Source organism: Streptomyces sp. NPDC092045 (genome assembly GCF_044756005.1).
GTDB lineage: Bacteria > Actinomycetota > Actinomycetes > Streptomycetales > Streptomycetaceae > Streptomyces.
The window spans coordinates 53,713-107,267 of record NZ_JBIVSC010000016.1; the positions used below are offsets into that span (position 1 = coordinate 53,713).

Genomic DNA, 53,555 nt, shown 5'->3' on the forward strand with positions numbered 1-53,555 from the left:
CCGAGCGCGAGCTCACGGGCCTCCACTGGAAGACCCGCCCCCTCGTCGCCCTGGCCGCCGGCCGCCCCTTCGCCTGGGTGGACGACGAGATCACCGGGGCCGACCGGGCCTGGGTGGCCGCCCACCACCCGGCCCCGGCCCTCCTCCACCGCGTCGACCCCCGCGACGGCCTCGCGGACGCGGACTTCGCGGCCCTGGCGGAGTGGCTGGACGGCCTCGCGGAGTAGCCGCGCCGCGCGTCAGCGCAGGGTGACCCGGGCGAGGACCGGCAGGTGGTCGCTGCCGGTGGCGGGCAGGGTGCGGATCCGGCCGACGGTCGCCGCGCGGGCCATGACCTGGTCGATGCGGGCCACCGGGAAGGCGGCGGGGAAGCTGGGGGCGAGACCGCGCCGGGCCGCGCCGAGCCGGGAGGTCAGCGGGTCGAGGCCGCGGTCGTCGACGGTGCCGTTGAGGTCGCCGAGCAGGACCACCGCCGCCACCTCCTCGGCGGCGACGGCGTCCCCGAGCCGCCGGGCGCTCTCGTCGCGCCGGGAGGACGCCAGACCGCCCGCCCCGATCCGTACCGAGGGCAGGTGCGCGACGTACACCGCGACGTCGCCGCGCGGCGTGCGGGCCACGGCCCGCAGCCCCCGTTCCCACGGCCCGGTGATCCCCGGCGGCCGGATGTCCACCGGGCGCGCCCCCGTGAGCGGATGCCTCGACCAGAGCCCGACCGTGCCGTGGACGGCGCGGTACGGGTACTCCGGCGCGAGCGCCTCCTCGTAGACGGACAGCGCCGGGGGCACCAGCTCCTCCAGGGCGACCAGGTCGGGTCCGGCGGCGGCCAGCGCGCGGGCGGTGCCGGCCGGGTCGGGGTTCTCGTCGCTCACGTTGTGCTGCACGACGACCAGTCCGTACGGCCCGCTGCCCGGCCCCTCGCCGGGCAGGAGCAGCCCGCCGAACGCGTGTGCCCAGGCCGCCGCCGGCAGGACGAGCACGGCCGGCGCGACGCCGGAACGCCGCAGCAGCGCGAGCCCGATCAGCACCACGACCACCGGGCCGAGCCAGGGCAGGAAGGAGGCGAGGAGACCGCCGGGGGGACCGGGCACGGCCCGGTGGAACAGCAGCAGCCCGGCGATCGCCACCGCGAACCCGCCGATCACCCACCCCGGCCGCCGCCCCGGCCCCGGCTTCCGGGCTTTCCGCTCCGCACCCGTCCTCCCGACGTCCCGTCCCGAACCCCCCCGGCCCCCGCCCACGCCCCGCATCCGTCCTCCCGGCTTCCCGTCCCGCACCCGTCCTCCGGGTCTTCCTCCACCCCACCGCCGCCCCCGCTCCCTGATCCCGCCGATCGACACGACGTCCCTCGGGGGCGGCCCGGAGGGCCCCGAACCCGTCCTCCCCGCCCTCCCGCCCCGGTGCCGTACGGCGGATCAGACGTGGAACTCGGGCGGGAATCCGGTCCAGCGCAGTTCCTCGGGCAGGTGCCGCACGTCGTTGGAGAACAGTACGGAGGGCGGACGGCCGGGCGCGTACCGGAGGACCGTCAGGGCCGCGTTGGCCTGGTTGATCCCCAGCCAGCGCCACTCGGGCGCGTCGAGGGCGGCCCGGACCAGCCAGCCGACGAGGAAGGTGTGCGTGACGACCAGCTCGTGGCGGGGGTGCTCGCCGTCGACCGGTCCCGTGAACTCCGCGAGCGCCTCCCGGGCCAGCTTCCGGCCGAGGTCGCGCTCCTCCTCCGTGACCCCGGAGAGGAAGGCGAGCAGGGCGTCGGCCGCGTCCGGCGGCAGCTCCTCCTTCGCCGGCAGGTGGGGGACGTAGTCGCCGGCCGCCTCCGACCGGCGCAGCGGAACGCCGTCGAGCTGCGCGGCGATCAGCCGGGCGGTCTCCTCGGCGCGGGGCAGCGGGCCGTGGTGGACCACCGACAGCGGGGCGCCCCGGAGCCGTTCGCCGAGCAGGACGGCCTGGCGCCGCCCGTTCTCCGTCAGGGCGGTCTCGTCCGCCGTCGCCTCGCCGTGCCGGGTGAGGTAGAGGTATCGCGCAGCCGTGTCCGTCATGTCCCGGGCCTCCGTCGCCGACCGGTGATCTCGTACGTCTGCGGGGGACGCCGGCCCCTCCCGGCCCGGTTCCGCCGCGCCCCGGCCCGTTCCCCGGTCCCGCGTCCCGCACTTGACACGAGCGCGACTTTTGCAAGCAGCCGCTTGCAATAGTTAGCAACGGCTGGCATGGTCGGTGCATGGCATCGCTCAACGTCGGCAATCTCGGCAACCTCGGCGACTACCTCCGCGAGCAGCGGAGGACCGCGGAGCTGTCGCTGCGGCAGCTCGCCGAGGCCGCCGGGGTGTCGAACCCGTACCTGAGCCAGATCGAGCGGGGGCTGAGGAAGCCCAGCGCCGAGGTGCTGCAGCAGGTCGCGAAGGCGCTGCGGATCTCCGCCGAGACGCTCTACGTGCGGGCCGGGATCCTCGACGAGAAGGAGCGGGAGGAGCTGGAGACGCGCGCCGTCCTCCTGGCCGATCCCTCGATCAACGAGCGGCAGAAGCAGGTGCTGCTCCAGATCTACGACTCGTTCCGCAAGGAGAACGCCGCCGAGGCCGCTTCCGCGGACGTCCCCGGGGACGACGGCGTCCCCGGACCCGCGCAGGCGCCCGCGCCCGTGCCCGATGCCGAAGAACCGCCTTCGCGCTAGCCCGTACGTACGCCACATCCGGGAGGACCACCAGCATGGCCATCATCGACGAACTGCGCACCCCCCTCTACTTCGCCGCCGGCACCGCCGACCTCGCCGTGCGGCAGGCCCGGAAGGTTCCCGGCCTGATCGAGCAGATCGCGGCCGAGGCGCCCGCGCGCATCGAGGCCGTCCGGAAGACCGACCCGAAGGCCGTGCAGGAGAAGGTGACCGTCCAGGCCAAGGAGGCCCAGGCCACCGCCCGGACGAAGTTCGCCGAGGTCGTCGAGGTCCTCGACACCGACCTCAAGAAGCTCGGCGAGACCGCCCAGGACCTCGCCCTGCGCGGGGTCGGCGTCGCCGCCGAGTACGCGGTCAAGGCGCGCGAGAAGTACGAGGAGGTCGCCGCCCACGGCGAGGAGACCGTCCGCGCCTGGCGCGGCGAGGCCGCCGAGGAGATCACCGAGATCGCCATCGCCGTCGAGCCCGACCCGGAGCCGAAGGCCGACGCGGTCGACGGGGCCAGGACGGTCGGGACCATCCGGGCCGAGGCCGGGGAGAAGAAGGCGCCCGCCAAGAAGACCACCGCCCGCAAGGCGCCCGCCAAGAAGGTGTCGGTCACCGCCGAGAAGGAGTAGGGGCGAACCCCGTACGGGTACACGGAGCGCCGTACCGGGTACCTTGACCGTGAGGCGCTCTCTCTCCCTCCCCACTAGGCGGTGCTCAGCATGTTGCGCGCGGGATTCGATTCCCTCCTTAACCTGGTGATGTTCCTGGTCTTCACCGGCTTCGCCGTCGCGGCGCTCGTCTTCGCCGCCATGGCGCGCGAGGACGCCTACCGCGCCGCGGAGAAGCAGACGAAGAAGTTCTGGCTGATCATCCTGGGCGTCAACCTCGTCCTCAACCTGCTCCTGCCGATGCTGTTCCTGCAGATCGCCGGAGTGATCGCCGCCATCGTGTTCATGGTGGACGTGCGCCCCGCGCTCGCGCAGGTCTCGGGCGGCGGCCGCGGCCCCCGGGGCGGCGGTTCCAGCAGCGACGGACCGTACGGCCCCTACAACGGCGGCCGGTAGCGGAGCGGGAGCGACGAGCAGGCGGCGGCAGGGCCCGGGGTCATCCCCGGGCCCTGTCCCTTTCCAGGGCCAGGACGGCCACGTCGTCCGTCAGCTCGCCGCCGTTCAGGGACCGGACCTCCGTCACGGCCGCCTCCAGGAGCTCCTCGCCCCGCAGGCCCTCGTCCAGCTGCCGGTTCATCATCGCGACCATGCCCTCCTGGCCGAGGCGCGGCGAACCGGGCCCGGCCGAGCGGCCCTCGATCAGCCCGTCCGTGTACATGAGCAGGCTCCACGCCCCGCCCAGCTCCACCTGGCGGCGCGGCCAGCGGGCGCGCGGCAGCAGCCCCAGGGCCGGGCCGCCGTCCTCGTACGGGAGGAGCCGCGCGGCCCGTCCCCGCCGGGCGATCAGGGGCGAGGGGTGCCCGGCCAGGCAGAGGCCGGCCCGGCGTCCGTCGGGCGCGATGTCGACCGTGCAGAGGGTCGCGAAGATCTCCTCGCTCTCCCGCTCGTGCTCCAGGACCTGCTGCATCGTCGAGAGCAGCTCGTCCCCGCACAGGCCCGCGAAGGTCAGGGCCCGCCAGGCGATCCGCAGCTCGACCCCGAGCGCCGCCTCGTCGGGGCCGTGCCCGCAGACGTCGCCGATCATGGCGTGGACCGTGCCGTCCGGGGTGCGGACGACGTCGTAGAAGTCGCCGCCGAGCAGCGCGCGGGACCGGCCGGGCCGGTAGTGGGCCGCGAACCGCAGGTCGGAGCCCTCCAGGAGCGGCGTCGGGAGCAGTCCGCGCTCCAGGCGGGCGTTCTCCTGGGCCCGCAGCCGGGACTCGGCCAGCTTCACCTGCACGGCGTCGGCCCGCTTGCGCTCGACCGCGTACCGGATGGCCCGGCTGAGCAGGCGCCCGTCGAGCTCCTCGCGGAAGAGGTGGTCCTGGGCCCCGACCCGCACCGCCTCGGCGGCCAGCTCGGCGTCTGCCGAGGCCGCGAGCGCGAGGACGGCGTGGCGCGGGGCCAGGCGCAGGATGTGCCGGAGCGGGGCGAGCGGGTCGTCGCCCGCGGCGGCCCGGGGGCCGGGCAGCGAGAGGTCGACGAGGACGCAGTGGACGTCGTCGGTGAGCAGCCGCTCGGCCTCGGTGAGGTTGCGGGCGGTACGGATGCGGACCCGGGTGCCGGCGGCGTCCGCCGCGTCGAGGAGTTCGGGTACGGCGAAGGCGCCCGCCGGGTCGTCCTCGACGACCAGGAGAGTCAGATCGGTGCGGTCGGTGCCTGTGACTGTGCCTGTCATAGCGGTGGCGTCCATGGCGCTGGCGTCCGTATCGGTGGCGTCCGTATCGGTGTCTCCGCCGGGGCCCGCGGCGGCAGAGACGTTTCTCTGACGCGGTACGGATACGGGCATCGGTCCGGTTGTTCCTTCCCTCCCCCCGAGGGGGCGCGGAGCGCCGGATGGCACCCCGCCCGTCCCGGACCCTAGCGGTAGGGCGGTGCGCAGCGGAATGGAGATCGGCCGTGAGTGCGCGCGTCGCGGTTGGCATATGCCGCGGAAGGGGAGGTACCCGCCCCCGCGCGGCAGGTGGGACGGGTCCGGGGGCCATGAGAAAGGTCACGCGGGCGGGGCGGCGGGCGGGCGGCGGGGCCTGTGGCCGGGGCTTTCTCCGTCACGTCGGGAGGGGGCGGGGCACGGGCCGGGCGGTACGGGCCCGCCGGAAGGCGCCGCGCACACGGGCCCGGGGGCCCACCGCTCGCGCAGCCCGCGGGCGCGCCGTTCGCACGGACCTGTAGGCGCACCGCTCGCGCGGGCCCACTACTCGTAACGGCTCACTGCTCGCGTGGGCTCACCGTTCGCACGGACCCGCGGGCGCACCGCTCATGCGGGTCCACTGCTCGCGCCGGCCCACCGCTCGCACGCATCCGTAGGCACACCGCTCGCGCCGGCCCACTGCTCGTACCGGCTCACCGTTCACACCGGCCCGCCGCTCACACCGGGCGGACGACTCCCAGGATCTCCATCGAGCCCGCGCCCGCGAGGGTGATGTTCCGTCCCGGGCGCGGTGCGTGCACCATCGTCCCGTTGCCGACGTACATCCCGATGTGGCTCGCGTCCTTGAAGTAGACGATCAGGTCGCCCGGCCGCATGTCCTTGACGTCCACGCGCGGCAGCAGCCGCCACTGCTCCTGCGAGGTGCGCGGGATCCGGAGGCCCGCCGCGCCCCAGGCGCTCTGGGTCAGGCCGGAGCAGTCGAAGGAGCCGGGGCCCTCGTCGCCCCAGCCGTACGGCTTGCCGATCTGGGCCGTCGCGAACTCGACCGCCTTCAGGCCCTCCGCGGTCGCCTCCGCCCTCAGCCCCTTGAGGGCGCCGGCGTCGAGCCAGGTCCGCTGGGCGTCCTTCTGGGCCTGCTCCTCCAGGCGGCGCAGCCGCTCCCGCTCCTCGGCGGCGAGCTCGGACTCCAGCTTCCTGGCCGCGTCGATCTTGGCGTTGATCTCCTTGCGCGCCGCGTCCTGCCGGACGCGGTTGGCCTCCAGCCGGGTCCAGTGTTCGCTGGCCTCCTTGGCGTAGACGTCCAGCGAGGCCTGGGTGCGGGTCATCTCGGCGAGGAGGTCCTTGGTGGCCTTCGCGCCGTCCTTGATGCGTCCCGCGGCGTCGAGGAAGAGCTGCGGGTCGTTGGTGAGGATGAGGTGCGCGCCCTCGGGCAGACCGCCGTTGCGGTACTGGGCGCGGGCGGCGGCGCCCGCCTGGATCTTGAGGCCCTCGATCTTCTCGCGCCCCTCCGTGAGCATCCGGTTGACCCGGACGATCTCGGTGGACTGCTCCTTGGCCTTCTCCTCGGCGAGGTTGTACGCGTCGGTGGCGACGGCGGCCTGCCGGTACAGACCGTCCATCTCCTTGCGCACCTCCTCCAGGCTCTTCTTCGGCGGGGGAGGGGGCAGCGGCGCGGCGGAGGCCTGGAGGGTCAGCGCGGGGGAGGCCAGCACGGCCAAGGCGCAGATCACGGTGATCGCGGCGGCACGGCGGCGTCGGTTCACGAGCTCCCCCTCTGGTGACCCACAACTGATTTACCGTCAGTAACCTGGCGGTGACCTTGGCGATAGTGCCATGCGAAACCGGAAAGTAACAAGGGAAAGCGAGGCCTGTCGGACGTGTTCCCCCCATGGGTGACGTAAGGGGCGGGAGTGGCGTTCCACAGGTGGCGAGAATTCGGCGGGAGTGGGGGCGGGAAGGGGATCGGCCGTTCGGCCGAGGCCCCCGGCGGGCCGTCACGTCCACGGCGCCGGCGCCCCCCGCCGCACCGTCACGCCCGCGGCACCGGCGCCTCCCACCGCACCGTCACGCCCGCGGCACCGGCGCCTCCCGCCGCACCGTCACGTCCGCGGTGCCAGCGCCTCCCAGCGCACCGTCACTTCCCCCTGCCGCCACCGCCGGGGACCGTCCGTCAGCGGCCAGTCCGCCGCCAGGTCGCGCACCGAACGGATCCAGCGCTGGCGCGCGCCGAGCGAGGCGTACGGGGCGGCCGCGGCCCATGCCCGGTCGAAGTCCCGGAGGAAGGCGTGCACCGGCTCGCCCGGCACGTTCCGGTGGATCAGCGCCTTCGGCAGTCGCTCCGCCAGGTCGGAGGGGCGGTCGAGCGAGCCGAGCCGGGTGGCGAAGGTCACGGTGCGGGGTCCGTCCGGACCGAGCGCCACCCACACGTGCCGGCGCCCGATCTCGTCGCAGGTGCCCTCCACGAGCAGCCCGCCCGGGGCGAGCCGTGCGCACAGGCGCTCCCAGACCGCCGCGACCTGCTCCTCGTCGTACTGGCGCAGCACGTTCGCGGCCCGGACCAGGGCGACCCGGCCGGGGACCGGCACCTCGAAGCCGCCGTGCAGGAAGGAGAGCCCCTCGTGCTCGTACGGCCGGGCGGCCTCGACCCGGGCGGGCTCGATCTCGACGCCGTACAGCCGGGTGCGGGGATCGGCGGTGCGCAGCCGGGCGAGCAGTTCGACGGCGGTCCAGGGGGCGGCCCCGTACCCGAGGTCGACGGCGAGGGGCGGCTCGGGGGAGCGGCGCAGGGCGGGCCCGTGGACGGCGGCGATCCAGCGGTCCATGCGGCGCAGCCGGTTCGGGTGGGTGGTCCCGCGGGTCGGGGCGCCGACGGGGCGGGTGGTGCGCGGGGCCATGCCAAGAGCGTAAGGGGTGCGGGGGAGGGGCCGCGCGTCCCGCCCTCCGGCAATGAATTGGCAAAGCGCCCCCGCCACCGGAAATGAAAGGGGCCGTTCCGGTGTTGTCGCGGCTGGAGGACGTACCGCGTCCTCCAGTCGCCATGCCCGACCCGGAACGGCACGCCCCGGGCCGGCCCGGATCGGTACGGCCCGATCCGGTCCGACCCGAAGACCGAAGACCTGAAACCAGCAGACGACGACCGGCCGACGACCGGCCGAACGCACGCCGAAGACCGAAGGCCCCGGTCCGAGCTCCGACCCCGGCCCCGGTCCCGGCCCCCGAGCGGAAGGACCGCCGACGTGAGCCAGTACGTGTCCCGGTTCGCCGGTACCCGGCACCGGCACCCGGCGCCGGCCCGGCTCCGGCTTCCCGGCCGGCCCCGGCCCCCCCGGCGCGTGGCCATGCTCAGCGTCCACACCTCGCCGCTGCACCAGCCGGGCACCGGCGACGCGGGCGGCATGAACGTCTACATCGTCGAGCTGGCCAAGCGGCTCGCCGCCCTCGACATCGAGGTGGAGATCTTCACCCGGGCCACCACCGGCGGCCTCTCCCCGGTGGTCGAGCTGGCGCCGGGCGTGCTCGTGCGGCACGTCGACGCCGGCCCGTACGAGGGCCTGGCCAAGGAGGAGCTGCCGGCCCAGCTCTGCGCCTTCACGCACGGCGTGATGCAGGCGTGGGCGGGCCACCGCCCGGGGTACTACGACCTCGTCCACTCCCACTACTGGCTCTCCGGGCACGTCGGCTGGCTCGCCGCCCAGCGCTGGGGCGTCCCGCTGGTCCACGCCATGCACACCATGGCGAAGGTCAAGAACGCCTCGCTCGCCGAGGGCGACACGCCCGAGCCCGCGGCCCGCGTGATCGGCGAGACCCAGATCGTCTCCGCCGCCGACCGGCTGATCGCCAACACGGCCGAGGAGGCCGACGAGCTGGCCCGCTTCTACGACGCGGAGCCCGGCAAGATCGCCGTCGTCCACCCGGGCGTCAACCTCGACCGCTTCCGCCCCGCCGACGGCCGCGCCGCCGCCCGGGCCCGGCTCGGCCTGCCCCGGGACGCCTTCGTGCCGGTCTTCGCCGGCCGGATACAGCCGCTGAAGGCCCCGGACATCCTGCTCCGGGCGGTAGCCCGGCTCCTGGACCGGGACCCGTCGCTGCGCTCCCGCATGGTCGTCCCCGTGGTCGGCGGCCCGAGCGGCAGCGGCCTGGCCAAGCCGGAGGGCCTCCAGAAGCTCGCCGCCCGGCTCGGCATCGCGGACGTCGTGCGCTTCCACCCGCCGGTGGGCCAGGAGCGGCTCGCGGACTGGTTCCGCGCGGCCAGCGTCCTCGTCATGCCCTCGTACAGCGAGTCGTTCGGCCTGGTCGCCATAGAGGCACAGGCGGCCGGCACCCCGGTCGTCGCGGCGGCGGTGGGCGGTCTGCCCGTGGCCGTGCGGGACGACGTGACCGGCTTCCTCGTGCAGGGCCACGACCCGGCGGACTACGCGCGGGCGCTCGGCCGCTTCGCGGACGACCCGTCCCTGTCGGACCGGATGGGCGAGGCGGCGGCGGCGCACGCGAGCTCCTTCGGCTGGGACACGGCGGCCTCGGCCACGGCGGACGTCTACACGGCCGCCGTGCACGACCACCGGCTGCGCGACAACCGGCGTCGCGTACGCTCCCACCATGGCTGAGGACAAGACCGCCGAGGACGTCAGGCAGACGATCGAGTCCACGCTCGACGACGCGGAACTGGAGTGGGAGTCCCCCGCGCCGGGCTCCTACGTCGTCAAGCTCCCGGGCACGCGCAAGCTCTTCACGACGCTCTCCCTCCGCGCGGGCCGCCACTCCCTCTCCCTCAACGCCTTCGTCGTCCGCCACCCGGACGAGAACGAGGCGGGCGTCCACCGCTGGCTCCTGGAGCGCAACCTCAAGCTGTACGGGGTGGGTTACGCGGTCGACGGCCTCGGCGACGTGTACCTCACCGGCAAGCTCCCGCTCGCCGCCGTCACGCCCGGGGAGCTGGACCGGCTGCTCGGCTCGGTCCTGGAGGCGGCGGACGGCGACTTCAACACGCTCCTGGAGCTGGGCTTCGCCACGTCGATCCGGCGCGAGTACGCGTGGCGGGTCTCGCGGGGCGAGTCGACCCGGAACCTGGACGCGTTCAAGAACCTGCTGGCGAAGACGCCGGAGGACCCGCCCACGGAGCAGACGGAGCCGACGGACCGACAGGGGCCCCTCGCTCCTCCCGGCCCTCCCGGTACCGCCCCGGCGTGACCCCGAACTCGCGCCGGAACGCGTGCGAGAGCGCGTACGGCGTGCTGTAGCCGACGCGGCGGGCGACGGCGCCCAGCGGATCCGCGCCGTTCCGGAGCAGGGCGGCGGCGCGGTTCAGCCGCCACCAGGTGAGGTACGCCATCGGGGCCCGGCCGACGCGGGCGGTGAAGCGGCGGACCAGGGTGGCGCGGGAGACGCCCGCCTCGGCCGCGAGCCGGTCGACGGTCCAGGGCGCGGCCGGGTCGGCGTGCAGGGCGCGCAGCGCGGCGGCGGCCACCGGGTCGCCGAGGGCGGCGGGCCAGACGCCGCCCGCGCTCCCGTCCGTGCCCCCGTCCATCCAGGACCGGATCATGTAGACGAGCAGCAGGTCGAGCAGGCCGGGCAGGGCGATGCCGGACCCGGGCCGCTCGGCCTCCTCCCCGCCCAGCTCGACCGCCAACAGGCTTACGGCGGCGCGGAGTTCGGGGGAGGCGCCGTCGCGGTCCGGCAGGTGGACGAGGGAGGGCAGTTCGGCCAGGAGCGGGTGCGCGTGGCTGCGGTCGAGCCGGTACTTGCCGCAGAGCATCACCACCGCGGGCTCTCCCGGCCGGGGCGCGGGCACGGTCCCGCTCGCCGGACCCCCGCCGCCCCGGTGGACGAAGGGCTCGGCCCGCGCGACGGTCTCCGCGTCGGCGGGCGAGTCGGCGATCACGTGCCCGGTCCCGTGCGGGAGCAGCACGGCGTCCCCCGACCCGAGCGCGACCGGATCGCCGCCGTCGGGCAGCAGCCAGCAGGAGCCTTCGAGGAGGACGTGGAAGCCGGCGCCGTCGTACGGTTCCAGCCGCGCGCACCAGCGCCCGCCCGTTCGCAGCCGGTGGGAGAAGGGCCGCCCGACCCGTACGGCCGAGATCGCGTCGCTCACCACGTCCATGGGCGGCACCGTACCGCCGACGGGGCGTGAGCCGTACGCGTATCCACGGGAGTCGCGGGAGCATTGAACGGCTCACCGGGGCCTCCCTAGGGTCGACGGCATGAGCGACGGCGTGAGTGGCGACATGGGTGGCGACGGTACGAGCGGTGACGGCGTGGGCGGTGACGGCAGGAGTCGGGAGAGCGCGCAGCGCATGGTCCTGGGGGACGTCGAGGTCATCCGGGTCGTGGAGTGGCGGGGCCCGTTCGGACCCGCCCGCGACCTGGTGCCGGGGGCCGGGCCCGGCCTGTGGGAGGACAACGGGGCGTGGCTGGTGCCGGACCACTGGAACCCGGCCGACGGCAGTGCGCGGATGGCGCTCCAGAGCTGGGTGCTGCGCAGCGGGGGCCTGACCGTCCTGGTCGACACGGGGGTGGGCGACGGGCGCGAGCGCCCGGGGGCGCCGCTCTTCCACCGGCGGCGGGACGGCTTCCTCGGGAGCCTGGAGCGGGCGGGCGTGCGGCCCGAGGACGTGGACGTGGTCGTGAACACGCACCTGCACGCGGACCACGTCGGCTGGAACACCCGGCCCGGTGACGCGCCGGGCGAGTGGGTGCCGGCCTTCCCGAACGCCCGGTACCTCCTCCCGGCGGCCGACGACGCCCACTTCGGCCCGGGGAACGCGTACGGCGGCGGGCTGCGCGCGCAGGACCGGCTCGTCTACGAGGACAGCGTGGCGCCCGTGCACCGGGAGGGCCGGACGGTGCTGTGGGACGGGGAGCACCGCGTCGACGGGAACCTGGTGCTGGAGTCGGCGCCCGGCCACACGCCCGGCTCCGCGGTGCTCCGGCTCGAATCCGGGGGAGACCGGGCGGTCTTCGTCGGGGACCTCGTCCACAGCCCCGTACAGCTCCTGGACCCCTCGCACGGAAGCTGCTTCTGCATGGACCCGGCGGGGGCGGAGGCGAGCCGCCGCCGGATCCTCGAACGGGCGGCGGACCGGCGGGAGCTTGTCGTCCCCGCGCACTTCGGCGGGGCGGGAGCGGCCGAGGTGCGCAGGGAGGGCGGGGGCTTCGCCCTGAAGAACTGGGCGGAGTGGACGGGCCGGTGAGGTGCGGGGACTGACGGGTCGGGCGCCGACGGGGCGGCTGTCGACGGATCAGGAGCCGACGGGGGAGTCCTCGGCGTCCCCGCCCTTCACGACGACGGGAGCGGGCGCGGGAGAGGCCAGGGGACCGGGCACGGGAAGGGGCGCGGGCGTGGGCGCGGGAACGACGGCCCCGGTCTTCCCGGCCTCCCCGGTCTTTCCGACCTCCCGCACCTCCCCGACTGCCCCGGTCTCCCCGGTCTCCTCGGCGAGGGCCTTCCGCAGCCGGGTGGCGTAACCGGCGGCGGCGAGGACGCCGATCACGGCGGTGGCCGCCCAGAGGACGTCGGGGCCGGGCCCGTCGACGACCGCGCCGGCGAGGATCGGGGCGACGAAACCGGCGACGGACCAGGAGATGCCCATGACGCCCTGGTAGCGGCCGCGGGCGTGCTCGGGGGCGAGGCGGGCGGTGGCGGCGGCGTTGGTCGGGACGTGGATCATCTCGCCGACGGTCCAGACGACCACGGTCGCGGCGAAGGCGACGGAGGAGCCGGCGAGGGCGGTGGCGCCGGTGCCGAGGCCGAAGAGGAGGGAGGAGAGGGCGAGGAGGAGGACGGGGGAGCGCTTGTCGGTGAGCTTGTTGACGAGGAGCTGGAAGCCGACGATGACGAAGCCGTTGACGGCGATGACGACGCCGTAGGACGAGGGGGGGAGCCCCTGGTCCGCCATGGTCAGGGGAAGCCCGATCCAGGGAGCGGTGAAGACCAGACAGACGAGGAGGTTGAGGAGGACGAGCGTCCGGAAGGGCGCGTCGCGCAGCACGGTGAGCGTGCTGACCTTCTCCTCGGCGGCGGGCTTCCCCTCCTCCCGGGGCGGCCGCTCGGGCCGGGTCTCGGGGAGCCGGAGGAAGACGATGACGGCGCACAGGACGGTGGCGACGGCGTCGACGACGAAGAGGGTGCGGTAGCCGAGGAAGGCCGCGGCGCCGCCGCCGATCGCGGCGACGGCGAAGCCGAGGTTGAGGGCCCAGTAGTTGAGGGCGTAGGCCCGGCGCACGTCGTGGGCGGGGACCATGTCGGCGATGGTGGCGTTGATGGGGGGCCGGACGGCCTGCATGGCGACGCCCATCAGCAGGACGACGACGGCGATGCCCCAGGCACTGGTGACGACGGCGAGGGCGGCGGCGCAGGCGGCGCCCGCGAGGTGCATGGTGACCATGGTGGGGCGGCGGCCCCAGCGGTCGGTGAGCACGCCGCCGAGCGGGGAGCCGGCGATGCCGCCGAGACCGTGGAGGGCGACGACGAGCCCGGCGAACCAGGCGGAGTGCCCGAGTTCCAGGGTCAGGTAGAGGGAGAGGAAGGTGAGGACGAAGGCGCCGGTCCGGTTGACGAGGGTGGAGAGCCAGAGCCACCAGAAGCCGGGCGGAAGACCGGAGACCGTCTCGCGGGCCGATCGTCTGAGCGTACTGATGGACATGTGTGGCGCTCCCTGGCGTAAGTAAGCCCCTATGCGGCTCTGCGTAACTTACGCATCTCTCATGCCGGACACCACCGGATTGACGACGCGCGTCAATCGTCGGAGGTCGATTAGGCTCGTACGCATGGCCGACGCACCGTACAAGCTGATCCTCCTCCGTCACGGCGAGAGCGAGTGGAACGAGAAGAATCTGTTCACCGGATGGGTGGACGTGAACCTCACCGCGAAGGGCGAGAAGGAGGCGACGCGCGGCGGCGAGCTGCTGAAGGACGCCGGCCTGCTGCCCGACGTGCTGCACACCTCCCTCCAGAAGCGCGCCATCCGCACGGCGCAGCTCGCCCTGGAGTCGGCGGACCGTCACTGGATCCCGGTGAACCGCTCCTGGCGCCTGAACGAGCGCCACTACGGCGCCCTCCAGGGCAAGGACAAGGCGCAGACGCTCGCCGAGTTCGGCGAGGAGCAGTTCATGCTGTGGCGCCGCTCGTACGACACCCCGCCGCCGCCGCTGTCGGACGACAGCGAGTACTCGCAGGCCCACGACGCCCGCTACCAGACGATCCCGCCGGAGCTCCGCCCGCGCACGGAGTGCCTGAAGGACGTCGTCGAGCGGATGCTCCCGTACTGGTACGACAACATCGTCCCGGACCTCCTCGCCGGCCGCACGGTCCTGGTCGCCGCCCACGGCAACAGCCTCCGCGCCCTGGTCAAGCACCTGGACGGCATCTCGGACGCCGACATCGCGGGCCTCAACATCCCGACCGGCATCCCCCTCGCCTACGAACTCGACGAGGACTTCAAGCCCCTCAACCCGGGCGGCACGTACCTCGACCCGGAGGCGGCGGCCGCGGCGATCGAGGCCGTGAAGAACCAGGGCAAGAAGAAGTAGCCCCGCCCCGACGCACGGACGAGCCCCCCGCCCGCGGATCCTCCGCCGGTGGGGGGCCGGTTCGTTCCGCGGGCCGCCGGCGCGGTGCGCGCCGGAGTTGACGCCCCGGGGCGCGGGCCCGGTGTCCCGGAGGGGCCCGCACGCCGTTCCGCCGACGGCGGAACACCGGCCGGACCGGGCCCGGCGCTCCTACGGTCCCGTGCCATGACGACGATCACGACGCGCACGGTCGCGTACCCGGCGGACGGTCTGACGATGATCGGACACCTCGCGCTCCCGGCCGGTGCCGGCCGCCGGCCCGCGGTGCTGCTCGGGCCGGAGGGCACGGGACTCGGTGACGTCGAGCGCCGCCGGGCCGACGCCCTCGCCGAGCTGGGGTACGTGGCGCTGGCCTTCGACCTCCACGGCGGGCGCTATCTGGACGATCCCGAGGAGATGCTGGCCCGTTGCCTGCCGCTGCTCGCCGACCCCGACCGGATGCGGGACGTCGGTCGTGCGGCACTCGACGTGCTGCGCGCCGAACCGCGGACCGATCCCGAACGGATCGCCGCCGTCGGCTACGGCACCGGGGGCGCCATCGGGCTGGAACTCGGGCGCGCCGGCGTCGACCTGCGCGCGATCGGGACGGTCAACGCGACCACCACGGGCCGGCCGGGCGAGGCGGCGCGCATCCGCTGCCCGGTGTGGGCCGGGGTCGGGTCGGAAGACCCGATCATGTCCCCCGCGCAACGGGAGGCGTTCACCGCCGAGATGCAGGCCGCGGGCGTCGACTGGCGCCTCACGGTCTACGGCGGCGCCCTGCACGCCTTCCACCACCCGCCGGTCGACCACCCCACGGTTCCCGGCGTCGGCCACCATCCCGAGCACGCGCGGCGAGCCTGGCGCGACGTCGTCGACCTGCTCGCCGAGTGCCTGCCCGTGCCGGAGGACCCGGGGGCGTGAGACCCGGGCCCCCGGCCGCGCTCCGCTCCGCCGGACCCCCGCACGGGCGGGGCCGATCCGGGCGTCCTCCTCCGCACGGGCGGCCCGACGGAGACCGGGCGGCACCGCGACGAGGCGCCCGTGGCGGGCGGCTGAGCGGCGAGTACGTCACCGGGTGACGGCGCCGACGGGCGGCGGCGGACGCCGCGCGGTGCGGTACGGCCGTCGGCGCTCAGGCACCGGCGGGATCGTCGGCGACCCCGAAGTGCTGGGAGACCTCGTCGAGCGTGAAGCGGGCGCGGAGCTTGCAGGCGGAGTTCTGGTTGGCGAAGAAGCCCGGGCGCCACAGGGCCTGTTCGCGGGGCACGGCGCGTTCCCACGCGACCGGAACGATCCACTCGCGCCGGTCCTCCCCGTCCTGCGGGACCGCCTCCCCGCTCCGCGAGGCCGCCTCCCCGTCCCGCCGGGCGGCCTCCCCGTCCCGCGAGGCCGCCTCCCCGTCCCGTGCCGCGTCCGACCCGGCCGGGCGGTACGCGCCCGTCAAGGGCAGCTCGGCCATGCGCCTGCTCTCGCCGTCCACGTCGAGGAGGGCGTCCTCGAAGGGCTGCGCCTCGCCCGACACCGTGCCGACCCCCACGTACCCTGCCTTCGGGATGTGGGTGAACACGCGCGCGCCGACCGGCAGGGAGCGGATCGTGCGGGAGAACCACTCCCCGCCGCCGGCCGACACGAAGCCGTAGCGGCGCGCGTCGTCCCAGTTCCGGCCCTCGCGCTCGTCGCCGAAGGAGACGTACCAGTCCGTCCCGTTCCAGGGTTCCTGCTTTCCGCGCGCCTTCGCCCCCGCCGACGGCGCCGCCGCCTCCGCGTCGTCGATCAGCCAGGTGCGGGCCAGGTAGGAGCGCCCCTCGTCCTCGAAGTACCGGAAGAAGAGGACGTTGACCGGCACCTGGAACCCGGAGGCCAGGTAGCCGACGATCCGCTCCGTCGCCGCGTCGACCTCGCTCGCGACGATCGTCAGGGAGTGGGTGGAGTTCAGGGCCTCCGGCGGGCTGCCGCCGAACCGCAGCGCGAAGGCCTCGTCGAGCTCCTCCGGCAGGCTCCGCTCGCGGGCGTACGCGCCGTAGATGTCGCGCACCTGCTCGTTGGACAGCTCCTGGACCCAGGAGCCGTAGTCGAGGACCTGCGCGACCACGTCACGGGGCGTGCGGTCCCGCTTGAGTTCGAGCACGTGCAGGCTCCCCTCGGCGTCCATGCCGAGCAGGTCCACGAACTTCCCGTGCTGCGTCGGCACCTGACGCCCGATCAGCATGAGGGGCGTCCCCAGGATGCCCGGATCCGCCTCGATCAGCCCTTCGAGCCGGGACTCCAGCGGCATCGGCCGCGTGACGACCCGTACGGGCTTGTCGTCCACTCGCCACAGTCCGAATTCCAGCGGCATGCGTGTGCTTCCCTTCCCTCGGAACCCCTCGCTCAGAACCCCTCGCAGGCCTTCTCCCGGAAGTCCTCCAGCGGTGCCGTCCCGATCATGTCGTCCGCTCCGTACCGCACCTGACCAGGAGTCAGGGCCGCCAGGTCCTCCGTCGTGAACGAGACGCCGGACGTCGACCAGGAGTCGTCCTCGGTCCAGGCGTACATCCTGTACGCCTGCCCGGGGGCCAGCCGCCCGAAGGGCTTCTCCGCGGTCCAGCCGTCGCCGGGGGAGGCCAGGGGCCAGGTGGTGAGGCCGGTGATCGGGCCGTCGTGCTTCCAGACGCCCGCGTCCTCCTGGGCCCCGGGGTCCTCGGCGTCGGTGTGCAGCGTCGCCCCGTCGACGTGCTCCTCGCACATCGCGATCACCCCGACCGGCGAGCCGTCCTTCCCCACCGTCACCCCCGCGACTCCCGCGACCGGCACGGTGCAGCCGGAGAGGAGCGGTGCCGCGCCCACGGCGGCGGCCGCGGCGGCGATGGCGACGAGCGGAGCACGGCGTATCGGCATGGGCGCATTCTGGCGTACGAGGGGAGGCGTGGGGAGCGTCGACCGGGAGGGGCGTCGGCCGGAGGGCATCGGCCGGGAGGGGTGTCGATCGGAGGGGCGTCGACCGGAGGGCATCGACCGGGAGGGGCGTCGGCCGGAGGGCATCGGCCGGGAGGGGTGTCGATCGGAGGAGCGTCGGCCGGGGGGAGCCTCAATCGGAGGAGACTCGACCGGAAGGAGCCTCGACCGGAGGAGCGCAAATTCGGACGACGGATCCGCACGCCCCCGCTAGCGTCCGGACCATGAGCAACGCCCCCGGCGCCCCGAGCGCCTCCCTCCGCCTCCAGGAGGTCACCCCCGCCACCGTCGACGCCGCCCTCGACCTCCGCGTCCACCCCCACCAGGAGCGGAACGTCGCGCCCGTCGTGCGGTCCCTCGCCGAGGCCTACGCCTTCGGCGAGGCCGCCTGGCCCCGGCTGATCCTCGACGGCGAGCGGCTCGTCGGGTTCCTCATGGCCTTCCTCGACCTCCCGTGGAACGAGGAGGACCCCGATGACCGGCGCAGCGGCCTCTGGCGGCTCAACATCTCCGCCGACGCGCAGGGCGAGGGGTACGGGCGCTTCGCCGTCCTCTCCGTCGCCGACGAGCTGCGGCGGCGCGGCACGCGGCGGATGTACGTGACCTGGCAGCCCGGCGACGACGGGCCCGGCGCGTTCTACCGCCGGCTCGGGTTCCGCACCACCGGGGAGACGAGCGGAGAACAGGTCGTCGGCGTGCTCGACCTGTAGGGAAAGACGAAGGAGGGGTGCGGCAAGCCGCACCCCTCCTGTACGCGGGATCCCTCCCGTACGCGGGAACCCGCCCGCGCGCGTTCTCGTACGCGCGCGTTCCCGCCCGCGTCAGCCCGAGCAGCCCCCGCACTGGCACGGCCCGCCCGACTGGCAGCCGCAGCCGCAGCCCGAGCCGCAGCCGCAGGCGCCGAGGACGGGCAGCAGGACCGCCTCGCGCGGCGGCTCCGTCCCGGAGTCGGTCGTCATCGGGGAATCGGCCATGGGGTCCCTCCCTTTCGAGGCGCGGATCGCCTCCCCCCATTGCATGCCCACCCGCACCGGCGCATCAACGGCGCACCGGAGCCCGTGCGACCACGCGCCCCCCGGAGGGGCTACGCGCCCTCCACCGGCGCGTCCGCCGCCTGGAGCTCGTCCGCGTGCTCGCCCGTCACCAGGTACACCACCCGCTTCGCCACCGACACCGCGTGGTCCGCGAACCGCTCGTAGTACCGGCCGAGCAGCGTCACGTCCACGGCCGTCTCGATGCCGTGCTTCCACCGGTCGTCCATCAGGTGCCGGAACAGCGTCCGGTGCAGCAGGTCCATCTCGTCGTCGTCCTGCTCCAGCTGGAGCGCCAGGTCGACGTCCTTCGTGATGATGACCTCCGCCGCCTTCGCCATCAGGCGCTGCGCGAGCTGTCCCATCTCCAGGATGGTCGCGTGCAGGTCCCTCGGCACGGCCGACTCCGGGAACCGCAGCCGCGCCAGCTTCGCGACGTGCTGCGCCAGGTCGCCCGAGCGCTCCAGGTCGGCGCTCATCCGCAGCGAGGTCACCACGATCCGCAGGTCCGTCGCCACCGGCTGCTGGCGGGCGAGCAGCGCTATCGCCCGCGCCTCCAGGTCGTGCTGGAGGTCGTCGACCTTCTGGTCCGCCGCGATCACGCTCTCCGCGAGCTTCAGGTCCGCGTCGAGCATCGCCGTCGTGGCGCGCCCGATCGCCGACCCGACGAGCCGGGCCATCTCGACCAGGCTCTCTCCGATCGAGTCCAGTTCCTCGTGGTACGCGTCCCGCATGGATGTCCCTCTCTACGCAAAGCTGCAAAGCTCCGGAGGCCCCGGGGGCTCCGGAGGTCCCGGGGTACGGGTGGGGTCCGAACCCCACGCTCCCACGTTCGGCCCCCTGTGCGTCCGGCTCCACCCCCTCGTGTGAACCGCCCCCGTCCCCCAGGTGAACTCTGGGCGACGCACGCCACCGCGCCCGCCGGGGCAAGTGAACCGGCCGGGTCTCCACGGTGAACTCTGGGCGACGACTGTTCGAGCAGCCACTCGGACGGCTGGGAGAGTGTCCGGAAGCCCGCATAACCTTGGGGCATGGACGTGAACGCGGCGGTCGCCGCATTGGCAGCGATCGCCGGCGTGTGCACCGGCGTGATCGCCATGCTGGCGTTCCGCTGGAGCGAACGCGACCAGACGCGCCCCACCCGTACCTCGCTGCACACCGACGCCGTGCTCCCGCCCGGCGTCGACACCGTGCTGTCCGTACTGCGCTCCTCCGCGGTCGTCCTCGACGAGAGCGACTCCGTGGTGAAGGCCAGCTCGGCGGCGTACGCGCTCGGTCTGGTCCGCGGCGGCAAGCTGGCCGTCGAACCCATGCTCAACATGGCCCGCGACACCCGTCGCGACGGAGAGATACGGCAGGTCGAACTGGACCTGCCCCGGCGCGGCACCGGACGCGGCGAGGCCCTCGCCGTCTCCGCCCGCGTCGCCCCGCTGGGCTCCCGGCTCGTACTGCTCCTGGTCGAGGACCTCACCGAGGCCCGGCGCATCGAGGCGGTGCGGCGGGACTTCGTCGCCAACGTCAGCCATGAGCTGAAGACGCCCACGGGCGCCCTCTCCCTGCTGTCCGAGGCGGTCATGGACGCCTCGGACGACCCCGAGGCGGTCACCCGCTTCGCGGGCCGGATGCAGATCGAGGCGACTCGCCTCACCAACCTCGTACAGGAGCTGATCGACCTCTCCCGCGTGCAGAACGACGACCCGCTGGAGGACTCCGAGCCGGTGTCCGTGGACGAGCTGGTCGCCGAGGCGATCGACCGCTCCCGGCACACCGCCACCACCAAGCAGATCACCATGGCCTCCGGCGGGTCGGCCGGACTGCACGTCTGGGGCAGCCGCGGCCAGCTCGCCGCCGCCCTCGGCAACCTCGTCGAGAACGCCGTCAACTACTCACCGGCCCACACCCGCGTCGGCATCGCGGCCCGCAAGATCGCCGCGCCCGGCGGCGACCTCATCGAGATAGCCGTCACCGACCAGGGCATCGGCATCCCCGACAAGGACAAGGAGCGCGTCTTCGAGCGCTTCTACCGCGTCGACCCCGCCCGCTCCCGTGCCACCGGCGGCACGGGCCTGGGCCTCGCCATCGTGAAGCACGTGGCCGCCTCGCACGGCGGGGAGGTCACCGTCTGGAGCACCGAGGGTCAGGGCTCCACCTTCACCCTGCGGCTGCCCGAGGCGGGCTCCGCACGGGACCGCCGGCCCGCCTCGTCCCCCACCCCAGATCTCATGACCGAACCGCTTCCCGCCCCGGAGGTCCTTCCGTGACCCGAGTGCTCGTCGTCGAGGATGAGGAATCCTTCAGCGACGCCCTGTCGTACATGCTCCGCAAGGAGGGCTTCGAGGTCGCCGTCGCGGCGACCGGGCCCGACGGCCTCGACGAGTTCGAGCGCAACGGAGCCGACCTCGTCCTCCTCGACCTGATGCTTCCGGGCCTTCCCGGTACCGAGGTGTGCCGCCAGCTGCGCGGCCGCTCGAACGTCCCGGTGATCATGGTGACCGCCAAGGACAGCGAGATCGACAAGGTCGTCGGCCTGGAGATAGGGGCCGACGACTACGTGACCAAGCCCTTCTCCTCGCGGGAGCTGGTCGCCCGCATCCGCGCGGTCCTGCGCCGCCGCGGCGAGCCGGAGGAGGTCACCCCGGCGGCCCTGGAGGCCGGCCCGGTCCGCATGGACGTCGACCGGCACGTGGTGACGGTCTCCGGCGGCAAGGTCGACCTGCCGCTGAAGGAGTTCGACCTCCTGGAGATGCTGCTGCGCAACGCGGGCCGCGTGCTGACCCGGATGCAGCTCATCGACCGGGTGTGGGGCGCGGACTACGTCGGCGACACCAAGACCCTCGACGTCCACGTCAAGCGCCTGCGCGCCAAGATCGAGCCGGACCCGGGCGCCCCGCGCTACCTGGTGACGGTCCGGGGCCTGGGCTACAAGTTCGAGCCGTAGGGGGTCCGCGTACGGACGCGGTCCCGCTCCGCACGCGGGACCCGCGCCGTACGCGAGATCCGCGTACGACACCCGCACGCGAGATGCGTACGTGAGATCCGTACACGAGGTCCGCACGCGAGGTCCGCACGTGAGGTCCGTACGTGAGATCCGTACGCGAAAGGGGCGCCCCCCGGCGGGGGCGCCCCTTCACGCATGCCGGCGTACGGGCCTCAGTGGCCGGCCTCGTGGCTCGCCTCGCCCGAAGGCGTCGCGGAGCCCTCGGCGCCGTGCCCGGCACCCTCCTCGCCGCTCTCCGAGCCGTGCCCGGCCTCGCCCGACGGGGACGCCGAGGCGGACGGCTTGGCGGACGGGGGAGCGGGGACGACCTCCGGGCCGAACTCCTTGAAGTAGCTGTCCGCAGGGACGACGAAGGCCTCCAGGGCCACCTCGCCGGTCCGGCTCAGCTTGAAGACGACCTTCTGCGCGTCGCCGAGGCGGGCGGACTCGGTGCCGTTCTCGATCACGGCGGTGGCGTTGCCCGCGCCGCCGATGACGACGGAGCCGTTGGCCGGGACGGTGACCGCGCCGGAACCGCCGGCGGGCGTCAGCTTCACGGTGGCGCTCGAACCCGGCAGGGTGATGGCGTCGAGCGTCTGCGGCTGGGAGCCGTTGTTGAAGACCGTGGCCGAGACGGCCGCCGGACCCTTGACGCCGATCTCGGGCTGGGTGATGACCAGGGCGTTCTGGACCTTGACGTCGTCCACCGTGACGGCGGCGTTGTCGGGCCGGACGCCGAGCGTCTGCGCGTCGTTGCCCGCACCACAGGCGGACAGCGCGGCGACGGAGAACACGAGGGCGGTGGCGGCGAGGGCGCCGCGTCGAAGGCTGCGGCTCACGGCGGCGGCATCTCCTAGGACGTACGGACGGGTTTGGGTGTCAAAGCCAACTAAAGGCGTGTCAGCGCGCTTAGGTTACCGAGCCGCACTCTCCGTCCCGCACCCGACCCGCCCCTAACCGGTCGCGCCCGTCCCGGGCGGCCCCGGGAGGCGACCGCCGGACGGCGCCGGGGAGAACCGCCCGTCACCGCCCCGTGCTCGCTCCGCGTGGCCGGATCACAACCCATTGACCTGTTGTTCACATAACCGCCTTGATCAATTCGGGGGTCCCCCGCATTCTCCGGAGCCGCCCCTCCGGGAAATCCCGGACCGATCTCGGCCGATCTCGGCTGATCAATTTCGGGAATCACCCCGGGATGCATCCGTACGAGTGACCGATCCTCGAACGGAGCACGTGAAGAAGGCCACTCCGAACCCGACAAATCGGGACATGACTCCCTCTTCGTGAAGGCCCGGGTAGGTGTAACGTGCGCGTTTCTCTCCGTCCGCACAGCCGCTCCGACCTGCGAATACCCCCTTCCGGAAGCTCTCCGCAGCACGTCCGCGTCGCTGTTGTCAAGCCCCGAGATATGCCCTGACCTGCGAAAACGCCATTCAGAAGAAGCCGTATCCGTGTTACTCTTGATAGCCACGGAAGGGGTACCTGTCACATGACGTTCAAGGTTGGCGACACCGTGGTCTATCCCCATCACGGGGCCGCGCTGATCGAGGCCATCGAAACTCGCCAGATCAAAGGCGTGGACAAGACCTACTTGGTGCTCAAGGTCGCGCAGGGTGACCTGACGGTCCGCGTGCCGGCGGACAACGCGGAGTTCGTCGGGGTCCGCGACGTGGTCGGGCAGGACGGGCTGGACCGGGTCTTCGAGGTGCTGCGCGCGCCGTACGCCGAAGAGCCGACGAACTGGTCCCGTCGCTACAAGGCGAACCTGGAGAAGCTCGCCTCCGGCGACGTCATCAAGGTCGCCGAAGTGGTGCGCGACCTGTGGCGGCGCGAGCGCGAGCGGGGTCTCTCCGCAGGTGAGAAGCGCATGCTCGCCAAGGCGCGGCAGATCCTGGTCAGCGAGCTGGCCCTCGCGGAGAACACGAACGAGGACAAGGCCGAGGCTCTCCTCGACGAGGTCCTCGCGTCCTGAGCGTGATCCGGCCACGCCGGAGCGCGCTCCTCAAGTGAAGCGATGCCGCGGTGCCCGCTGGCGTGCTGTGATCCACACAGCGCCGTCGTCGGGCGCTGCGGCATGTTCGCATACCCACGTACTTCTTCGGACGTGGCTTCCCCGCACGGACCGTCCGCAAGGACCCGTCCGCACGGAACGGCCCGATGCGCAGGGAACCCCCGCTCCGTCCGAACCCCCTGTGCTGGGCGGCAACGCCTCGACCGTCGTCACGGAAAGGGCCCGGTCAAGGCGGAGCGTCCGGCACGGTGAGTGCCCTACCCATGTCGGCCGCGGAAACAAACCTGCCGGAGTGCAACCGATGTCAGACGAAGCGCGTCCCCGCCGTACCGCCGTCGTGATCCCGGCGGCCGGACGGGGCGTACGCCTCGGCCCGGGCGCCCCCAAGGCGCTGCGCGCGCTGAACGGCACCCCCATGCTCGTCCACGCCGTCCGCGCGATGGCCGCCTCCCGCGCGGTCTCGCTCGTCGTCGTGGTCGCGCCCCCCGACGGCGCCGCCGAGGTCAAGAACCTCCTCGACGCCCACGCCCTCCCCGAGCGCACCGACTACCTGGTCGTGCCCGGCGGCGAGACCCGCCAGGAGTCCGTGCGCCTCGGCCTCGAAGCGCTCCCCGAGGGCATCGACACCGTCCTCGTCCACGACGCTGCCCGCCCGCTCGTCCCCGTCGACACCGTGGACGCCGTCGTCGAGGCCGTACGGGACGGGGCCGTCGCCGTCGTCCCCGCGCTGCCCGTGGCCGACACCGTCAAGGAGGTCGAGCCGGCGGAGCGGTCCGGCGACCCCGAGCAGGTCGTCGCCACCCCGGTCCGCGCCCGCCTCCGCGCGGTCCAGACCCCGCAGGGCTTCGACCGCGACACCCTGGTGAACGCCCACGCCACCGTCGCCCTCGCCGGAGAGGGCGCCACCGACGACGCCGGGATGGTCGAGGCGCTCGGCGCGCCCGTCGTCGTCGTGCCCGGCCACGAAGAGGCCTTCAAGGTGACCCGCCCCCTCGACCTCGTCCTCGCCGAGGCCGTACTCGCCCGCAGGAGGGCCAACGATGGCTTCTGAGCCGATGAACCTTCCCCGCACCGGCATCGGCACCGACGTCCACGCCTTCGAGAAGGGCCGCGAACTCTGGTGCGCGGGCCTCCTCTGGGAGGCCTCCGAGAGCGACGGGTACGGACTCGCCGGCCACTCCGACGGCGACGTCGCCGCCCACGCCGCCTGCGACGCGCTCTTCTCCGCCGCCGGCATCGGCGACCTCGGCGCCCACTTCGGCACCTCGCGCCCCGAGTGGTCCGGCGCCTCCGGCACCACCCTGCTCGCCGAGGCCGCCCGGATCGTCCGCGCCGAGGGGTACGAGATCGGGAACATCGCCGTCCAGGTCGTCGGCGTCCGCCCCAAGGTCGGCAAGCGGCGCGACGAGGCGCAGAAGGCGCTGAGCGAGGCGGCCGGAGCCCCGGTCTCCGTCTCCGGCACCACCACGGACGGCCTCGGCCTCACCGGCCGCGCCGAGGGCCTCGCCGCCCTGGCGACCGCCCTCGTCTACCCCGTACGGCAGTAGGGGCGACGAAAAACGTGCCCCGTGGCCGGGAATAGGTCGCGGGGCACCACCACGCGCCCACTACCCTGGAGGAGTGACTATTCGCCTGTACGACACCAGCGCCCGGCAGATCCGTGACTTCACCCCGCTCACACCGGGCTGTGTCTCGATCTACCTCTGTGGCGCCACCGTCCAGGCGGCCCCGCACATCGGCCACATCCGGTCGGGGCTGAACTTCGACATCATGCGCCGCTGGTTCGAGTACCGCGGCTACGACGTCACGTTCGTGCGCAACGTCACCGACATCGACGACAAGATCATCGCGAAGGCGGCGGACCAGGGCCGCCCCTGGTGGTCCATCGGATACGAGAACGAGCGCGCCTTCAACGCCGGTTACGACGCGCTCGGCTGCCTGCCGCCCACCTACGAGCCGCGCGCCACCGGGCACGTCCCCGAGATGATCGAGATGATGCGCGGGCTCGTCGAGCGCGGCCACGCCTACGAGTCGGACGGCAGCGTCTACTTCGACGTGCGCTCCTTCCCGGGCTATCTGGAGCTGTCCAACCAGGACATCGACGACCTGCGCCAGCCCGACGAGGGCGTCTCCGGCAAGCGCGACCCGCGCGACTTCGCCATGTGGAAGGCGACCAAGCCGGGCGAGCCCGACTGGGAGACCCCCTGGGGCCGCGGCCGTCCCGGCTGGCACCTGGAGTGCTCGGCGATGGCCCACAAGTACCTGGGTTCCGCCTTCGACATCCACGGCGGCGGCCTCGACCTGATCTTCCCGCACCACGAGAACGAGATCGCCCAGGCCAAGGCCTTCGGCGACGCGTTCGCGCGGTACTGGGTGCACAACGCCTGGGTCACCATGAGCGGCGAGAAGATGTCGAAGTCGCTCGGCAACAGCGTGCTGGTGTCCGAGATGGTGAAGAACTGGCGGCCCATCGTCCTCCGCTACTACCTGGGCACCCCGCACTACCGCTCGATGATCGAGTACGGCGAGGAGTCCCTGCGCGAGGCCGAGTCGGCGTTCGCCCGCATCGAGGGCTTCGTCCAGCGCGCCACCGAGAAGGCCGGGGCGCCCGTCGCCCCCGCCGCCGAGGTGCCGCCGGCCTTCGCCGAGGCCATGGACGACGACCTGGGCGTGCCGCACGCGCTCGCGATCATCCACACCACCGTCCGCCAGGGCAACAGCGCCCTCGCCGCGGACGACAAGGACGAGGCCATCGCCCGCCTCGCCGAGGTCCGCGCCATGCTCGGCGTCCTCGGCCTGGACCCCCTCGACCCGCACTGGGCCGAGGAGTCCGGCGGCGGCGAGGAGCTCCACGGCGTCGTCGACACCCTCGTGCGGCTCGTGCTCCAGCAGCGCGAGTCGGCGCGCGAGCGGAAGGACTGGGCGACCGCGGACGCGATCCGCGACCAGCTCAACCAGTCCGGCCTCGCCATCGAGGACAGCCCCGACGGCCCCCGCTGGACGCTGGGCAACCGTTAGAAGACGTGCCGCTCGGACCTCCGGGCGGCACACTTCAGTTACAGACTTCGCACGTCAGCAGAGGAAACAGGTAGTCATGGCCGGGAACAGCCAGCGCAGGAACCGCCGCACGTCGAACAAGAAGGGCGCGACGGTCGGCAGCGGTGGCCAGCGGCGCAAGGGCCTCGAAGGCAAGGGCCCCACGCCCAGGGCCGAGGACCGCAAGGGCCACAAGGCCTACCGCGTCTCCAACGCGATGGCCCGCCAGGCGGCCAAGCGCAAGCCCGTCGCCCGCCGCGGCGGCAAGGGCCAGTCCGAGATGGTCGTCGGCCGCAACCCGGTCTTCGAGGCCCTGCGCGACGGCGTGCCCGCCACGACCCTGTACGTCCAGCAGTTCATCGACAACGACGAGCGCGTGCGCGAGGCCCTGAACCTCGCCACCGGCCGCGGCAACATCCACATCATGGAGGCGCCGCGCCCCGAGCTGGACCGGATGACGAACGGCCTGAACCACCAGGGCCTCGTCCTCCAGGTCCCGCCGTACGAGTACGCGCACCCCGAGGACCTGGCCGCCGCCGCGTTCGACGACCACGACGACCCGCTGATCGTCGCCCTCGACGGCGTCACCGACCCGCGCAACCTCGGCGCCGTCGTCCGCTCCGTCTCCGCCTTCGGCGGCCACGGCGTCGTCGTCCCCGAGCGGCGCGCGGCCGGCATGACCGCCGGCGCCTGGAAGACCTCGGCCGGCACCGCCGCCCGCACCCCGGTCGCCCGCGCCACCAACCTGACCCGCTGTCTGGAGCAGTACCAGAAGGCCGGTCTCACGGTCGTCGGCCTGTCCGCCGACGGCGACACCGAGGTGCACGAGCTGGAGGCCCTCTCCGGCCCGGTCGTCATCGTGGTCGGCTCCGAGGGCAAGGGCCTGTCCCGGCTCGTCGGCGAGACCTGCGACTTCCTCGTCCGCATCCCGATGCCGGGCGGCGCCGAGTCGCTCAACGCCGGTGTCGCCGCCGGCGTCGTGCTGTACGAGGCGGCCCGCCGCCGCAGGGGCTGACGGCCTCCGGGCCCACCGGCGGCCCCCGGCCCCGGCCGCGGCGTTGATCTTGACGGGTCTCGGACATTTGAGAGCCGTCAAGGCAGTGTCCTAAACCCGGATCACTCGGTTAGATGAGTGTGGACACCAGAACGCCCCGGCCGGGGTTCGACGATCAGCCCCCGCTGAGCATGGTCAAGGTGGATTCCGATCCCGCCCAGGTGATCGTGAACCACGCCAGCTTCCGTGTGCGGCTCGCGCCGGCCCCGCAGCCGAGGTTCGCGGCCGGCGCCCGCACCGCGGCCCTGTCCGGAGCCGGGATCGCGGCCGGAGCAGGAGCCGCGGCCCGGGCGGGCGGCCCGCGCCGGCGCCCCGTCGTGTGGACCGGGAAGTCGTCCCCGGGCGCGACCGGCCTCCTCCAGGCCGTGCGCGAGTCCTCCGTCGCCACGCTCGAACCGGTCGGCGGCCACGGGGGCCGGGACGCCGGCGCCACGCAGGCGATCCCGCGCGTCGGCGACACCATGCCCACCCCCGTGGTGCCCGCCGGTCCGCTGCTGCCCCCGATGCGGCGCGCCGAGGGCGCCTACGACGACCTGTACGAGCCGCGGCCCGGGCCGGAGGAGCCGTACGGCGCCGAGGAGGAGCGGCCCGGCCGGGCCGACCGGCGCGGCGGGCAGGACTCCGTCCGGCACGCCTACTACCCCGGCCGCCGGATGAACCTCGGCGTCGTCCTCCTCCCGCTCCGCGTCTTCCTCGGCCTCATCTCGGTCTACGCGGGCATGGGCAAGCTCTGCGACCCCGTCTACTTCGACGGCGGCGAGCGCGGCTCCATGGTGAAGTGGCTCAACTCCCTCCACCCCTGGGCCCTCGCCGAACCGCTCCGCGACTTCGCCCTCCAGCACCCCGTCGGCGCCGGACTCACCGTCGCCTTCCTCCAGGTCGTCGTCGGCGTCCTCACCATCCTCGGCCTCTGGCAGCGGGTCGCCGCCGTCGTCGGCGCCCTGCTCTCCGCCGCGCTGCTGCTCACCGTGAGCTGGAAGAGCGTCCCGGTCTACGACTCCGCCGACATCATCTACCTGGCCGCCTGGTCGCCGCTGATCATCGCGGGCGCCCCCGTCTACTCGCTCGACGGCCGTCTCGCCGGGGAGGCCTGGCGCACCCTCGGCCCCCGCGCCGACCTCCTGGACCTGCGCCGCCGGGTGCTGCGCCGCGGCACCCTCCTCGCCGCCGTCGTCGTCGGCCTCACCCTCCTCGTCGGCTCCGTCCTCGGCGGCGCGGTCCGCTCCACCGAGATGGTCACCGTCCCGGGCCCCAACGACGACCCGATCAACCACCTCCCCGGCCGTCCGCTCCAGGAGCCGCGCGGCGACGCCCCCTCCCGGCCGGCGTCCGACACGCCCAAGCCGGCCGCGACCGCCGAGAAGACCACCGAGGCCCCGGCCAAGAGCGAGCGGACCCGGGAGGCGGAGCGCACGAGCGAGCCGACCCGCGAGTCCACCCGCACCCAGGAGCAGCGCCCGACCGCCACGCAGGGCGCCGGCACCGGCTCCGGCGGCCGCACGCCCACCCGGTCGGACCCGGAGCCCCCGCCGTCCACCAGCGACACCCCGAGCAGCACGGGCGGCACGTCGGGCGGCGGCTCCACGGGCTCGACCGGCTCGACGGGCACGCCGTCCGAGAGCGGCCCGACGTCGGGCGGCGGGGACGGCGGCGCCCGGAACCCGATCGGCGGTTTGCTGGGCTGAGGTCGCGTCCGTACGGATGGCGTCCGTGGGCACGGCGTCCGTGGGCACGGCGTCCGTGGGCACGGCGTCCGTACGGACAGGAAAGGGCGGTCCCGCTGCGCAGCGGGACCGCCCTTCCGCGTGCCGTGCAGCCGGAGCCCGTCCGCCCGCCCGTCCGCGCGTCTGCTCGTCCGCCCGTGTGTCAGACCTTCTGCGCGGCGAGCTCCTTGGCGGCCTCGGTGAGGTCCTTGGCGGTGTCGATGGCCCGCCAGTACGCCCCCTGGGGCAGCGGGAAGCCGGCCAGGCGCCGCTCGCGGGCGAGGTGGGGGAAGGTGGTCCGCTCGTGGTCGCCGAGGTCGGGCAGGAACTCGGTGAAGTCGGCGGAGAAGACGTACACGCCGGCGTTGATGAGGAACGGCGACGGCGGCGCCTCGATGAAGTCGGTGATGTGCCCGAAGGTGTCGGTCTCGACGGCGCCCCACGGGATGCGGGGGCGGGCCAGGGCGAGGGTGGCGAGGGCGTCGCGCTCGGCGTGGAAGGCGGCCATCTCGCGCAGCGAGAAGCGGGTCCAGATGTCGCCGTTGGTGGCGTACCAGGGCTCGTCGGGCGAGGGGAGGCGCTGGGCGGCGTACTTGAGGCCGCCGCCGCGGCCCAGGGGCTCGGTCTCGACGACCGTCGTCACGTCGAGGGGGAGGTCGGCGGTGGCGAGCCACTCCTGGAGGACCTCGGCGAGGTGGCCGCAGGAGACGACGGCGTGGGTCACGCCCTCGGCGGCCAGCCAGGAGAGCTGATGGCCGATGATCGGGGTCCCGGTGCCCGGGATCTCGACCATCGGCTTGGGGCGGTCGTCGGTGTAGGGGCGCAGCCGCGAGCCCTGGCCGCCCGCCAGGACCACGGCCTGCGTCGGAGTGGAGTGCATACGGGGAACGATAGGCGCCCGGTGCGCGATCCCCGCGCCACGGGCCCGGCGCGCGGGGGCCCGGGGACGGGCCCGGTACGTGGCGCGGTGACGGGCGCTGTACGTGGCGCGGGGACGGGCCCGGCGGGCGGGGCGGCGGGCCCGGTGCGCGGTGGCCCCGTGACGTGTCCGGCGCGTGGGGCGGCGTGCTCGGTTCGCCGCCCGGCGACGGGTCCGGCCCGTGGCGCGGGTGCCGGGCTCAGCTCGCGCGCATGACGCCGGTCGCGTACGAGGTGTCGCAGACCGGGCGGGAGAAGGACTGGGCGCGGGCGGCGCCGTAGCGCTGGACGGCGGCGCGGCCGAGGTCGCGGGCGATCGACATGCAGTGCTGGGCGAGAGAGGGCCGGTTCTCGACCTCGCGCTGGAGGTGCGTGAGGGCGGTGCCGGGGTCCTTCGCCCGCAGCTCGGCGAGGAGCTGGTCGCGCAGGACGTCCTGCGGGGCACGGGACTTGGCCGGGGCGGAGACGTCCTTGGCGGACGCGGTGAGCTGGGTCGCGGAGTCCTGGCCGGCCCACGGAACGGCGGACACCGCGAGCGTTCCCGAGAGCACCAGGACGACGGGCAGGACGAGGGCGAGGGAGCGGCCGATTCGGCGGGCAGAGTGGGTCACGCAGGCGAGCGTAGCGGGCGGTAGTGATATGGCGACATTTAGTCACTCTCGCGGGGGATGGTTCGAGGCGGCTTTTCGAATTCCGTGTTGACGCGGGAGGGGGGCCCGGGGTGGGCGCGGGCCCGGAATGCCGGGGTTTTCCACCGTAAACCCCTTGGGGAAGGCCGAATGGCCGAACGGCCCCGCGTCCACCCGGACGCGGGGCCGTTCTCGTCGCCTGCGGGTCAGTCGCTGAGGCGGGCGCCCGTGGAGGTGGAGAAGACGTGCAGCTCGCCGGCGCGGGGCACGACGTGGAGGGTGGAGCCCTTGGCGGGGACGTCGCGGCCGCCGACGCGGACGACCAGGTCCTTGTCCTCGCCGCCGACGCGGGTGGAGCCGTAGACGAAGCCGTCGGAGCCGAGCTCCTCGACGACGTTCACGGTGACGGCGAGGCCGTCCTTGCTCGTCGGGCCCGAGACGTCGAAGTGCTCGGGGCGGACGCCGACGGTGACGGTGGTGTCGCCGTTGGCGGAGGCGGCGGCGATGGCGTCGCGGGAGACCGGGACGACGCTGTTGCCGAACTTCACGCCGCCGTCGGTGATCGGGACCTCGACCAGGTTCATGGCGGGGGAGCCGATGAAGCCGGCGACGAAGAGGTTCGCGGGCTTGTCGTACATGTTGCGCGGGGAGTCGACCTGCTGGAGCAGACCGTCCTTGAGGACGGCGACGCGGTCGCCCATGGTGAGGGCCTCGGTCTGGTCGTGGGTGACGTAGACCGTGGTGATGCCCAGACGGCGCTGGAGGCTCGCGATCTGCGTACGGGTCGAGACGCGGAGCTTGGCGTCGAGGTTCGACAGCGGCTCGTCCATGAGGAAGACCTGCGGCTCGCGGACGATGGCGCGGCCCATGGCGACGCGCTGGCGCTGACCGCCGGAGAGCGCCTTCGGCTTGCGGTCGAGGTACTCGGTGAGGTCGAGCATCTTCGCGGCCTCTTCGACCTTGGCGCGGATCTCGGCCTTGTTGACGCCGGCGATCTTGAGCGCGAAGCCCATGTTGTCGCCGACGGTCATGTGCGGGTAGAGCGCGTAGTTCTGGAACACCATGGCGATGTCCCGGTCCTTGGGCGGCAGGTGCGTGACGTCGCGGTCACCGATGCGGATGGAGCCGCCGTTGACGTCCTCCAGGCCGGCGAGCATGCGCAGGGAGGTCGACTTGCCGCAGCCGGAGGGCCCGACGAGGACGAGGAACTCGCCGTCGGCGATCTCGATGTCGAGCTGGTCGACGGAGGGCTTGGTGGCACCGGGGTACACCCGGGTCGCCTTGTCGAAAGTGACGGAAGCCATGGTGATGTGTCCCTTCACCGGCAGGAACGTGCCGGACGATCCGAGTAAAGGAAGGATTGAGGTCTAGTCCACCTGGGTGAACCACGGGTGACGCTACCTGGCGGCGCGGGATCTGTCAGCACTCCCCGCCCCGTGAGATTCCCGACCACCACGGGAGCGTCGTTGGATACACTGCACGGGCTGCCTCCTTAGCTCAGCTGGCCAGAGCACCGCTCTTGTAAAGCGGGGGTCGTCGGTTCGAACCCGACAGGGGGCTCCAGGTAGGAACGTCGAAGACCCCCAACCAATCTTGGTTGGGGGTCTTTGACATCCACAGGTGACATCAACGGGAGCGGTCGGGCCGTTTCCGCGTGAGGAGCCGGTCCATGTGGCTGATGGCCTCGCGCTGCGTGTCCTGGACGACGTGGGTGTACACGTCCATGGTCAGGCTGATCTGGCTGTGGCCCAGGATCTCCATCACGACGCGGGGCGCGACCCCGGCCGCGGTGAGGAGCGTGGCGCAGCCGTGCCGGGCGTCGTGGAGGCGGATGAGGCGGAGGCCGGCCGCCTCGCTGACGCGGACGAAGGAGCGGTGCACGTTGCGGGGCTCGACGGGACGACCGGAGCGGGTGGCGAAGACATAGCCCGTGGCCGTCCACTCGGTGCCGACCGCTTCGTACGTCGCCTTCTGACGCATCCGGTGCCAGCGCAGCGGAGCCAGGCACATGGCGGGGAGCGGGATCGCCCGGGAGCGGCGTCCCTTGGTCTCGTCGTTGTAGAGGACCCCGCGACGACGCTGGACCTGCTGGCGGACCAGGAGGACGCGGTTCTCCAGGTCGATGTCGTTCCAGCGCAGTCCGACGATCTCGCCCCGGCGCAGCCCCATCGCGATGGCGAGCACGAAGGCGGCGTACAGCGGGTCCCGGCGGGCGGCGGCGAGGAAGTCGAGCGTCTCGTCGAGGGACCACGGGCTCAGGTCGCGTACGGCGGCCCTGGGCGGTTCCACGAGCTTGGCGACGTTCCGGACGATCAACTCCTCCCGGCAGGCGGCGGAGAGGGCGGTCCGCAGCACGCGGTGGGACTCCTTGGCGGTGGCCGCGGTGGTCTTCTTCTCCAACTGGAGCAGGAAGCGCCGGACGTCGGGGACGCTCAGCGACTCCAGCCGCTTCGTGCCGAGCATGGGGGAGAGGTAGAGCCGCACGTGCGCCTCGTACTTGTCGTACGTGCTGAGCTTGCGGCGCGGCCGGACGACGCTCTCCAGCCAGTACGTCAGCCACTCGGAGAGCTTCGCCGAGCGGGTGGGCACGGGGGTGCCGCTCGCGACCTTGTCGAGGAGCGCGCGCCGCTTGGTGTCGCACTCGGCCCAGGTCTTGCCGTAGGCGAACTTACGGGCACGGGTGCCGTCGGGCTGGAGGACGTAGACGGCGGCCTGGAAGCGTCCGTCCTTCCGCTGGGTGATGGTGCCGGCGCCGTTCGGGTTGCGCTTGCGCTGGGTGGCCATCAGGCTGCCTCCTCGATCTCGTACGAGATGAAATCCCGGACGGCGTCGACCGGGATGCGGCGCGCACGGCCGACGGTGATCGAGGTGAGGCGGCGCGAGCGGATGAGGTCGTAGACGGTGGAGCGTCCGAGCTTGAGCCGGGCCATGACCTCGGGCACGGTCAGCAGTTCGTCGGTGGTGGCGGTGGTCATGCCGCGGCTCCTTCCGGTGTCTCCGGGGCGAGTTGGTCGCGCAGGGCTTCCCGGGCGGTCTGGCGGTTGAGCCGGATTCCGCGCGAGATGGTCGCGGCGAGGGCGGCCTCGCCGGGAGTGTGGCCGTGCCCGGCGTACTGCCAGGAGGCGAGGACGAGCACGGTGTCCGGATCGGCGTCCACGCGTTCCTGAGCGGCGCGGTAGTCGGCGCGGATCTGGCGGAGGGTGCCGAGAGTGGTCGAGTAGCGACGGGACTTGGTGGAGAAGTGACCGCGGAAGCCGAGCATGTGGGCCCAGGCGGTGAGCTTGCGGTCCGGGTAGAGCGGGGCCAGGTCGAGGCAGGCCTCGATGAGGCGGCGGGGATGGTCGGCCACGTCCAGGAGGTCGAGCACCTCCCGGTTGCCGATCCGCCGGTCGAGGCTGCCGGTGGTCTCGGCGGCCTTGGTGGCGTACTTGGCGACGTACGCGGCCACGGCCTGTTCGGTGATGTCGGAGCCGTCCCCGAACGCCTTGACCGGGCGGATGTCGAGCTGTCGTCCCCACTGGAACCGCCGGCGCGGCTGGTCCCCGGCAGCCGGGACGGTGATGGTCGTGTACGCGTGGACGGCGGCGGCGCGAATCGCGTCGTTAAGGAGCTGCACAGTGGCCCACGAGGGCGGGACGGTGCCGGGGCCGTTCGGTCCGTCGAGCCGGATCACGGCGTGGAAGTGGATGGCGCCGCGCTTCTGGAACTCGGCGACCTTCCCGTACGAAACCCGTAAGACGTCCTTCAGCTCGCGCTGAGTGAGCCCGGCACGGGCGGCGAGTTCGCGCCGCAGCCGGTTGGTGAAGCGCTGCCAGAGCTGACCGGCGTGGTTGTTGAAGAGGACGGCTCCGGCGTAGTCGTACGACTCGGGGTCGAGCGCCGTGCCCAGGACGGAGTCGTTCTCCGAGTGACGGGCGCCGCAGCGGCAGGCGCCGCGGTCGGGCCGGTTGTGCACGGGACCGAAGGACGGGGCCGTGAGGGTGGCGAAGACCCGGGGGTGGTCGCGGACCGTCGCAGGGACGTCCTTGGACTCGTCACCGGCCAGGCCCGCGCGGATCAGGTGGTACGTGTCCCCCGCGTACGTGTGGGCGCAGGAGGGGCAGCGGGAGGCCCTGCGGTTGCCGCAGGCGACGCGGAGACGGCCACCAGGCTCGGCCTCCGTGGAGTAGCGGCGGAGGGTCTCGCCGGACGTGCGGTCCTTGGCGAGGGACCAGCCGGTCAGGTGCACGGGGTCGGAGCAACCGCCGGTGCGGTGCACCTGGTCCCGCCAGCGGTCGAAGTCGGGAGCGGCGGCGACGCGGAGGACGTCGTGGAGGGTGGCCGGGTCCAGGCCCGCCGCGGTGGCGGCGGCGCGCTGATCCATGATGGGTGTTCCTTCCGGTTGAGAGATCGGTGAGGGGTACGGCTCCCGGGCGGCGGATGCTTGGCGGTATCGAGGCCGCCCGGGGGCCGGTCAGCGGCGCTTGGCCGAGGACGCGATCAGCGAACGGACGACGACGGCGCAGACGGCGACCGATGCGGCCGTGACGGCGGTCGCGAGGAGCATCGAGACCAGGATCGTTCCGACGACCAGGACGACGGCGGTGCCGGCGCCGATGACGGCGAGCGCGGTGCCGGGGGTGATCTGGACGGTGGGGCGCTGGGCGACCGGAGCCGGGGGCGTCTGCACGGGCTCGACGGCGGTCGACCGGACGACGGCGGGCGGGGAGACGAGGCCGGTCGGCGTCGGCATGGTCGGGATCTTGGGTCGGAGCATGAGGTGGTTCTCCCTTCCGGGTCGGGTCACTTGGAGATCGCGGTGTCGATGACGGGGGCCAGCAGGCTGTCGGCGAGGAGGAAGCCGCCGAGGAGGAGCACGGCGACGAGCCACCAGGGCGGGCGGATGAGCTTGATGCCGAGGGCGCCGACGACGACCAGGGCGAGCCAGAGCGGGACGTCCACGAGCGGTGTCCGTTCAGTCGGAGATGCAGCAGCGGTGGGTACGGGCCGCGAGCTGTGCGGCGGAGGAGCTGGAGTAGTCGGAGGACCAGCCGCAGCGGTCGGAGGTGCAGACGGCGGCGTACTTGGTGCGGCCGTGGCGGTCGCGGTGTGTGCCGATCTGTACGGGACCGATGCGCATGACGGAGTGGAAGTGGTCGCGAGGGGCCATGGCGTTCTCCGTTCTGATCAGGAGAGTTGGGCGGCGATGACGTCCGCCATGGGCGCGGGGACGCCGAGACGGGCGCGCAGGGTGTCGGTGTCGATGGGGTGGCCCGTACGGGCGCGGTGGTCGTCGGCGAGCTTGCGGGCGTGCTCGACGAGGGCGGCGGGGACGGGCACGGGGGGTGCGGTCGCCGGCGCGGGCCGGGTGGGCTCCACCTCGGTGGCGGATTCGGGGTCGGGCTCGGGAACGTGCTCCGCCTCGGTCGACACGCTTTCGGTCGGCTCCGGTTCGACCACCGGGCGGGACTCTGCGGTCGTCGGAGCCGGCGAGTGCGCGAGCAGCGTGCCGCCGAGGAAGGCGACCGCGGGCCATCCGGCGACGCCGAAGCGCAGCCAGCCGGGCGGATGGGCGAGGTCGAGGAACCCGGCGGTGGCGACGTTCGCGCCGAGCGAGGCGAACAGGGAGACCAGGAACCAGCACCAAGCGAGCCGGGACGAGCCGTCCGAGCGGAGCCGACGCCAGGCGGCGACCAGGAGCAGGTCGACGGAGACGGGGTAGGCCCACGCCTTCCATCCGGTCTGACCGGCCGCGGCGGCCAGGTCGTGCAGGTGGGCGAAGGACAGCGCACCGGCGATCAGGGCTTGGACCAGCACGGCGTCGACGCGGAGCTTGCTGGTCATGTCGGCACCTCCTTTGCGGGCGTTCCGGGCATGGCGGGGTAGGGACGTGGCGCGATGCGGTCGCGCCGACCGGGTGGGGTGGGGAAGGTCAGGCGGTGGCCGGGGACTCGGCGGACGCCGGGGCCGGAACCTTGGCCGGGTGCGTGAGCGGCTCGACGGCGGGCCGGAAGGCGGCGATGTTGGGCAGGTCCGGGGTGAGGTGCGCGTACTTGTTGCAGGCGTTGACGGCCGTACGGAGCGAGGTGTGGGGCGTACGGATACGGGCCCAGCCGCCGGAGGCGTCGCCGGTGATCGCGAGGCCGGGGGACTCGACGGGGATCTGGGCGGTGGCGAGCACGGCGTCCGGTGCGATGTCGCCGAAGGCCATGTTGGCGCTGGTCTCGTCGTTGACGCGGTGGGCGGTACGGACGCTGAGCTGGGCGCGGAGCATGGTGATGCCCTTGCCGAGTTCGGAGCCGAAGCGCTGCCCGCAGATCTCCAGGTAGATGCCGGCGGCGCGGCCGAGCTGGGCGAGCCGGGCGAGTGCGGTGATGATCCGGTCCCGCCGCTTCTCCTCCTCCTTCGTGGAGAAGAGGGCGAGTTCGGCGACCTCGTCGACGAGGACGACCACGGGAACGGGACGGAGGTGGTCGGGCAGGTCCCAGATGTCGGCGGCGATGTCGGCGTCCGGGGTGTCGGCGGTGATGCGCTGTTCGGCGCGGATGAGTTGGTAGACGCCTTCCATGTACGCGATGAGGGCGTCGAGGAGGTCGGCGGCGGTGTCGGGGTTGTCGGCGAGGGCTGAGAAGCGACGGGCCAGGGGGAACAGCTCGACTCCTTGCTTGCAGTCGATCCCGATCAAGGCCACTTCCTGGGCTGCGAGTTCGGCGACCAGGTTCCGCTGATAGACGGACTTCCCGGACTTGGTGGCTCCGATCGTGAGGGCGTGCGGGGTGGTGCGGTAGTCGCGGTAGTGGACGGCGCCGTCCTCCCGCAGGGCGACCGGCAAGCGCATGGTCGAGCGCTCGAAGCCCGCGGGCATCTGGACCCGCTTGAGCACGTCGTAACCGGTCATCCGCAGTTCGACGACGCCGGAGCGGACCTCCCGCGAGGCGACGCCGTGCATGCCGAACGAGTGCCGCAGCCGGTCGCACGAGGCGGCCACGTCGAAGGCGTCCTGTCCGGGGCGGAGCCCCAGCCGTAAGACGAGGCCGGTACGGGTGGGCCGAAGCCGCAGGATGCGCGGAGCGCGGGGCTCCGGCACGGGCCGGTTGGCCATCCGGGCGATGGCGAGGCGCCAGCGGGGCGGAGGAACGGTCAGCCCACAGGCGTCCATGACCGAGGAGTACCGGACCAGGACCCGGAGGGCGGCGAGCGCGGCCCCAAAGGCCAACCAGTACCAGGCGGGCCGCCGCCACCGCAGGAGACCGGCGAGGGCGACGACGACCACCACGGCGAAGAGGATCGACCACTCCATGATCAGGCGGCCTTCGAGGTCGCCGCGCTGCCGACGAGCGACGTGACCGCGACGGCACGGAAGGCGATGCCGTGCCGACGCTGGCCGTTGAACTCGTTCTCCCAGGGCCGGGCGACCAGGCCGGTGACGGCGACCGGGGTGCCCATGACGAGGTCGGCGGAGACGCCGGTCTCCGGGACGGTCACGGTCAGGATCTCGACCTCGCCGTTCGCCGCGAACATCACGTCCACGGTCGACAGCGCGGCGCCGGTCTCGGCGTCCATGGCGCGCTCGCCGGTACGGCGGTCCTTCACCTTGGGCTGCGGGGGCTGGGCGACCATCATGGAGGCCGCGGAGGTGTCGACGGGGATCTGACGCACAGAGATCACTCCTCTAAAAGTGCTGGACTCCGTCACTCATGTATATGAGTGACATGAAGAAGAGTGCCCGACTCCTATATATGAGTCAACCCGCCCGGACGAAGAAGTCCAAGCGGGTTGAAGAGAGTTGACCGCGCGTCAGTCGGCGGCAGGAATCCGATACTCGAAGACGAACTGGTCAGCGGCCATGAGGGTGTCGCAGACCTCGACCACGCGACCGGTCTTGGTGACGGCGTTCCGCAGCAGGTGAACGACGGGCGCCCCGGGGCTCAGCGCGAGTTCGGAGGCTTCGGCCTTGGCGGCCGGCCGCGCCTGCAACGTCTCGACGAACTCAGTGAAGACGTGCCCGTCGTCCTCCAGGCGGGCGTAGATCCCGCCGGGTCCGGGGTTCTCGGAGAAGAGCTGGGGGATGTCCTTGACCACGTCCCACGGGAGGTAGGAGGAGGCGGTCTCGACGGGCACGCCGTTACGGAAGTACAGGCGCCGCCGCGCGAGCACCTGCGTACCGGTGTCGACGCCCAGCCGCTCGGCGATGTCCTCCGGCGCCTCCATCGGCCCGATGTAGAGGACGCTCACCTTGGCGGTGGCGCCGGACTGGGCGGACTCGGCGAGGTAGGCAGCCTTACCGCCCCGGCGGTGCGAGGCCCGGAACCGGTCCGAGGAGCGCAGCCGCACAGGCGGCCGGTCCTTCACGATCGACCCCTTGCCGTGCCGCGTCTCCACGAGTCCGCTCGCGCGAACCTCGACCATCGCCTTACGAATGGTCCCGCCGGCGACGCCGTACCGCTCGACGAGCTCGGACTCACTCGGCACCAGGTCGCCGGGCTTGAGAACACCGGCCTTGATCTGCTGCACGATCTCCTCGGCGATCTGGACGTACCGGGGTACGGCCCTCCCACCTCCTGCTGTCGTTCCCATAGTCCTTCTCACTCTCCTATGCTCCTGTACATGAGTAACAGCGCCCGAGAGACGACGTCAACGCCACTGCACTCCGTGTCGGTCGCGGGCGCGGTCGTACGCGAAGACGGCCGGCTCCTGGCGATCCGCCGCGCGGACAACGGCACGTGGGAGCTCCCGGGCGGGGTCCTGGAACTCACAGAAGCCCCTGAAGAGGGCGTGACCCGCGAGGTCTGGGAGGAGACCGGCATCCGGGTAGAGGTCGAGGAACTGACCGGGGTCTACAAGAACACGACCCGCGGCATCGTGGCCCTGGTCTTCCGCTGCAAGCCGTCCGGCGGCGAGGAACGAACCTCCACGGAGTCGACCGCGGTCGAGTGGCTCACCCCGGAGGAGATCACCGCCCGCATGACCGAGGTGTACGCGGTCCGCCTCCTCGACGCCCTGGACGACAAGGGCCCGCACGTCCGCAGCCATGACGGCCGGCACCTCCTGAAGAAGTCGGCATGACCAAGCCGAAGCCGGTCCGAGCCAAACGTCAGCAGACAGCGCGGTAAGAGTTTCCCTACTTCATCAAGGCGGCTCGCTCTGCTCCCCGCGCGCGGCCCGGCCCCCGGCCGGGCCTGCGCTCCTGTCTCCGCCCCGCTCCAGCCCGGCCGGCGCCCGTGCCGCGCGCACAGCAATCAGCCGCCTGATGCCAAAGAGGGGGCACGTCGTGGCTGGGGCGGTCGGCTCCACGGCTTTAGGCAGCCACTTTGGCGCGAGCCTCGAAGATCATGGCCCCAACGTCGTGCTTTACCGGGCAGGTCCACAGACTGCCCGACGCGCCGGAAGCTTAAGGGGCCATGATCACTCGCGCCAAAGCAGCTCCAGCCCAAAGCCGCTCCGCCGACCTTTCGTTGGAAGCGTTAGCTCGGCCTATCAGTCTCGTTGCTGAGTATGCAGTCGACAGACCTGAAGTCGTCATTCAGTGGCACGGTAGCGGGCGGAAGAGTGGTGATGAGGATTTCCTCGGCTGCCCCCCGACCTCGGCGCGCCGAGGCCGTGTACCGCAACGTAACTACACGTTTTGCAATATTCCAGTTCCTGACCCCGAGAATTTCCCTATCGCCCGGATTGGGTCTCATCCGATTTGCTGCATACAATCCAGAATCCGTGAGCAATTCCGGCTTGGCGTCGTACGACAAAATCCACCTAAACTGCATTCGATGATTCAGGTAATCCGCCAAGCGATAGTGCAGAAGATTGTCATCCCACTGCAAATCCGCCACAGGCGCATTCGGGTACCCTTGCGGCTCAAACGAAGTCTGATACAGCTTCTGGGATTTTTCCAAGTAGGGGGGGTCCAGATAGGCCAAGACTCGATCAGGAATTAGATCGGCATACCATTCTGGTACGTCAGCTAGCGTGTCTTTCCAATCTTTGCACCACACGTCGACCAGGCGATTTGCATCATACAGAGAGCCGACATAACGGATGCGCTCAGCCAATGCATCGACGTTATAGCGGCAACCTATTGAGTACTTAGACTCCTGTCGACGTCCCCCGATAGGTCCAGCGCTTCCGTGCAAGATTCCCGAAAAGGTGGTGCGATTCAGGAATAGGCACTTCATGGCGGTCTCGAAGCGCGCAGTCGATTCCGTCATGCCAGGCGAGGGAATCCACGAGCGCCAGAAGTCCCAACGATCCAGGGCAGTCACTCCGCCCTTGCTGACGTAGCGCGAGTATTCTTCCGCCATCCTGTCTACGAGATTCTCCGCATCGGAAGCCGCAACTTGCCAAAATGCTGCTACCAATGGATCCGCGTCAGCCAGAAGAATGCGGTTGACAACTCCAGCACCAACAAGCCGCAGGGATGTAGATGCTCCTCCGGCAAATGGCTCGACGAGCAGGTCCACTTTCCTGGTCTGGGAAGACTTCTTCGCAGCCTCAATCAACTCGCTAATGAGGCTTGACAAGCCAGTCTTGGCACCTGGATACCGAAGTGGCGTCTGGTACCTACCCATCGCAAGGGGATGCGTGAGCTGGCCTACTTCCAGATTAGCTGTTGGCCGGCCGGGGATGCTCCGCGGTGCGCTCGGAATCGCTGCAAGGCGGGCATTATGCGGCTGCGAGCTACGTCCACTGGACCGGACCTCGGAGTCACCTGAAGCACTAACCGAGCTCATGCAGCCCCTCCCACTTCGTTGCTACGGGTTCGGTGTCGACGCGCTTCCCAAGCCTAGCTTGTGCTCCGCCACCAGCCTCAACACGTCGGTGCCGACACCAATCGGGAACGCAGCCTTACCGTGTGCCACAGCGACAGGAATAATCCCATCCTGATACATGGAGGACCCTGTCCGATCGATGACGTCCAAAATGGCAGGCAGGGTCGGGTAGCCATCAGGACCGGACTGCCCCCCAGCCGCGTCGTACGCAGCACCCCGCTCAGGCATGACGGTCGGTACGACGATACGACCATCCTTTGCCCGGTAGACGAACTTCCGCCCCCAATACGTCTCTTTTCCATAGGCAGCCGGATTTTCCGTGTTCGTTATGACCTTGACTACTTCCTGATCACAAACAAGCAAGTCACCAGGCTCTAGTACATCATGACGAGCGAGCTGGCGAGCGTAATCGACCATCGCTCCGGTCTTCTCCAAACCGCAGATATACGGTCCGTTTCCCGGAGTTGTTGAAGTCATCGCCTGGAAATACTCCTGGGCGCGTCCGCGAAGTTTCGCTGGCGGTCCATACATGGCCAAGGGGCCATCCACGATGAATAGCGTGGAACGCAGCAGCTCATTCCGGGATTGCTCCCAGAGGAGGCTAGTCAGCCCGACGAGAACGAGCAGCTCCAGCACAGACATCAGTCGACCGAGGGCTGATTCGTTCGCCCCCTCTTCCGTGACTTCTTCATGAATACGAAGTACGTCAGTCGGATACAGGGGCTCCTTGCACGAAGGACAGCTTCCCCCTCGGAAGGAGACTGCAACGTCCTTGGCACTGCATTCACTGGATGGGCAGTTAACCGGGACTGTAGCCGCCGGTTTACCGGGCTGTCCATGAAGCAGAAACAGGAGGTCTAGGAGCGATTGGTTAAGCCGGTTGACCTCGACCTTCTTACTCCTAAAAATGTGGTCGAGGTTTTCCCTCCAAGACGTGCTGATGCCGACCCCTGCTCGGCTGTAAGCGCCGGCAACGGGCAGGTCCAGTGAGACCAGAGCCGTGTTGACAGCCTTCTCAATCGCAACGGGGTCAACGAAGCGCGCAGACCTTTGAAACTCCATGACCCCCAAGTCAACGTAGGCCGCAGCAGCTTGCGTGTAGCCGTACACAACGGACGGAAGCCCATCGCGAACTCGCTCAGTGATCCGAGACCCATCGATGGCAATCGCCGATGTGAGGTGTTCCGGTATGACAGGTGACGGGAACTCCCCAGCACGCTTGATTTTCGGCGCAAGCCATTTGACGTCTCCCACTTTATCCGCGGGGACATAGAAGCTTGCCCTATCAGCAAGGGCACGGAGTGCTGCAGTTGTGTGACCTACACGTGACGCCCGCTCCGGGGCACCATTCACAGTTTCGTAGCCCATGGCACTTCCGCTTCTAATTCTTCGGAGCCAGAGGAGAGTCGCCAGCCGCCGCCCTAGCTTCATTCACCAGGTCAATGTCATACTTATCGATTTGAACCGGCACGATGTACGGAGAAGACAATGTCTTCAATCGCACGTACCCTCGGTCTTCCGAAGAGAGGATGGCCGGAGCGAAGGCGCCGAAATCATAGAACTTCGACAACTCCTGCAACTCCTTGGTGTTGTTCAGATGCGCCACGACCCAGTTCGCGGTGTTGGCCTTTACCTGGTGCGCCACTCCTGAAACTTCTTGAGTTGCATAGGTCATGCCGATATTCAGCTTGGCTGCTTCCTTCGCGAGCTTTACCCACACATCCGCGTCGTCCTTATACTTGTCCGACGAAAACAGGTTATGCGCTTCCTCCAGCATCACCTGAATGGAGGGCGGAACGTCTCCGGAAGTGAACACAGTCGTCTGCTTCGCCAGAAGCCTACGAGTGATGTTCTCGGACAACGTCTTAACGATCGGCGGAGACCCAACATGAAGGTCAACGATGACGACCCTTCCCTTGGTCAGCTCATCGTAGATTTCCTCAGCGGGATCAGCCTGAGTCGCCTCATTATGAAAGTCCTTCAGATCCAGCAGGTTTCGCCATCCTCGGACGTTGCCGGACTGACCGGTTTGGCCAGTATAAATCGGCTCTGTAGACGTCCACCGCACATCATCACAGAAGTTTTCGGCTTCAGTATCGCCATCCTTACGCAACTCGATGATCGCATCGACTACGTCTCGGATGTCGCCTCCCTTTACGGAAACCGTCGTTTTACCTGCCGGAGTGAAGAATTTCTTGTTCTTCTTTTGTTCTACCGCCTTCCGCAGCGGTTCCCTCATGCCGATGAGGACGGAGAAGGGATATGTAGTTCCGGCGTTATACTTGGGCAGCGTGAATCCGGCGCGAATTAGTGAAGCGTAAAGAATCAAACGCCCTCGTTGTGCACGCGTGGTCTCACTGAAGTTCCCCTGGACATCCGTGAACCTAGTCACCGCAAAGTCATTGATGTAGCCAGCCGATCCGTCGGAACGCAGCTTGTCGGCGATCAACCCCTGTACAGCGCCGGCTTGCTCCGGGTCGAAGAAGTTGATACCCAGCGGTCGAACGTGCGGCTGCGTGCCATCCGCCCCAAACTTGAAGATACGGACGTGCTTCTCACCAATCGCCGCAATCTCTGTCCCGTCCTGAGTGTTGGGGTTCGCGTACTCACCCTGCGGGTCGAAGATCAGCTGACCAATCGGCCCTTCACCATTAGACCGACGCTGCTCAGACACAACAAAGGTCCGTGCAATGATGATTTTCGCGGTGTTGGACTTGCCCATGCGGGTCATTCCAAGCAAGCCAGTTTTCGTGCCGATGAAGTCGTGGATATTGACCGTTACGGCTGAGTCGTCTTGTTTTGCAACCTTAGCCCGCCGACGCGTGGCCGAGTAGCGCACAGCGCCAATTCGCACACGTTCCACATCCTTCTCGGAAGGCTTCAGATACGAGGCGATTTCAGAAAGTCCATCACCGATCGGCTTCAGGACTCGATACGTCGACGTGGCATAGAAATTGTCGACGTCGGCACCGAAGTCAAGTCGTTTACGACCGTCGATGTCAGTCTCATAAAAGGTGCCCAAGATTCGACACCTGAGGCCAGTGAACGAGACTCGGTTCCTGGTGAAGGGATCGAGGTTAATATCCAGGACCACGGAGGGAGACGCGTCGCCATTGCTCGACAATGCAGCCCGCAACGCTTCCTCTCGGACTGCATGCAAATCCGATTCCATCGCAAGCGGCGCAGTTCCATCTACGCGCAGCAGCAGCACTTCGTCATCATCATGCGAATCCCCATCGATGTCTCGCGCTGTGGCCAGGAGGAAGGTGTACTGCGGGATACCGCCAGCTTCGAACTTCCACTTGTCGTGCGTCAGAACAATGGCCTCGGAATAGTCGAGACGATGAATCGCCCCGATGCGGATCGACCGATTCTCCGCGAGGAGCGTCGACTCAAGAAGTGTTCCAGCCCCTACTCCGGGAAACAGCGAAACAGACACTATTCCTCCCCCATGGTATGCATGTGCAGCTGACATGTTCCCACAACGTGCACTGTGTGAAAAGTGGATCAACCTCTCGCACTGTACGTGGCTGAAATTGGATGTAGTGGCTTGTTGTAGTTGTCACGCTCGTCTCACGGACAGCTCGTTGAAGTGCTGCGTTCTACCCATTGAGTGCTTTGCGTGCATATCAGCCGCCAGCCGTCAGGTGCCCCTCCCAGCAGTCGGCCTAAGGGGTGCCCTGGGGACTTCCGTGTCGAAATCCGTGCACGTGTTCGACCGAACCCGACACATGCTGCCAGCGCCCACGGTCCTGACTCCGCCGTCGCCCGCTTCGACCGGAGCGACGGTCGGTTGCTATGGCGCTGATTGGCTCGCTCTCGCTTTAGGCAGCGCGGGCATGCGACTCTTCCCTTCTTCGCTAATGCTCGGACGGAGCTTAGGTATGTTCGGAAGGCTTATCGCGTCCTTCGAATGCCGACTTCAGGCAACGAACGAGAAAGGGGATCGACGTTCTATCTGGATACTGCTGCACACGTTCGACACCAGATGCACGCAGTTCGAGCGTCGCAGTAGCGTAGTCAATGTTCGGTCTCTTCATCTGCCCAGCATCTAACGGTGCGCTGACAGCACTAAGGCGCCCCTACGAATTCAGCCCACGAGCTACCACTCTGTGGGTGGTGCACGACCGTTGGTTCACTGCTCGGTCGCAGCACATGGTGCAGACTGACTGGTAGGCCTACCCGAAGGCCGCTCGCTAGCCCAACGAGCCGTGGACTGCCTGTGGACGGGCAGTCCCTTCAGGCGACTTATCGGTCCGCTGACCTGGGGCAACCCTCGGCATTGCATCGGCCTCCGGAGCCGTTTGCCAGAGGAGCCCCCAGCAGATGCTGGGGGCTCCTTGATGGGGAGGGAGGAACGGCCTCGGCTTGATGCCTCAGGAGGGCGGCGTCCCCTAGCTGCTGATGGACTCTTCCTGCGAAAGGCGTTGGCCGCGACTCTCTGCCACGCGTAGTACATGGGCCAGGGCTTCTGCGAGTTCGCTGGATACGGCGCGTAGGTCTTCTGGGCCGGCCTTCGGCAGATTCAGCACCTCGGTCGCGTGGTTGAGGGTCTCGGCTGCCAGGTCGAGGTAGGTCGCTTCGAGAGTGTCGGCCAGGTTGGAGAGGTGGCTCTCGTTGTCGTCGGTGCTCAAGAAGCACGGTTTGCCGTCTGGACCGGCCCAGGGGAGGAGCCGTAGTTCGTCGTGGGAGGTCACCTGTCGGTCTTCCCTTCCTTCGGTGCCGGGTGGCTGATGAAGACTGCGTCTGCGCTGTCGCCGGGGAGGGCCAGGAGCGCGGCTTCGATCACGCGGCCTGTGGCGTTGGTGGCAACGCTCGTGATGGTGAGGACCGCCCGCGTTGGGCTGATGCGGAGAGCTGCTGATTCCTCCGGAGTGGGGAGGCGGGCAGTGACCGTTTCTCGGGTCTCCACCCAGCCTGCTGTTCGTCCGTTGGGCCATGAAATGGAGTCGGGCTGCGAGGTCGGCGCAAGGTCGCGCGGGATGTAGATGCGGGCCATGCTTCTGGGGTTCTCGCCCTCGTAGGTGGTGCAGTGGAACTCGGTCAGGGGGGTATTCGCTGGTACCCGGAGCAAGGTGCGGAGGCGTCCGCGGGCGCGGAGGTTGGTCGTGCGGATGGTGGTCTGGAGCTCTGGGGCGAGCGGTATGCGGGCGCTGCTGGTGTAGGTGATGCGGCGGAGCAGGGGGCGGACGAAGTTGCCCTTTCCGTGGCTCTTCTCGATGAGTCCCTCGACCTGGAGGAGGGCCAGGGCTTGCCGGACGGTCGGGGTGCTCACCTTGTAGTGAGCCGCGAGCTTCGGTTCCGAGGGGAGACGGTCGCCGGGCTTGAGGCGGCCGGCGGTGATCTGGGCGCGCAGGTCCTCGGCGATGGTGTCGCGGAGCGTGGGCATGGGGCGGTCACCACCTTCTGTGGACGCGGAAGGCGACCAGGCGGGTGCGGGGGTGCATCGTCAGTTGCTCGCCCGTTTCGAAGAGAAGGCGCTTTGCTCCGAGGGGGAGTTGTCGGAGGTCGGCCACGCGGCAGGGCATGCCGCCGATCTGGATGACATCGCCTCGCTGGACGTTGAGCGAGGTGATTTCGATGGGGGCGGCCACGGCAGCGTTCGGGGCCCAGGGCTTCATGCCGTCGCCTCCGTGCGGGGCGTGTGAGTGGTCGGCGTGTGGCAGGGGCAGGCGCACGCCTCGTAGGTCACGGGGATGTCGACCGGGGCCGTCGCCGGAGAGGAGTGAGCGCACTCGTGGTGTGTGCCAATTCGGCATGCGGACGAGCGGTACGGGGGCGTCTTCGGATGGGGCATCAGATGGCCTCCGCGAACGTGAGGAGGCGTTCGACGGGCGGGACGTACGGTCGGACCAGGATGGTCTCCTCGCCGCGGATCGTGTCCGGGCCGAACGGGATGCCGAGGGGTAAGGCCGTGTAGTGGCGGGAGTTTCGGGCGTGCCGCGCTCTGGTGGGCCGGAGCGCGCGACGGATACGGTTGAACATGCTGATCAGCTCCTATCGCTGATGGCCAGGTCCCCGGACGTCGCCTGTCGCGGGGACCGCTTTGTTCACGGCGGCCCAGAGGGTTCGGCCGCCCAGGCTGGTGGCGAGCAGGCCGAAGCGGTCTGCGTGTGCCAGGACTTCCAGGACCTCCCGCCATGTCTCGGCGGTGAGGGTTTCCGGTACCTCCGCTTCGATCGACGTGTGTCTGGTGTGGTCCAGCACGCGTGTGGTGAGTCCTAGGGCGGACAGCCGGGCGGCGAGGGCCTCCGCGCTTACTTCTGGAGCAGGCACAGGGCAGCCTCCGTTACCGGCGATCACTTTCAGTAAAGCTAGTTAACTAGATTAGAGCTAGTGGACTAGATTTTCCATATGCCTGAGCAGCCGCCATACCTCCGCATCGCCGACGAACTGCGGCGGCGGATCACGGAGCACGAGTGGACTCCTGGAGACCGGCTACCCTCGCGGGCCCAGATCGGCCAGGAGTGCGGGGTGGGCGAGAACGTCGTTCGCCGGGCCCAGGAGTTGCTGATCTCCCAGGGCGTGCTGGAGGGGCGGGCCGGGTCCGGGACCTATGTGGCCGAGCCCCGGCAGCGGGTGCGGATGGTGCGGTCCGCGGCGCGTGAGCAGCCGGACGGGTCGCCGTTCCGGGCGGACATGAAGGCCGTGGGACGGAACGGCGGCTGGGAGAGCCGGACCGATGCGAAGGTGCCCGCGCCGGCGGAGATTGCTGCGCGGCTCGGGATCGGTGAGGGCGAGTTGTGCGTCCGGACCGTGTACGAGTTCCTTGCCGACGGGCGGCCCGTGCAGTTGTCGACGAGCTGGGAGCCGTACGACCTCACCGGCGGGACCCTTGTCGTTCTGCCTGAGGGTGGGCCGCACGCCGGCGCCGGCGTTGTGAACCGGATGGCCGAGATCGGCGTCACCGTCAGCCATGCCGTCGAGCAGCCCGAGCCCCGGCAGGCCACCACCGAAGAAGCCTCGCTTCTCGGGATTCAGAAGGCCGCGCTCGTCACCCATATCCGGCGGACGTACTACAGCGACCAGGGCCAGCCCGTGGAGACCGCTGACATCGTCGTCCCCGTTGCACTCTGCGAGATCGTCTACGAGATCCCCATCAACCGTTAGGCAGGGTTGTCAGTGCTTCGGCGTACCTTCTCGCCATGGCGAACAGACCTCCTGAGAACTGGCGTGCCTGGATGGCGCAGGTAGCCCGCGACGTCGAGGCCGGGATCCTGGGGCCCGAGTGCGCCGACGCTGCGGAGATGTACCCCGACTCGTTTCTGAGGGCGACCGACTCGGCGCTGGAGGCATTCGAGGCGGAAATGCGTGGGCTCATGAGTCCCTCCGACGACGAGGTCTTCGGAGCGGTCGAGAGGGTCGTTCTCGCGCTCAACGCTGTTGATGAAGATCCTGGCCACGATGGCGCCGGTTACTGCACCGACGAGCGAGAGCAACTGTGCGAGTACATCGACCTCACCCTGGGCGAGCACGGTGTGGATGTGGCTGCTCTGGCAGCAAGGAGAGGCATCAACCGAGCTGAGATCACGGACGCCTGGCGTGACTGGTGACAACAACTCGTACGGTGCAGCCTGACATCCACCGCTGACATCAACGGCACCGGACGACGGCAATGCTAGGCGGTCGTCCAGAACAGGACCGTGCCCGGCCCGGACCCCTATGGGTGCCGCTCGGCCGAACTTGTAAAGCGGGGGTCGTCGGTTCGAACCCGACAGGGGGCTCTGCGGGCGCGAGGGCCCCCGGCCGATCTTGGCCGGGGGTCTTCGGCATCCACGGGTGACATCACCGGGGCCGGCAAGGAGCCGTCGGGCCTTGGACGCGGTCACGTGGGGAGCCGCTCCGTCGAGCGAGCTCAGCGGTCATCGAGCAGCCTGAGCCTCGATAGGCGACCGCCGAGGAAGCCTCGCTTCTCGGAATCCAGAAGGACGCGCTCGGCACCCACATCCGGCGGACGTACTACAGCGATCAAGGACAGCCCGTGGACACTGCGGACACCGTCGTGCCAGCCGTCCTGTGCGAGATCGTCTACGAGATCCCCATCCACCGATGAAGCCGTGAGGAGACACCGCATGGGCCCGCCTACATCTACGTGACCCGGCTCCTTCCTTCATGGTGGGACCCCTCGGGGGTACGGGAGTTCTGAGCAACCTTCGTGCCCCTGACGCTCCACCCGTGCTTCTGCCACCGTCTTGTGCGCCCTCACCGTGAACCCGCTCTGCGGGCAGCGTGGAGAAAGCCCACAGTGGGCCTGAGGAGGGAACGGGATGGTTCAGCCGAAGTGCGGTGCTCCTACCCAGAGCGGAGGCCGCTGCCGGAACAAGGCGATCACGGGTACCTCGCGGTGCTCCAAGCACCAGGGCCCGTGGTCCCCCTACGGGGTCGAGCAGCGGAAGAAGAAGGAAGCCGAAGCCAAGATGAAGAAGCTCCGGAAGAAGCGGTAGCGCGCCGCCAGGTCGGTTTGGCTGACATCCACAGGCGACATCAACGACGGTGGACGGGAACAGTCGCCCCCGACCGCCGCAGCAGCTGCCAGTAGTACCCCTCCTTTGCTCAGGACCGCTCGGCCGAACTCGCAAAGCGGGATCCGTCGGTTCGAACCCGATAGGGGATCCGTGGGTGTAAGAGGGCCGGTGCGGGAGGTTTTCTCTGTGCAGGTGCTTCCGTATGTCGGGAGGTGCTGGAAGGCCATCGGGTCCCAAGTCCGTGGCGCGCGTTCGGTTTTCGTCGTTCGTTCTTCCGTGAAGCCCCGGGTTTCCGCCCCGGGGCTTCGTCGTGTTCCAGTCCTCCGGGAGTTACGCCGCAGCCTCCGCTCCGAGGCTTCCGGTGCTGATGGCGCCCCGCAGGACGTGGGTGATTTCCTCGGGCTTGAGGTCGATGCCGGCGAGGCCCTCCGTGGTCAGGGGGATTTCCTCCAGGGCGTACTCGCCGCGGCCCTCGGCGCTGAACTCGGGGCCGGTGCGGTCCTCGAAGGACCAGGTCGCGATGCGGGCGAGGTAGAAGAGCTGGCGTTCGTCGGCGGACTCCGTCGTGTGGAGGAGGCGGACGATGTCGGCCTTCCCCGCGATCTCCTCGTGGATCTCCCGGTGGAGGGCGTCCTCCCGGGACGCGTCACCCGGTTCGACGCCGCCGCCGGGCAGGACCCAGTACTCCGGGATGCCGGGCCTGGTGCGGCGGATGACCAGCATCGTGTCGTTCGCGGTGACGAGGACGGCGCGGACTCGTTCGATCATGTCGGTCTGTCTCCTTGCTTGTCGACGCTTCAGAGCAGCGGCCGGTGGACGGGCTGCCTTGTGATGAACGAGGCGGAGGGGCTCGCGAGGAACGCCACCGGGGCCGGGGCTTCCCCGGCCAGCCACGGCTCGGGATGCGCTGGTGTTCGATCCGGTCCTCCGGCCGTGCGTGGTGCCGGGTGGGGAGGGTCCTTTCCGGTCCGGCCCGAACAGTCTTGGGCAGGAACGTCATGAATATCGGGGACGTGGTGACGCGGATCCTCCACCGTCCCGGTGCGCGGTTCCGTACGCGACGAGGTGGCGGCGAACCGCGTGCGCGCGTCAGCGGGGAGCGAAGACCCGCAGGAATCCGTCGCGGCGGGTCGGCCAAGTCAGGGCTCGGACCAGCGTGTTGTTCACCACGAAGTACTCCGGACGCACCCAGCCCTCCTCCTTGGAGTACGGGCCCGGGCCCTCGCTCCGGTAGAGGCGGCGCACGAGGCGGTCGTACGCGAAGCCGCCCGCGAGGAGCAGGAGCGGGGCGGTGAGTACGGCGCCGAGCGTGATGCCGACGCCGAGGGCCAGGTGGGAGTGTCCGTCCGTGCGCACAGGGCGCAGTATGGGTCCTGCGGTGAGAAGTCGGTACGGCTGAGGTCCGGGCGGCGTCCTGGTGGTTCGAGGGGCGCGCGTGTCGACGAGGTGGTGCGGTGAGCCGCTCGTCGCGGACGTACCCGTACGCGGGCCCGTTGTGTCCGGCGCCGGCCTCTCAGCGCGTGGGCGGCCGTCAGCCCCGGTCGGAGCAGTACATGCCGAGGGCGGGCCAGGTGTCCGAGGTGACCCGCCCGCCCGTGTAGACCCGGGCGGCGGGCGCGTCCTTGACCCACTCGCCGTGGCAGACGTAGTCCTCCAGGCCGTCGTCGGCCTTGTCGCGGATCACGTCGATGCCGTAGTTCGACGGGCCGTCGATGGTTCTGGCGTAGTCCTCGATGGCCGCCTCGGCGCTCTCCGCGGTGGCGTTCGGAAGGATGAGGTCCACGCTGCCCGTCTCGCCCCTCTCGATTTTGTTCGCCACCGTGTAGGCCGGTGTCGCGGGCGGGGTCATCGCCGTGGGCGCCGCGGTCACCGCCGTGGGCGCCGTCGCCACCGCCGCGGGCGTCGTCGCCCCGCCCTCGTGGCCTTCGTCGCCGCACGCGGTGAGCGTGACGAGGAGCAGGCCGGCCGCCACGGTGGCCCTGGTGTCGATGCGCGTGGTTTCCCCCGAGAGGTCGTACGGGAAGGACATCGTCCCGGACGGGCCGGGGCGCCTGCGGGGCGGGTGCCCGTCGGCCGCCGTCCGGTTCCCGCGAGGGCGGCCGGGCTTCCGGAACGCCCGGTGGAGTGTGGAGTTCCTGTGTGCAAGCGCTCCGCCGTCCGGGACAATCTGCCGTTGCGGGGTGTTCACGTGGCACGGGGTGTTTTCGGGGAGGGGTGCGCGCATGGGGCGGCGTTCCGGGGGGCTGATCGGGATCTGGGCCGAGCAGCAGAGGGTGGCGCAGCGGCAGCGGGAGGGGCAACAGCAGGCCCTGCTGCGGCAGCAACGGGAGGCCGAGCGGCAGCAGCGGGCGTACGAGCGGGACGTGTCCCGGATGCAGCGGGAGCAGCGGGTCGCCTACCGGCGGCACCGGGACGCCGACGCGCTGAGGAAGACCCGCGAGATCGACGAGCGGGTCGCCGTGCTGGAGGGGCTGCTCGCCGCCGGGTGCCGGGCGCCCGCCTTCCGCGTGGAGTCGCTGCGGCGGGCCGAGGAGGTCGAGCCGTTCGCGCCCGGGGCCCTCGCGCAGCCCGTGCCCATGCCCGACCAGCGGCACTACTCCGGGCGCGACGGGCGGGCGCGGTTCGAGCACGACTGGTACGCCGCGCAGGCCGCCGAGGCGCGGCGCCTGGAGTCGCTCGCCGCGTACCGGAGGGAGTACGACGCCTGGGCCGCCGCCCGGATCACCGAGGTCCGGGAGTACAACAGGGGAGTCGCCGGGACCGCCGAAGCCCTCGCCGGCGGTGACGCCGAGACCGTCGTCGACTACTTCTCCGCCGTGCTCTTCGCCTCCACCGGCTGGCCCGACGGCTTCCCGCGCGAGGTCTCCGCCGCGTACGACCGGGGCGGGCGCGGGTTCGTCCTCGACTGGGACCTGCCCGGGTACGAGGTCGTCCCCGGGACCAAAGGCGTCAAGTACCTGCCCGGCACCGACCAGGAGAAGGAGGTCGCCCGGCCCGTCACGCAGCGGCGTGCCCTGTACCGGAGCGTCCTCGCCCAGAGCGTGCTGCTCGCCGTGCGCGAGCTGTTCGCCGCCGACCGCTTCGGGGCCCTGGAGTCCGTCGCCCTCAACGGGTACGTGGGCGGCGTCGACCCGGCCACCGGGCTCGCCTCCCGGGTGTGCGTCGCCTCCGTCGTCGTGGGCCGGCGGGACTTCGACCGGCTCAACCTCGAACTCGTCGCCGCCGTGGACTGCCTGACCGGCGCGCTCGCCGGGCGGCTCTCCGGGAAGCCCGATGAGCGGGCCGCCGTCGCCCCGTTCCGCACGCCCGACCAGGTCGGCGGCGACGTCGTCGTGCAGGGGGACGGGGAGGAGCCCGATCTCCTCTCCATGGACCCCGTCGCCTTCGAGGGGCTCGTCGCCGAGCTCTTCCGGGCCCGCGGGCTCCAGGCCGTCACCACCCGCCGCTCCCACGACGGCGGGGTCGACGTCGACGCCCTCGATCCCGACCCCATCAGCGGCGGCTCGATCGTCGTCCAGGTCAAGCGGTACCGCAATACCGTCCCGCCCTCCGCCG

General features: G+C 70.9%; 59 protein-coding genes, 1 tRNA gene and 1 pseudogene (2 of these 61 only partly in view). 25 read left to right on the forward strand and 36 right to left on the reverse strand.

The window, feature by feature from the left end:
- Positions 1–227, forward strand: partial view of an HAD domain-containing protein gene (locus ACIQKA_RS27095; RefSeq protein ID WP_383151759.1) — the final stretch only. The gene continues 337 nt to the left of window position 1, outside the view; 227 of the gene's 564 nt are visible here — the last part of the coding sequence; its start codon lies off the left edge, out of view; it ends in the stop codon at positions 225–227.
- A gap of 12 nt (positions 228–239) precedes the next feature.
- Here the strand turns inward: ACIQKA_RS27095 and ACIQKA_RS27100 are convergent, their stop codons facing one another.
- Complete coding sequence (locus ACIQKA_RS27100; RefSeq protein ID WP_402542664.1) at positions 240–1,247, reverse strand: endonuclease/exonuclease/phosphatase family protein; 1,008 nt, start codon at positions 1,245–1,247, stop codon at positions 240–242.
- A 165-nt stretch (positions 1,248–1,412) separates the two neighbouring features.
- On the reverse strand, positions 1,413–2,036 hold the full coding sequence (locus ACIQKA_RS27105) for a histidine phosphatase family protein (RefSeq protein ID WP_383151757.1): 624 nt from the start codon (positions 2,034–2,036) through the stop codon (positions 1,413–1,415).
- A 179-nt stretch (positions 2,037–2,215) separates the two neighbouring features.
- Between ACIQKA_RS27105 and ACIQKA_RS27110 the strand changes: the two genes are divergently transcribed.
- The 3 genes from ACIQKA_RS27110 (at position 2,216) to ACIQKA_RS27120 (ending at position 3,720) form a co-directional block, all read left to right on the forward strand.
- Positions 2,216–2,668: a helix-turn-helix domain-containing protein gene (locus tag ACIQKA_RS27110; RefSeq protein WP_402542665.1), complete on the forward strand. Its 453-nt coding sequence runs from the start codon at positions 2,216–2,218 to the stop codon at positions 2,666–2,668.
- A gap of 35 nt (positions 2,669–2,703) precedes the next feature.
- A complete protein-coding gene (locus ACIQKA_RS27115; protein ID WP_383151755.1) occupies positions 2,704–3,285 on the forward strand; it encodes a hypothetical protein in 582 nt (193 codons plus the stop codon).
- Between the two features lie 90 nt (positions 3,286–3,375).
- Complete coding sequence (locus ACIQKA_RS27120; protein WP_383151754.1) at positions 3,376–3,720, forward strand: DUF2516 family protein; 345 nt, start codon at positions 3,376–3,378, stop codon at positions 3,718–3,720.
- Between the two features lie 40 nt (positions 3,721–3,760).
- Here the strand turns inward: ACIQKA_RS27120 and ACIQKA_RS27125 are convergent, their stop codons facing one another.
- The 3 genes from ACIQKA_RS27125 to ACIQKA_RS27135 form a co-directional block, all read right to left on the reverse strand.
- A complete protein-coding gene (locus ACIQKA_RS27125) occupies positions 3,761–5,230 on the reverse strand; it encodes a PP2C family protein-serine/threonine phosphatase (protein ID WP_383431459.1) in 1,470 nt (489 codons plus the stop codon).
- Between the two features lie 440 nt (positions 5,231–5,670).
- Positions 5,671–6,717, reverse strand: coding sequence for a C40 family peptidase (locus tag ACIQKA_RS27130; RefSeq protein WP_383151752.1), 1,047 nt, complete (start codon positions 6,715–6,717; stop codon positions 5,671–5,673).
- A gap of 336 nt (positions 6,718–7,053) precedes the next feature.
- A complete protein-coding gene (locus tag ACIQKA_RS27135) occupies positions 7,054–7,848 on the reverse strand; it encodes a class I SAM-dependent methyltransferase (protein WP_383443994.1) in 795 nt (264 codons plus the stop codon).
- A gap of 342 nt (positions 7,849–8,190) precedes the next feature.
- Between ACIQKA_RS27135 and mshA the strand changes: the two genes are divergently transcribed.
- Together mshA and ACIQKA_RS27145 are read left to right on the forward strand one after the other, a co-directional pair.
- The gene (gene mshA / locus ACIQKA_RS27140) at positions 8,191–9,558 is read left to right on the forward strand and encodes a D-inositol-3-phosphate glycosyltransferase (protein WP_383431397.1); all 1,368 of its coding nucleotides are present in this window, start codon (positions 8,191–8,193) and stop codon (positions 9,556–9,558) included.
- Entirely contained in the window at positions 9,551–10,141 is a 591-nt protein-coding gene (locus ACIQKA_RS27145) for a YbjN domain-containing protein (RefSeq protein ID WP_402542667.1), read from the forward strand. The genes mshA and ACIQKA_RS27145 overlap by 8 nt, the downstream gene beginning before the upstream one ends.
- On the opposite strand, the gene ACIQKA_RS27150 is transcribed toward ACIQKA_RS27145, so the two are convergent.
- Positions 10,029–11,051, reverse strand: a complete 1,023-nt coding sequence (locus ACIQKA_RS27150) for an AraC family transcriptional regulator (protein ID WP_402542668.1) — start codon at positions 11,049–11,051, stop codon at positions 10,029–10,031. The two genes, ACIQKA_RS27145 and ACIQKA_RS27150, sit on opposite strands and share 113 nt — an antisense overlap.
- 193 nt (positions 11,052–11,244) lie before the next feature.
- On the opposite strand from ACIQKA_RS27150, the gene ACIQKA_RS27155 reads away from it, so the two are divergent.
- Positions 11,245–12,141 carry an MBL fold metallo-hydrolase gene (locus ACIQKA_RS27155; RefSeq protein WP_383151814.1) on the forward strand — a complete coding sequence of 299 codons (897 nt, stop codon included), beginning with the start codon at positions 11,245–11,247 and terminating at the stop codon, positions 12,139–12,141.
- A gap of 48 nt (positions 12,142–12,189) precedes the next feature.
- Here ACIQKA_RS27155 and ACIQKA_RS27160 read toward each other — a convergent pair whose 3' ends face one another.
- Complete coding sequence (locus ACIQKA_RS27160) at positions 12,190–13,593, reverse strand: MDR family MFS transporter (RefSeq protein ID WP_402542669.1); 1,404 nt, start codon at positions 13,591–13,593, stop codon at positions 12,190–12,192.
- Positions 13,594–13,717: 124 nt separating this feature from the next.
- On the opposite strand from ACIQKA_RS27160, the gene ACIQKA_RS27165 reads away from it, so the two are divergent.
- Together ACIQKA_RS27165 and ACIQKA_RS27170 are read left to right on the forward strand one after the other, a co-directional pair.
- Positions 13,718–14,479, forward strand: coding sequence for a phosphoglyceromutase (locus ACIQKA_RS27165; protein ID WP_383151747.1), 762 nt, complete (start codon positions 13,718–13,720; stop codon positions 14,477–14,479).
- Positions 14,480–14,683: 204 nt separating this feature from the next.
- Positions 14,684–15,421 (forward strand): dienelactone hydrolase family protein, encoded by a 738-nt coding sequence (locus tag ACIQKA_RS27170; RefSeq protein WP_402542670.1) that lies wholly within the window; start codon positions 14,684–14,686, stop codon positions 15,419–15,421.
- Between the two features lie 211 nt (positions 15,422–15,632).
- On the opposite strand, the gene ACIQKA_RS27175 is transcribed toward ACIQKA_RS27170, so the two are convergent.
- Complete coding sequence (locus ACIQKA_RS27175) at positions 15,633–16,838, reverse strand: endonuclease NucS domain-containing protein (RefSeq protein WP_402542672.1); 1,206 nt, start codon at positions 16,836–16,838, stop codon at positions 15,633–15,635.
- 32 nt (positions 16,839–16,870) lie between these two features.
- On the reverse strand, positions 16,871–17,377 hold the full coding sequence (locus ACIQKA_RS27180) for a hypothetical protein (protein WP_390110522.1): 507 nt from the start codon (positions 17,375–17,377) through the stop codon (positions 16,871–16,873).
- Positions 17,378–17,658: 281 nt separating this feature from the next.
- On the opposite strand from ACIQKA_RS27180, the gene ACIQKA_RS27185 reads away from it, so the two are divergent.
- Positions 17,659–18,144 (forward strand): GNAT family N-acetyltransferase, encoded by a 486-nt coding sequence (locus tag ACIQKA_RS27185; protein ID WP_383151741.1) that lies wholly within the window; start codon positions 17,659–17,661, stop codon positions 18,142–18,144.
- Between the two features lie 111 nt (positions 18,145–18,255).
- Here the strand turns inward: ACIQKA_RS27185 and ACIQKA_RS27190 are convergent, their stop codons facing one another.
- Both ACIQKA_RS27190 and phoU read right to left on the reverse strand, forming a co-directional pair.
- Complete coding sequence (locus tag ACIQKA_RS27190) at positions 18,256–18,408, reverse strand: hypothetical protein (RefSeq protein ID WP_366376031.1); 153 nt, start codon at positions 18,406–18,408, stop codon at positions 18,256–18,258.
- A 110-nt stretch (positions 18,409–18,518) separates the two neighbouring features.
- Positions 18,519–19,199: a phosphate signaling complex protein PhoU gene (gene phoU / locus ACIQKA_RS27195; RefSeq protein ID WP_030221245.1), complete on the reverse strand. Its 681-nt coding sequence runs from the start codon at positions 19,197–19,199 to the stop codon at positions 18,519–18,521.
- A 297-nt stretch (positions 19,200–19,496) separates the two neighbouring features.
- On the opposite strand from phoU, the gene ACIQKA_RS27200 reads away from it, so the two are divergent.
- Entirely contained in the window at positions 19,497–20,726 is a 1,230-nt protein-coding gene (locus ACIQKA_RS27200; protein WP_383151740.1) for a sensor histidine kinase, read from the forward strand.
- A complete protein-coding gene (locus ACIQKA_RS27205) occupies positions 20,723–21,403 on the forward strand; it encodes a response regulator transcription factor (protein WP_017242433.1) in 681 nt (226 codons plus the stop codon). The genes ACIQKA_RS27200 and ACIQKA_RS27205 overlap by 4 nt, the downstream gene beginning before the upstream one ends.
- 212 nt (positions 21,404–21,615) lie before the next feature.
- Here the strand turns inward: ACIQKA_RS27205 and ACIQKA_RS27210 are convergent, their stop codons facing one another.
- Positions 21,616–22,281 (reverse strand): DUF461 domain-containing protein, encoded by a 666-nt coding sequence (locus ACIQKA_RS27210; protein ID WP_383151739.1) that lies wholly within the window; start codon positions 22,279–22,281, stop codon positions 21,616–21,618.
- 650 nt (positions 22,282–22,931) lie between these two features.
- On the opposite strand from ACIQKA_RS27210, the gene ACIQKA_RS27215 reads away from it, so the two are divergent.
- The 6 genes from ACIQKA_RS27215 to ACIQKA_RS27240 all read left to right on the forward strand — a co-directional run bounded on the left by ACIQKA_RS27215 (position 22,932) and on the right by ACIQKA_RS27240 (position 29,228).
- Positions 22,932–23,414, forward strand: coding sequence for a CarD family transcriptional regulator (locus ACIQKA_RS27215; protein ID WP_003953493.1), 483 nt, complete (start codon positions 22,932–22,934; stop codon positions 23,412–23,414).
- A gap of 340 nt (positions 23,415–23,754) precedes the next feature.
- Positions 23,755–24,504: a 2-C-methyl-D-erythritol 4-phosphate cytidylyltransferase gene (gene ispD / locus ACIQKA_RS27220; protein WP_383151738.1), complete on the forward strand. Its 750-nt coding sequence runs from the start codon at positions 23,755–23,757 to the stop codon at positions 24,502–24,504.
- Entirely contained in the window at positions 24,494–25,000 is a 507-nt protein-coding gene (gene ispF / locus ACIQKA_RS27225) for a 2-C-methyl-D-erythritol 2,4-cyclodiphosphate synthase (RefSeq protein WP_383151737.1), read from the forward strand. Before ispD ends, ispF begins: the two co-directional genes overlap by 11 nt.
- Positions 25,001–25,073: 73 nt before the next feature.
- Positions 25,074–26,471 carry a cysteine--tRNA ligase gene (gene cysS, locus ACIQKA_RS27230; RefSeq protein ID WP_383151736.1) on the forward strand — a complete coding sequence of 466 codons (1,398 nt, stop codon included), beginning with the start codon at positions 25,074–25,076 and terminating at the stop codon, positions 26,469–26,471.
- A gap of 76 nt (positions 26,472–26,547) precedes the next feature.
- Entirely contained in the window at positions 26,548–27,504 is a 957-nt protein-coding gene (gene rlmB / locus ACIQKA_RS27235) for a 23S rRNA (guanosine(2251)-2'-O)-methyltransferase RlmB (RefSeq protein WP_383151735.1), read from the forward strand.
- A 113-nt stretch (positions 27,505–27,617) separates the two neighbouring features.
- Complete coding sequence (locus ACIQKA_RS27240; RefSeq protein ID WP_383444018.1) at positions 27,618–29,228, forward strand: DoxX family membrane protein; 1,611 nt, start codon at positions 27,618–27,620, stop codon at positions 29,226–29,228.
- Between the two features lie 181 nt (positions 29,229–29,409).
- Here ACIQKA_RS27240 and ACIQKA_RS27245 read toward each other — a convergent pair whose 3' ends face one another.
- The 3 genes from ACIQKA_RS27245 to ACIQKA_RS27255 form a co-directional block, all read right to left on the reverse strand.
- Positions 29,410–30,126 carry an NDP-sugar synthase gene (locus tag ACIQKA_RS27245; RefSeq protein ID WP_383431379.1) on the reverse strand — a complete coding sequence of 239 codons (717 nt, stop codon included), beginning with the start codon at positions 30,124–30,126 and terminating at the stop codon, positions 29,410–29,412.
- Positions 30,127–30,364: 238 nt separating this feature from the next.
- Complete coding sequence (locus ACIQKA_RS27250; RefSeq protein ID WP_383151732.1) at positions 30,365–30,775, reverse strand: hypothetical protein; 411 nt, start codon at positions 30,773–30,775, stop codon at positions 30,365–30,367.
- Positions 30,776–30,999: 224 nt separating this feature from the next.
- Positions 31,000–32,097, reverse strand: a complete 1,098-nt coding sequence (locus ACIQKA_RS27255) for an ABC transporter ATP-binding protein (protein ID WP_383151731.1) — start codon at positions 32,095–32,097, stop codon at positions 31,000–31,002.
- A 182-nt stretch (positions 32,098–32,279) separates the two neighbouring features.
- Between ACIQKA_RS27255 and ACIQKA_RS27260 the strand changes: the two genes are divergently transcribed.
- Positions 32,280–32,356 (forward strand) — tRNA-Thr (locus ACIQKA_RS27260).
- A 63-nt stretch (positions 32,357–32,419) separates the two neighbouring features.
- Here the strand turns inward: ACIQKA_RS27260 and ACIQKA_RS27265 are convergent.
- From ACIQKA_RS27265 to ACIQKA_RS27310, 10 genes are all read right to left on the reverse strand, one after another.
- Positions 32,420–33,577, reverse strand: coding sequence for a tyrosine-type recombinase/integrase (locus tag ACIQKA_RS27265; protein WP_402542676.1), 1,158 nt, complete (start codon positions 33,575–33,577; stop codon positions 32,420–32,422).
- Positions 33,577–33,768 (reverse strand): helix-turn-helix domain-containing protein, encoded by a 192-nt coding sequence (locus ACIQKA_RS27270; protein WP_121828088.1) that lies wholly within the window; start codon positions 33,766–33,768, stop codon positions 33,577–33,579. Before ACIQKA_RS27270 ends, ACIQKA_RS27265 begins: the two co-directional genes overlap by 1 nt.
- On the reverse strand, positions 33,765–35,156 hold the full coding sequence (gene repSA / locus ACIQKA_RS27275) for a replication initiator protein RepSA (RefSeq protein WP_402542677.1): 1,392 nt from the start codon (positions 35,154–35,156) through the stop codon (positions 33,765–33,767). The genes ACIQKA_RS27270 and repSA overlap by 4 nt, the downstream gene beginning before the upstream one ends.
- A 90-nt stretch (positions 35,157–35,246) precedes the next feature.
- The gene (locus tag ACIQKA_RS27280) at positions 35,247–35,549 is read right to left on the reverse strand and encodes a SpdD-like protein (protein ID WP_402542679.1); all 303 of its coding nucleotides are present in this window, start codon (positions 35,547–35,549) and stop codon (positions 35,247–35,249) included.
- A 26-nt stretch (positions 35,550–35,575) separates the two neighbouring features.
- Positions 35,576–35,734, reverse strand: coding sequence for a hypothetical protein (locus ACIQKA_RS27285; protein ID WP_104860443.1), 159 nt, complete (start codon positions 35,732–35,734; stop codon positions 35,576–35,578).
- 13 nt (positions 35,735–35,747) lie between these two features.
- Complete coding sequence (locus ACIQKA_RS27290) at positions 35,748–35,942, reverse strand: mobile element transfer protein (protein ID WP_402542680.1); 195 nt, start codon at positions 35,940–35,942, stop codon at positions 35,748–35,750.
- Positions 35,943–35,959: 17 nt separating this feature from the next.
- The gene (locus ACIQKA_RS27295; RefSeq protein ID WP_402542682.1) at positions 35,960–36,616 is read right to left on the reverse strand and encodes a DUF2637 domain-containing protein; all 657 of its coding nucleotides are present in this window, start codon (positions 36,614–36,616) and stop codon (positions 35,960–35,962) included.
- 88 nt (positions 36,617–36,704) lie between these two features.
- Entirely contained in the window at positions 36,705–38,072 is a 1,368-nt protein-coding gene (locus tag ACIQKA_RS27300; protein WP_402542684.1) for an FtsK/SpoIIIE domain-containing protein, read from the reverse strand.
- Positions 38,073–38,074: 2 nt separating this feature from the next.
- A complete protein-coding gene (locus ACIQKA_RS27305; RefSeq protein ID WP_402542728.1) occupies positions 38,075–38,431 on the reverse strand; it encodes a hypothetical protein in 357 nt (118 codons plus the stop codon).
- Between the two features lie 138 nt (positions 38,432–38,569).
- On the reverse strand, positions 38,570–39,349 hold the full coding sequence (locus ACIQKA_RS27310; protein ID WP_383430917.1) for a GntR family transcriptional regulator: 780 nt from the start codon (positions 39,347–39,349) through the stop codon (positions 38,570–38,572).
- A gap of 18 nt (positions 39,350–39,367) precedes the next feature.
- Here ACIQKA_RS27310 and ACIQKA_RS27315 point away from each other — a divergent pair, with 18 nt between their 5' ends.
- On the forward strand, positions 39,368–39,838 hold the full coding sequence (locus ACIQKA_RS27315; protein WP_402542685.1) for an NUDIX hydrolase: 471 nt from the start codon (positions 39,368–39,370) through the stop codon (positions 39,836–39,838).
- A 398-nt stretch (positions 39,839–40,236) separates the two neighbouring features.
- On the opposite strand, the gene ACIQKA_RS27320 is transcribed toward ACIQKA_RS27315, so the two are convergent.
- From ACIQKA_RS27320 to ACIQKA_RS27355, 8 genes are all read right to left on the reverse strand, one after another.
- Entirely contained in the window at positions 40,237–41,496 is a 1,260-nt protein-coding gene (locus ACIQKA_RS27320; RefSeq protein WP_402542686.1) for a DNA adenine methylase, read from the reverse strand.
- Between the two features lie 21 nt (positions 41,497–41,517).
- Entirely contained in the window at positions 41,518–42,903 is a 1,386-nt protein-coding gene (locus ACIQKA_RS27325) for a hypothetical protein (RefSeq protein ID WP_402542687.1), read from the reverse strand.
- 13 nt (positions 42,904–42,916) lie between these two features.
- On the reverse strand, positions 42,917–44,974 hold the full coding sequence (locus tag ACIQKA_RS27330) for a helicase HerA domain-containing protein (protein ID WP_402542689.1): 2,058 nt from the start codon (positions 44,972–44,974) through the stop codon (positions 42,917–42,919).
- Positions 44,975–45,929: 955 nt separating this feature from the next.
- Positions 45,930–46,169, reverse strand: a complete 240-nt coding sequence (locus tag ACIQKA_RS27335) for a hypothetical protein (protein ID WP_402542690.1) — start codon at positions 46,167–46,169, stop codon at positions 45,930–45,932.
- A gap of 59 nt (positions 46,170–46,228) precedes the next feature.
- On the reverse strand, positions 46,229–46,924 hold the full coding sequence (locus ACIQKA_RS27340; RefSeq protein ID WP_402542692.1) for a GntR family transcriptional regulator: 696 nt from the start codon (positions 46,922–46,924) through the stop codon (positions 46,229–46,231).
- A 7-nt stretch (positions 46,925–46,931) separates the two neighbouring features.
- Positions 46,932–47,156 carry a hypothetical protein gene (locus ACIQKA_RS27345; protein WP_402542694.1) on the reverse strand — a complete coding sequence of 75 codons (225 nt, stop codon included), beginning with the start codon at positions 47,154–47,156 and terminating at the stop codon, positions 46,932–46,934.
- A gap of 175 nt (positions 47,157–47,331) precedes the next feature.
- Complete coding sequence (locus tag ACIQKA_RS27350) at positions 47,332–47,520, reverse strand: hypothetical protein (protein WP_402542695.1); 189 nt, start codon at positions 47,518–47,520, stop codon at positions 47,332–47,334.
- 12 nt (positions 47,521–47,532) lie between these two features.
- Positions 47,533–47,811, reverse strand: coding sequence for a hypothetical protein (locus tag ACIQKA_RS27355; protein ID WP_402542730.1), 279 nt, complete (start codon positions 47,809–47,811; stop codon positions 47,533–47,535).
- A 78-nt stretch (positions 47,812–47,889) separates the two neighbouring features.
- On the opposite strand from ACIQKA_RS27355, the gene ACIQKA_RS27360 reads away from it, so the two are divergent.
- The 4 genes and pseudogenes from ACIQKA_RS27360 (at position 47,890) to ACIQKA_RS27375 (ending at position 49,979) form a co-directional block, all read left to right on the forward strand.
- Positions 47,890–48,645, forward strand: coding sequence for a GntR family transcriptional regulator (locus ACIQKA_RS27360; protein WP_062753264.1), 756 nt, complete (start codon positions 47,890–47,892; stop codon positions 48,643–48,645).
- A 35-nt stretch (positions 48,646–48,680) separates the two neighbouring features.
- The gene (locus tag ACIQKA_RS27365) at positions 48,681–49,088 is read left to right on the forward strand and encodes a hypothetical protein (protein ID WP_402542697.1); all 408 of its coding nucleotides are present in this window, start codon (positions 48,681–48,683) and stop codon (positions 49,086–49,088) included.
- 302 nt (positions 49,089–49,390) lie between these two features.
- Positions 49,391–49,588: pseudogene (locus ACIQKA_RS27370) on the forward strand (UTRA domain-containing protein); the annotation flags it as partial.
- 214 nt (positions 49,589–49,802) lie between these two features.
- A complete protein-coding gene (locus ACIQKA_RS27375) occupies positions 49,803–49,979 on the forward strand; it encodes a hypothetical protein (RefSeq protein WP_383444064.1) in 177 nt (58 codons plus the stop codon).
- 351 nt (positions 49,980–50,330) lie between these two features.
- Here ACIQKA_RS27375 and ACIQKA_RS27380 read toward each other — a convergent pair whose 3' ends face one another.
- The 3 genes from ACIQKA_RS27380 to ACIQKA_RS27390 all read right to left on the reverse strand — a co-directional run bounded on the left by ACIQKA_RS27380 (position 50,331) and on the right by ACIQKA_RS27390 (position 52,029).
- Complete coding sequence (locus tag ACIQKA_RS27380; RefSeq protein WP_391094298.1) at positions 50,331–50,768, reverse strand: NUDIX domain-containing protein; 438 nt, start codon at positions 50,766–50,768, stop codon at positions 50,331–50,333.
- 321 nt (positions 50,769–51,089) lie between these two features.
- Positions 51,090–51,356 (reverse strand): hypothetical protein, encoded by a 267-nt coding sequence (locus tag ACIQKA_RS27385; protein ID WP_402542700.1) that lies wholly within the window; start codon positions 51,354–51,356, stop codon positions 51,090–51,092.
- A 175-nt stretch (positions 51,357–51,531) separates the two neighbouring features.
- Positions 51,532–52,029, reverse strand: a complete 498-nt coding sequence (locus ACIQKA_RS27390; protein ID WP_402542701.1) for a hypothetical protein — start codon at positions 52,027–52,029, stop codon at positions 51,532–51,534.
- Positions 52,030–52,222: 193 nt separating this feature from the next.
- Here ACIQKA_RS27390 and ACIQKA_RS27395 point away from each other — a divergent pair, with 193 nt between their 5' ends.
- Positions 52,223–53,555, forward strand: partial view of a restriction endonuclease gene (locus ACIQKA_RS27395; protein ID WP_402542703.1) — the 5' portion only. It continues 761 nt past the right edge of the window; the window shows 1,333 of its 2,094 coding nt (coding positions 1–1,333); its start codon is at positions 52,223–52,225; the stop codon falls past the right edge of the window.

Bases quoted from the DNA above. Each gene is read 5' to 3' on its own strand.
- ispD (WP_383151738.1), top strand. From the start codon at position 23,755: ATGTCAGACGAAGCGCGTCCCCGCCGTACCGCCGTCGTGATCCCGGCG.
- ACIQKA_RS27175 (WP_402542672.1), bottom strand. From the start codon at position 16,838: ATGCCGCTGGAATTCGGACTGTGGCGAGTGGACGACAAGCCCGTACGG.
- ACIQKA_RS27170 (WP_402542670.1), top strand. From the start codon at position 14,684: ATGACGACGATCACGACGCGCACGGTCGCGTACCCGGCGGACGGTCTG.
- ACIQKA_RS27340 (WP_402542692.1), bottom strand. From the start codon at position 46,924: ATGCCCACGCTCCGCGACACCATCGCCGAGGACCTGCGCGCCCAGATC.
- ACIQKA_RS27105 (WP_383151757.1), bottom strand. From the start codon at position 2,036: ATGACGGACACGGCTGCGCGATACCTCTACCTCACCCGGCACGGCGAG.
- ACIQKA_RS27365 (WP_402542697.1), top strand. From the start codon at position 48,681: ATGGCGAACAGACCTCCTGAGAACTGGCGTGCCTGGATGGCGCAGGTA.
- ACIQKA_RS27390 (WP_402542701.1), bottom strand. From the start codon at position 52,029: ATGTCCTTCCCGTACGACCTCTCGGGGGAAACCACGCGCATCGACACC.
- phoU (WP_030221245.1), bottom strand. From the start codon at position 19,199: ATGCGGGACGCGTACCACGAGGAACTGGACTCGATCGGAGAGAGCCTG.
- ACIQKA_RS27215 (WP_003953493.1), top strand. From the start codon at position 22,932: ATGACGTTCAAGGTTGGCGACACCGTGGTCTATCCCCATCACGGGGCC.
- ACIQKA_RS27360 (WP_062753264.1), top strand. From the start codon at position 47,890: ATGCCTGAGCAGCCGCCATACCTCCGCATCGCCGACGAACTGCGGCGG.
- ACIQKA_RS27345 (WP_402542694.1), bottom strand. From the start codon at position 47,156: ATGAAGCCCTGGGCCCCGAACGCTGCCGTGGCCGCCCCCATCGAAATC.
- ACIQKA_RS27265 (WP_402542676.1), bottom strand. From the start codon at position 33,577: ATGGCCACCCAGCGCAAGCGCAACCCGAACGGCGCCGGCACCATCACC.
- ACIQKA_RS27270 (WP_121828088.1), bottom strand. From the start codon at position 33,768: ATGACCACCGCCACCACCGACGAACTGCTGACCGTGCCCGAGGTCATG.
- ACIQKA_RS27325 (WP_402542687.1), bottom strand. From the start codon at position 42,903: ATGGGCTACGAAACTGTGAATGGTGCCCCGGAGCGGGCGTCACGTGTA.
- ACIQKA_RS27255 (WP_383151731.1), bottom strand. From the start codon at position 32,097: ATGGCTTCCGTCACTTTCGACAAGGCGACCCGGGTGTACCCCGGTGCC.
- ACIQKA_RS27160 (WP_402542669.1), bottom strand. From the start codon at position 13,593: ATGTCCATCAGTACGCTCAGACGATCGGCCCGCGAGACGGTCTCCGGT.
- ACIQKA_RS27135 (WP_383443994.1), bottom strand. From the start codon at position 7,848: ATGGCCCCGCGCACCACCCGCCCCGTCGGCGCCCCGACCCGCGGGACC.
- ACIQKA_RS27310 (WP_383430917.1), bottom strand. From the start codon at position 39,349: ATGGGAACGACAGCAGGAGGTGGGAGGGCCGTACCCCGGTACGTCCAG.
- ACIQKA_RS27320 (WP_402542686.1), bottom strand. From the start codon at position 41,496: ATGAGCTCGGTTAGTGCTTCAGGTGACTCCGAGGTCCGGTCCAGTGGA.
- ACIQKA_RS27245 (WP_383431379.1), bottom strand. From the start codon at position 30,126: ATGCACTCCACTCCGACGCAGGCCGTGGTCCTGGCGGGCGGCCAGGGC.
- ACIQKA_RS27375 (WP_383444064.1), top strand. From the start codon at position 49,803: ATGGTTCAGCCGAAGTGCGGTGCTCCTACCCAGAGCGGAGGCCGCTGC.
- rlmB (WP_383151735.1), top strand. From the start codon at position 26,548: ATGGCCGGGAACAGCCAGCGCAGGAACCGCCGCACGTCGAACAAGAAG.
- repSA (WP_402542677.1), bottom strand. From the start codon at position 35,156: ATGGATCAGCGCGCCGCCGCCACCGCGGCGGGCCTGGACCCGGCCACC.
- ACIQKA_RS27115 (WP_383151755.1), top strand. From the start codon at position 2,704: ATGGCCATCATCGACGAACTGCGCACCCCCCTCTACTTCGCCGCCGGC.
- ACIQKA_RS27280 (WP_402542679.1), bottom strand. From the start codon at position 35,549: ATGCTCCGACCCAAGATCCCGACCATGCCGACGCCGACCGGCCTCGTC.
- ACIQKA_RS27300 (WP_402542684.1), bottom strand. From the start codon at position 38,072: ATGGAGTGGTCGATCCTCTTCGCCGTGGTGGTCGTCGTCGCCCTCGCC.
- ACIQKA_RS27190 (WP_366376031.1), bottom strand. From the start codon at position 18,408: ATGGCCGATTCCCCGATGACGACCGACTCCGGGACGGAGCCGCCGCGC.
- ACIQKA_RS27145 (WP_402542667.1), top strand. From the start codon at position 9,551: ATGGCTGAGGACAAGACCGCCGAGGACGTCAGGCAGACGATCGAGTCC.
- ACIQKA_RS27185 (WP_383151741.1), top strand. From the start codon at position 17,659: ATGAGCAACGCCCCCGGCGCCCCGAGCGCCTCCCTCCGCCTCCAGGAG.
- ACIQKA_RS27180 (WP_390110522.1), bottom strand. From the start codon at position 17,377: ATGCCGATACGCCGTGCTCCGCTCGTCGCCATCGCCGCCGCGGCCGCC.
- ACIQKA_RS27290 (WP_402542680.1), bottom strand. From the start codon at position 35,942: ATGGCCCCTCGCGACCACTTCCACTCCGTCATGCGCATCGGTCCCGTA.
- ACIQKA_RS27155 (WP_383151814.1), top strand. From the start codon at position 11,245: ATGGTCCTGGGGGACGTCGAGGTCATCCGGGTCGTGGAGTGGCGGGGC.
- ACIQKA_RS27295 (WP_402542682.1), bottom strand. From the start codon at position 36,616: ATGACCAGCAAGCTCCGCGTCGACGCCGTGCTGGTCCAAGCCCTGATC.
- ACIQKA_RS27100 (WP_402542664.1), bottom strand. From the start codon at position 1,247: ATGCGGGGCGTGGGCGGGGGCCGGGGGGGTTCGGGACGGGACGTCGGG.
- ispF (WP_383151737.1), top strand. From the start codon at position 24,494: ATGGCTTCTGAGCCGATGAACCTTCCCCGCACCGGCATCGGCACCGAC.
- ACIQKA_RS27240 (WP_383444018.1), top strand. From the start codon at position 27,618: ATGAGTGTGGACACCAGAACGCCCCGGCCGGGGTTCGACGATCAGCCC.
- ACIQKA_RS27120 (WP_383151754.1), top strand. From the start codon at position 3,376: ATGTTGCGCGCGGGATTCGATTCCCTCCTTAACCTGGTGATGTTCCTG.
- ACIQKA_RS27200 (WP_383151740.1), top strand. From the start codon at position 19,497: ATGGACGTGAACGCGGCGGTCGCCGCATTGGCAGCGATCGCCGGCGTG.
- ACIQKA_RS27380 (WP_391094298.1), bottom strand. From the start codon at position 50,768: ATGATCGAACGAGTCCGCGCCGTCCTCGTCACCGCGAACGACACGATG.
- ACIQKA_RS27350 (WP_402542695.1), bottom strand. From the start codon at position 47,520: ATGTTCAACCGTATCCGTCGCGCGCTCCGGCCCACCAGAGCGCGGCAC.
- ACIQKA_RS27165 (WP_383151747.1), top strand. From the start codon at position 13,718: ATGGCCGACGCACCGTACAAGCTGATCCTCCTCCGTCACGGCGAGAGC.
- ACIQKA_RS27110 (WP_402542665.1), top strand. From the start codon at position 2,216: ATGGCATCGCTCAACGTCGGCAATCTCGGCAACCTCGGCGACTACCTC.
- ACIQKA_RS27150 (WP_402542668.1), bottom strand. From the start codon at position 11,051: ATGGACGTGGTGAGCGACGCGATCTCGGCCGTACGGGTCGGGCGGCCC.
- ACIQKA_RS27315 (WP_402542685.1), top strand. From the start codon at position 39,368: ATGCTCCTGTACATGAGTAACAGCGCCCGAGAGACGACGTCAACGCCA.